General features: G+C 71.6%; 41 protein-coding genes. 26 read left to right on the forward strand and 15 right to left on the reverse strand.

Annotation, left to right across the window (positions count from 1 at the left end):
- Positions 1 to 182: 182 nt before the first annotated feature.
- Complete coding sequence (locus tag ACWD4A_RS22000; RefSeq protein WP_451196318.1) at positions 183 to 1,247, reverse strand: mechanosensitive ion channel family protein; 1,065 nt, start codon at positions 1,245 to 1,247, stop codon at positions 183 to 185.
- Positions 1,248 to 1,505: 258 nt separating this feature from the next.
- On the opposite strand from ACWD4A_RS22000, the gene ACWD4A_RS22005 reads away from it, so the two are divergent.
- Positions 1,506 to 2,042 (forward strand): HNH endonuclease, encoded by a 537-nt coding sequence (locus tag ACWD4A_RS22005; RefSeq protein WP_116211844.1) that lies wholly within the window; start codon positions 1,506 to 1,508, stop codon positions 2,040 to 2,042.
- Between the two features lie 82 nt (positions 2,043 to 2,124).
- Here ACWD4A_RS22005 and ACWD4A_RS22010 read toward each other — a convergent pair whose 3' ends face one another.
- Positions 2,125 to 5,211, reverse strand: coding sequence for a beta-N-acetylglucosaminidase domain-containing protein (locus tag ACWD4A_RS22010; RefSeq protein ID WP_451196321.1), 3,087 nt, complete (start codon positions 5,209 to 5,211; stop codon positions 2,125 to 2,127).
- Positions 5,212 to 5,386: 175 nt separating this feature from the next.
- Here ACWD4A_RS22010 and malQ point away from each other — a divergent pair, with 175 nt between their 5' ends.
- Together malQ and ACWD4A_RS22020 are read left to right on the forward strand one after the other, a co-directional pair.
- Positions 5,387 to 7,486: a 4-alpha-glucanotransferase gene (gene malQ, locus ACWD4A_RS22015; protein WP_451196324.1), complete on the forward strand. Its 2,100-nt coding sequence runs from the start codon at positions 5,387 to 5,389 to the stop codon at positions 7,484 to 7,486.
- A 48-nt stretch (positions 7,487 to 7,534) separates the two neighbouring features.
- A complete protein-coding gene (locus ACWD4A_RS22020) occupies positions 7,535 to 7,810 on the forward strand; it encodes a hypothetical protein (protein WP_451196326.1) in 276 nt (91 codons plus the stop codon).
- A gap of 83 nt (positions 7,811 to 7,893) precedes the next feature.
- Here the strand turns inward: ACWD4A_RS22020 and ACWD4A_RS22025 are convergent, their stop codons facing one another.
- Complete coding sequence (locus tag ACWD4A_RS22025; protein WP_451196329.1) at positions 7,894 to 8,355, reverse strand: ATP-binding protein; 462 nt, start codon at positions 8,353 to 8,355, stop codon at positions 7,894 to 7,896.
- 184 nt (positions 8,356 to 8,539) lie between these two features.
- On the opposite strand from ACWD4A_RS22025, the gene ACWD4A_RS22030 reads away from it, so the two are divergent.
- The 9 genes from ACWD4A_RS22030 (at position 8,540) to ACWD4A_RS22070 (ending at position 14,601) form a co-directional block, all read left to right on the forward strand.
- Entirely contained in the window at positions 8,540 to 9,394 is an 855-nt protein-coding gene (locus ACWD4A_RS22030) for a helix-turn-helix domain-containing protein (RefSeq protein WP_451196330.1), read from the forward strand.
- Between the two features lie 11 nt (positions 9,395 to 9,405).
- A complete protein-coding gene (locus ACWD4A_RS22035) occupies positions 9,406 to 9,597 on the forward strand; it encodes a DUF397 domain-containing protein (protein WP_451196331.1) in 192 nt (63 codons plus the stop codon).
- Positions 9,598 to 9,653: 56 nt separating this feature from the next.
- Entirely contained in the window at positions 9,654 to 9,854 is a 201-nt protein-coding gene (locus ACWD4A_RS22040) for a DUF397 domain-containing protein (protein WP_451196332.1), read from the forward strand.
- A 110-nt stretch (positions 9,855 to 9,964) separates the two neighbouring features.
- Complete coding sequence (locus ACWD4A_RS22045; RefSeq protein WP_451196334.1) at positions 9,965 to 10,717, forward strand: DUF6879 family protein; 753 nt, start codon at positions 9,965 to 9,967, stop codon at positions 10,715 to 10,717.
- Entirely contained in the window at positions 10,714 to 11,556 is an 843-nt protein-coding gene (locus ACWD4A_RS22050; protein ID WP_451196336.1) for a helix-turn-helix domain-containing protein, read from the forward strand. Before ACWD4A_RS22045 ends, ACWD4A_RS22050 begins: the two co-directional genes overlap by 4 nt.
- Positions 11,557 to 11,667: 111 nt before the next feature.
- Positions 11,668 to 12,144: a glycine-rich domain-containing protein gene (locus ACWD4A_RS22055; protein ID WP_451196338.1), complete on the forward strand. Its 477-nt coding sequence runs from the start codon at positions 11,668 to 11,670 to the stop codon at positions 12,142 to 12,144.
- A 77-nt stretch (positions 12,145 to 12,221) separates the two neighbouring features.
- Positions 12,222 to 12,896, forward strand: a complete 675-nt coding sequence (locus ACWD4A_RS22060; RefSeq protein ID WP_451196340.1) for a class I SAM-dependent methyltransferase — start codon at positions 12,222 to 12,224, stop codon at positions 12,894 to 12,896.
- Between the two features lie 197 nt (positions 12,897 to 13,093).
- Positions 13,094 to 13,366 (forward strand): hypothetical protein, encoded by a 273-nt coding sequence (locus ACWD4A_RS22065; protein ID WP_451196343.1) that lies wholly within the window; start codon positions 13,094 to 13,096, stop codon positions 13,364 to 13,366.
- A gap of 260 nt (positions 13,367 to 13,626) precedes the next feature.
- Positions 13,627 to 14,601 (forward strand): acyl-ACP desaturase, encoded by a 975-nt coding sequence (locus ACWD4A_RS22070; RefSeq protein ID WP_451196346.1) that lies wholly within the window; start codon positions 13,627 to 13,629, stop codon positions 14,599 to 14,601.
- Between the two features lie 3 nt (positions 14,602 to 14,604).
- On the opposite strand, the gene ACWD4A_RS22075 is transcribed toward ACWD4A_RS22070, so the two are convergent.
- Positions 14,605 to 16,059, reverse strand: a complete 1,455-nt coding sequence (locus ACWD4A_RS22075; RefSeq protein ID WP_451196348.1) for a helix-turn-helix domain-containing protein — start codon at positions 16,057 to 16,059, stop codon at positions 14,605 to 14,607.
- Positions 16,060 to 16,267: 208 nt separating this feature from the next.
- Between ACWD4A_RS22075 and ACWD4A_RS22080 the strand changes: the two genes are divergently transcribed.
- On the forward strand, positions 16,268 to 16,858 hold the full coding sequence (locus tag ACWD4A_RS22080; RefSeq protein WP_451196351.1) for a DUF4232 domain-containing protein: 591 nt from the start codon (positions 16,268 to 16,270) through the stop codon (positions 16,856 to 16,858).
- 69 nt (positions 16,859 to 16,927) lie between these two features.
- On the opposite strand, the gene pepN (ACWD4A_RS22085) is transcribed toward ACWD4A_RS22080, so the two are convergent.
- On the reverse strand, positions 16,928 to 19,501 hold the full coding sequence (pepN, locus tag ACWD4A_RS22085; RefSeq protein ID WP_451196353.1) for an aminopeptidase N: 2,574 nt from the start codon (positions 19,499 to 19,501) through the stop codon (positions 16,928 to 16,930).
- Between the two features lie 232 nt (positions 19,502 to 19,733).
- On the opposite strand from pepN (ACWD4A_RS22085), the gene ACWD4A_RS22090 reads away from it, so the two are divergent.
- Positions 19,734 to 20,324, forward strand: a complete 591-nt coding sequence (locus ACWD4A_RS22090; protein WP_451196355.1) for a Uma2 family endonuclease — start codon at positions 19,734 to 19,736, stop codon at positions 20,322 to 20,324.
- A gap of 69 nt (positions 20,325 to 20,393) precedes the next feature.
- Here the strand turns inward: ACWD4A_RS22090 and ACWD4A_RS22095 are convergent, their stop codons facing one another.
- From ACWD4A_RS22095 to ACWD4A_RS22105, 3 genes are all read right to left on the reverse strand, one after another.
- Entirely contained in the window at positions 20,394 to 21,422 is a 1,029-nt protein-coding gene (locus tag ACWD4A_RS22095; protein ID WP_451196358.1) for an aspartate-semialdehyde dehydrogenase, read from the reverse strand.
- Positions 21,423 to 21,570: 148 nt separating this feature from the next.
- A complete protein-coding gene (locus ACWD4A_RS22100; RefSeq protein WP_451196360.1) occupies positions 21,571 to 22,674 on the reverse strand; it encodes an SIS domain-containing protein in 1,104 nt (367 codons plus the stop codon).
- 57 nt (positions 22,675 to 22,731) lie between these two features.
- Positions 22,732 to 23,472, reverse strand: coding sequence for an SDR family NAD(P)-dependent oxidoreductase (locus ACWD4A_RS22105; RefSeq protein WP_451196362.1), 741 nt, complete (start codon positions 23,470 to 23,472; stop codon positions 22,732 to 22,734).
- Between the two features lie 480 nt (positions 23,473 to 23,952).
- Here ACWD4A_RS22105 and ACWD4A_RS22110 point away from each other — a divergent pair, with 480 nt between their 5' ends.
- Together ACWD4A_RS22110 and ACWD4A_RS22115 are read left to right on the forward strand one after the other, a co-directional pair.
- Positions 23,953 to 24,549 (forward strand): ATP-dependent Clp protease proteolytic subunit, encoded by a 597-nt coding sequence (locus ACWD4A_RS22110; RefSeq protein ID WP_451196404.1) that lies wholly within the window; start codon positions 23,953 to 23,955, stop codon positions 24,547 to 24,549.
- Between the two features lie 74 nt (positions 24,550 to 24,623).
- Positions 24,624 to 25,292 (forward strand): ATP-dependent Clp protease proteolytic subunit, encoded by a 669-nt coding sequence (locus tag ACWD4A_RS22115; RefSeq protein WP_451196364.1) that lies wholly within the window; start codon positions 24,624 to 24,626, stop codon positions 25,290 to 25,292.
- A 74-nt stretch (positions 25,293 to 25,366) separates the two neighbouring features.
- Here ACWD4A_RS22115 and ACWD4A_RS22120 read toward each other — a convergent pair whose 3' ends face one another.
- Positions 25,367 to 26,407 (reverse strand): helix-turn-helix transcriptional regulator, encoded by a 1,041-nt coding sequence (locus ACWD4A_RS22120; protein ID WP_451196406.1) that lies wholly within the window; start codon positions 26,405 to 26,407, stop codon positions 25,367 to 25,369.
- Positions 26,408 to 26,606: 199 nt separating this feature from the next.
- On the opposite strand from ACWD4A_RS22120, the gene ACWD4A_RS22125 reads away from it, so the two are divergent.
- The 6 genes from ACWD4A_RS22125 (at position 26,607) to ACWD4A_RS22150 (ending at position 39,075) form a co-directional block, all read left to right on the forward strand.
- Positions 26,607 to 33,776 (forward strand): amino acid adenylation domain-containing protein, encoded by a 7,170-nt coding sequence (locus ACWD4A_RS22125; protein ID WP_451196366.1) that lies wholly within the window; start codon positions 26,607 to 26,609, stop codon positions 33,774 to 33,776.
- A gap of 65 nt (positions 33,777 to 33,841) precedes the next feature.
- Positions 33,842 to 35,023, forward strand: coding sequence for an FAD-dependent monooxygenase (locus tag ACWD4A_RS22130; RefSeq protein ID WP_451196368.1), 1,182 nt, complete (start codon positions 33,842 to 33,844; stop codon positions 35,021 to 35,023).
- On the forward strand, positions 35,020 to 36,435 hold the full coding sequence (locus ACWD4A_RS22135; protein ID WP_451196370.1) for a phthiocerol/phthiodiolone dimycocerosyl transferase family protein: 1,416 nt from the start codon (positions 35,020 to 35,022) through the stop codon (positions 36,433 to 36,435). The genes ACWD4A_RS22130 and ACWD4A_RS22135 overlap by 4 nt, the downstream gene beginning before the upstream one ends.
- 14 nt (positions 36,436 to 36,449) lie before the next feature.
- Positions 36,450 to 37,385, forward strand: a complete 936-nt coding sequence (locus tag ACWD4A_RS22140) for an SDR family NAD(P)-dependent oxidoreductase (RefSeq protein WP_451196371.1) — start codon at positions 36,450 to 36,452, stop codon at positions 37,383 to 37,385.
- Positions 37,382 to 38,632: a cytochrome P450 family protein gene (locus tag ACWD4A_RS22145; RefSeq protein ID WP_451196373.1), complete on the forward strand. Its 1,251-nt coding sequence runs from the start codon at positions 37,382 to 37,384 to the stop codon at positions 38,630 to 38,632. The genes ACWD4A_RS22140 and ACWD4A_RS22145 overlap by 4 nt, the downstream gene beginning before the upstream one ends.
- A complete protein-coding gene (locus ACWD4A_RS22150; RefSeq protein WP_451196375.1) occupies positions 38,629 to 39,075 on the forward strand; it encodes a nuclear transport factor 2 family protein in 447 nt (148 codons plus the stop codon). The genes ACWD4A_RS22145 and ACWD4A_RS22150 overlap by 4 nt, the downstream gene beginning before the upstream one ends.
- A gap of 82 nt (positions 39,076 to 39,157) precedes the next feature.
- Here ACWD4A_RS22150 and ACWD4A_RS22155 read toward each other — a convergent pair whose 3' ends face one another.
- Positions 39,158 to 41,848 (reverse strand): S8 family serine peptidase, encoded by a 2,691-nt coding sequence (locus tag ACWD4A_RS22155; RefSeq protein WP_451196378.1) that lies wholly within the window; start codon positions 41,846 to 41,848, stop codon positions 39,158 to 39,160.
- 500 nt (positions 41,849 to 42,348) lie between these two features.
- On the opposite strand from ACWD4A_RS22155, the gene ACWD4A_RS22160 reads away from it, so the two are divergent.
- Positions 42,349 to 44,094, forward strand: coding sequence for a TIGR03767 family metallophosphoesterase (locus ACWD4A_RS22160; protein ID WP_451196381.1), 1,746 nt, complete (start codon positions 42,349 to 42,351; stop codon positions 44,092 to 44,094).
- An 11-nt stretch (positions 44,095 to 44,105) separates the two neighbouring features.
- On the opposite strand, the gene ACWD4A_RS22165 is transcribed toward ACWD4A_RS22160, so the two are convergent.
- Together ACWD4A_RS22165 and pepN (ACWD4A_RS22170) are read right to left on the reverse strand one after the other, a co-directional pair.
- A complete protein-coding gene (locus tag ACWD4A_RS22165) occupies positions 44,106 to 45,161 on the reverse strand; it encodes a hypothetical protein (RefSeq protein WP_451196383.1) in 1,056 nt (351 codons plus the stop codon).
- Between the two features lie 356 nt (positions 45,162 to 45,517).
- The gene (gene pepN / locus ACWD4A_RS22170; protein ID WP_451196385.1) at positions 45,518 to 48,142 is read right to left on the reverse strand and encodes an aminopeptidase N; all 2,625 of its coding nucleotides are present in this window, start codon (positions 48,140 to 48,142) and stop codon (positions 45,518 to 45,520) included.
- A 114-nt stretch (positions 48,143 to 48,256) separates the two neighbouring features.
- Between pepN (ACWD4A_RS22170) and ACWD4A_RS22175 the strand changes: the two genes are divergently transcribed.
- On the forward strand, positions 48,257 to 48,901 hold the full coding sequence (locus tag ACWD4A_RS22175; protein ID WP_451196388.1) for a DsbA family oxidoreductase: 645 nt from the start codon (positions 48,257 to 48,259) through the stop codon (positions 48,899 to 48,901).
- A gap of 162 nt (positions 48,902 to 49,063) precedes the next feature.
- On the forward strand, positions 49,064 to 49,690 hold the full coding sequence (locus ACWD4A_RS22180; RefSeq protein WP_451196390.1) for a hypothetical protein: 627 nt from the start codon (positions 49,064 to 49,066) through the stop codon (positions 49,688 to 49,690).
- Between the two features lie 294 nt (positions 49,691 to 49,984).
- Here ACWD4A_RS22180 and ACWD4A_RS22185 read toward each other — a convergent pair whose 3' ends face one another.
- The 3 genes from ACWD4A_RS22185 to ACWD4A_RS22195 all read right to left on the reverse strand — a co-directional run bounded on the left by ACWD4A_RS22185 (position 49,985) and on the right by ACWD4A_RS22195 (position 53,843).
- Entirely contained in the window at positions 49,985 to 50,626 is a 642-nt protein-coding gene (locus tag ACWD4A_RS22185; RefSeq protein ID WP_451196393.1) for a superoxide dismutase, read from the reverse strand.
- A gap of 166 nt (positions 50,627 to 50,792) precedes the next feature.
- Positions 50,793 to 52,226 carry an amino acid permease gene (locus ACWD4A_RS22190; protein ID WP_451196395.1) on the reverse strand — a complete coding sequence of 478 codons (1,434 nt, stop codon included), beginning with the start codon at positions 52,224 to 52,226 and terminating at the stop codon, positions 50,793 to 50,795.
- 222 nt (positions 52,227 to 52,448) lie between these two features.
- A complete protein-coding gene (locus ACWD4A_RS22195) occupies positions 52,449 to 53,843 on the reverse strand; it encodes an amino acid permease (RefSeq protein ID WP_451196398.1) in 1,395 nt (464 codons plus the stop codon).
- Between the two features lie 310 nt (positions 53,844 to 54,153).
- On the opposite strand from ACWD4A_RS22195, the gene ACWD4A_RS22200 reads away from it, so the two are divergent.
- Positions 54,154 to 54,753 (forward strand): biotin transporter BioY, encoded by a 600-nt coding sequence (locus ACWD4A_RS22200; RefSeq protein WP_451196401.1) that lies wholly within the window; start codon positions 54,154 to 54,156, stop codon positions 54,751 to 54,753.
- The last annotated feature ends 132 nt before the right edge of the window (positions 54,754 to 54,885 follow it).

Raw genomic sequence — 54,885 nt, forward strand, 5'->3', positions numbered from 1 at the left:
TGGGGGTCCCCCCGGACGAAGTCTGGGGGAGCGTCCTCAAACGCCGGACGGGCTGAATTGTGCGGACCGTAGCCAGCACATTCAGCCTGTCCGGCGTTTGAGGACACCGCGCGGAGCGCGGTTCGGGAAGGGGCGGGGTGGGGAAAGGACCGCCGCAGGCGCGAACCGGCCTGCGGCCGAGGTCACTTCCCCAATGAGGGACCCGGCGGTATCGGGACAGTCGCCTGGGACTGCGGGGACGTGGGGTTGGCCAGGGCCGACGGGGCGGCCATCGCGGCCGAGGGATCGGGAGCGGTCGTCTCCAGCTCCGCGTCGAGCGGCCGGCCGACGATGCGGATGCCCTCCGCGTCCAGCGCCCGCTTGATCCGCCAGCGCAGCTCCCGCTCCACACCCAGCGCCACCCCCGGCATCGTCTTCGCCGAGACCCGTATGACGACGGAGTCGAGATAGACCGCGTCCAGGCCGAGCACCTCGACCGGCTCCCACAGCCGCTCGTTCCAGGGCTCTTCCTTCTGCATCTCCTCGCCGGTCCGGGTGATGACCTCCCGGACCCGGTCCAGGTCCTCGTCCGAGCGGACCTGGATGTCGACGCCCGCGGTGGCCCAGCCCTGGCTGAGGTTGCCGATCCGCTTGACCTCGCCGTTGCGCACGTACCAGATCGCGCCGTTGGAGCCGCGCAGCTTGGTGACGCGCAGGCCGACCTCGACGACCGTGCCGGTGGCGACGCCCGCGTCCACCTCGTCACCGACGCCGTACTGGTCCTCGAGGATCATGAAGACGCCGGACAGGAAGTCCGTGACCAGGTTGCGGGCACCGAAACCGATGGCCACGCCCGCCACACCGGCGCTCGCGAGCAGCGGGGCGAGGTTGATCTTCAGTACGGACAGCACGGTCAGCGCCGCCGTGCCCATGATGAGGAACGAGGTGACGCTCCGCAGCACCGAGCCGATGGCCTCGGAGCGCTGCCTGCGCCGCTCGGCGTTGACCAGCAGCCCGCCGAGCGCCGTGCCGTCGAGGTGTTCGGTGGTGCGGTTCATCCGCGCTATGAGTTTGGTGATGGCCCGGCGGATCAGGGACCGCATGACGATCGCGATCACCAGGATCAGGATGATGCGCAGACCGTTGCTGAGCCAGATGGACCAGTTCTCCTCCACCCAGCCCGCGGCGTCGTTCGCCGTCCGTTGCGCCTCGTCCAGGGATACGGGACGCGGTGTCGAGTCGGCAGCCAGGGCAGCGGACCAGAGCACAGTAAGGAACCCTCCGTTAAGACACGCCCGCGGCGGGCAGCGGCGCGGGCAGACCCACCACACTAACGGGGCAGCCCGGTTCCTCCGTTGCTCTGTTCGAGATGGTGCAGGTCTTGAGCGGGGGATGAACACAGTGTGTTCCAAAACACCCGTGGCCCGTTACCCGACGATGGTGGCGCTTCGGCCGGGGGCCGGGGGACACTTGCAGGAGATCGTCCCGGCGCGAGCCACGCGCCGCCGGCGTACAAGGAGGCACCCGTGCCGCATGTCCTGGTCCTCAACGCGTCGTACGAGCCGCTCGGCGTCGTACCGCTCCGCCGCGCGCTCATACTCGTCCTCAATGAAAAGGCCGTCAGCCTGGAGGACTCCGGCGCCTATATGCACAGCGCGACCTGCACCATCCCCGCACCCAGCGTCGTCCGGCTGAAGCGCTTCGTGCGGGTGCCCTTTCGGGGGCCCGTTCCGCTCACCCGCCGCGCCCTCTTCGCCCGTGACGGCGGCCGATGCGCGTACTGCGGTGGCGTCGCAACCAGCGTCGATCACGTCGTCCCGCGCAGCCGTGGTGGCCAGCACGCCTGGGAAAACGTGGTGGCCGCGTGCCGCCGCTGCAACCACGTCAAGGCCGACCGGCACGTCGCCGAGCTGGGCTGGAGGCTGCGGCATCAGCCGGCGCCGCCGTCCGGGCTGGCGTGGCGCATCATCGGCACGGGGCATAGGGACCCGCGCTGGCTGCCTTATCTGGAGGCATTCGGCGCGGAGGACGCGATGGCCCGGATCGACGGCATTTCCGCCTGAGTCGACCGGGCCATTTTTGTGGGCCGGGCCAGGTCCGCGGCGGCGCACGCACCCACGCGCCCGCCGCGGTCCGGGCCCGGCCTCACACCTTCTCGGTGCCCTGGTCGGTGCCTTGGTCCGCCACCGCGTAGGCCTCCACCCGCTCCAGCGGACCGCCGGGCCCGGCCGCCCCCGGCTCGCCCTGGACCCGGACGAACCGGGCCTCCGGCGCGTCCAGCCGCACCGTCTCCACACCGCCACCGCCACCGTCCCCGGCGATGAGCGCCGCGTCCCGCCAGGTCCGGCCGTCGGGCGAGACCTGGACGCGGCAGCGGTACGGATGCGCGTCCCGCCAGTGCAGCACCAGGCCGCCCAGCCGCACCGGCCGGGCCAGCTCCAGCTGCCACCAGACTCCGTCGTCGGGCCGTGAGGACCGGCGCGCCGCCCGGTCGTCGACGGCCGCCGCATGGACGCCCGCCGCGGGATCCCCTGAAAAGCTCGCCTTCGCGGCGCCGTGCGCCAGATCCGGGCCGCCGGTCGGCGGGAACGCCCGTACGGTCAGCGTCCGCTCCACGTCGCCCAGCCGCACCGGCACGGTGAACGTCCGGGCCGCGGACCCGGCGGGCACGGACAGCTCGATGCGGGCCGTGGTCACACCGCCGCGCACCACCGTGAGCTCGTCGGGCGCCTTGACGGTGACGCCCTGCGGGGCCCTGACCGTGAGCTTCTCGCGCACCGTGTCCGGCCGCCGGTTGATCATCCGGGCCTCGGCCACGGCGGGCCGCCCGCCGTTCTCCGCGTCCACCTGCCCGCGCACCAGCTCGAAGTCCGCGGACGGGCCGTCCCCGAACCACGGGGCGACCTCGTGCACGGCGGGCGGGGCGCTGCCCTCCGCCCAGACCAGGCGGACCGCGTCGGCCTGGACGCCCCTGCCCTCGGACTGGGTCCAGCCGCTGTCCGACAGGGCGCCGAGCGGCTGCCAGCCCTTGGCCGGGTCATGGGCCTCGACCGTGCCGCGCGCCCCCCGGGCCGGTGCCGTCAGCACCGTGACGGCGGTCAGCGGGTGCCGGCCCGGCAGCCGTACGGTCAGTGGCACGCCCGCCTTCGGGGTGGTCGCGGTCGTGGGGTCGCCGTCGGTCGCTGCGCCCGCGGTGCGCACCGGGCGGTCCACGCCCGTCCAGCCGTTGGCGCGGGTCAGCGCCTGGTCCAGGAAGGGCGCCAGCACGCCCTTGCCGACCGTCGCCGGGCCGGCGACGGTCTGCTCCCGCAGCGCCTGCACGTCGAGCTGCGCCCGCCAGGCCGCCGCGCCGTCGCCGCGCGCCTGCGCGGTGAGCATGTCCACGGCGCTCGCGCCCGCCCGGCCGTACCGCGCCAGCTGGTCCAGCCACGGCCGTACCTCGGTGCCGAAGCCGTCGAGGGCCCGGGTGAGGCGGTCCGGGGCGTCCCGCATCGTGCCGAACGCCGCGCGCAGCCGGTCCGCGGCCTGGGCCAGCCTGCCCTGGTCCGTGCCGGACAGCGCGTCCCAGAAGGCGTCCAGCAGCGGGCGCAGGTACGCCGACTCCTCGCCGCCCAGCACGGACGACGCGTCGTTGCCCGCCAGCGCGCGCAGCGCCTCGCGGGTGTCCGCGTCGGGGCCCGCGAGGTCGTCGACGGCCGCCTGCCAGGACTCGTCGGGGCGGTAGCCGCGCGGGTTCCAGGCGTAGTCGGCGGCGGTGAACAGCGGGATGCGCGAAGCGGTCGGCTGCGCGGCGGCGTTGGCCAGCAGCGCGGCGGAACCGACCGCCACGGCCGGCTCCCGGCCGGTGTACGGTCCGAGGAAGACGCGGTCCTGCGCGAAGTCGTTCACCGGGTAGTTGTCCATGGTGACCAGCGGGTGCTGCCCGAAGGTCGCGCGGGCGTCGGCCAGTTCACCGCCCGTGATGGTCCGGGGCACCACCCCGACGCCCGTCCACGCCACCTCCACCCGGGGGTCGAGCGCGGCGGCCAGCGCCTGCCGGAACGCGGTCCGGCCGTCCTGGTAGTACTCCGTCGGCAGCAGCGACAGCGGGGCGGCCTCGGAACCCTTGGCCGCCAGGTGCGCGGCGATCGCGCCCGCGACCTTCGCCTGGGCCTTCGCCGCCGCCTTCGGCCCGGAGCCGAACGCGTCCGCGTCCGCGTCGCAGTGCCACTCGCTGTAGCTCACGTCCTGGAACTGCAGTTGGAAGGCGCGGACGCCCAGCGCCCACATCCCGTCGATCTTCCGCTTGAGGTCCCGCAGGTCCGCGGCGGACGAGAAACACAGGGCCTGCCCCGGTGCGACCGCCCAGCCGAGCGTCACATGGTTGCGGCGCGCCCGCTCCGCCAGCGCCCGGAAGTCGGCCCGCTGCGCGGCGGGGTAGGGGGCGCGCCAGCGGGCCTGGCGGTACGGGTCGTCGCCGGGCGCGTAGAGGTAGCGGTTCTGCTTGGTGCGCCCCATGAAGTCCAGCTGCGCGAGCCGCTGTTCGCGCGTCCACGGCTGCCCGTAGAAGCCCTCGGAGAGCCCGCGCACCGCCGTGCCCGGCCAGTCGCGGACCACGGCACCGGGGAAGCCGTGCCCGCCGTCGCGCGCCACCGCCAGCTGACGCAGCGTCTGCGCCGCGTGGAACAGCCCGTCCTGGCCCACGCCGGACAGCGCCACCGTCGGCCGGCCGTCCACCTGACCGGTCGCCAGCCGGTAGCCGCCCTGCGGCAGATCCCCGACGGCGGGCGCGCCCAGCGCCTTCAGCGCGTCCTCGGCGGCCTGCCCGCCCGCGTAGACGATCAGCCCGCTCGGCGGCGGGGTGCCACCGGGCTGGGCGTCCACGACCGTACGGGCGCCGAGGGCGCGCAGCAGGTCGCGGAGCGCGTCGAGCGTGTACGGGTCGGTGCCGCTGTCGGCCAGCACGGTGACCTCGCCGCCGACCGGGGCGTACGCCCCCTGCGCGTGCGAGGTCTGCGGGCGCGGCCACACGGAGGGCAGCCCGGTTCCGCTCTCCCGGTCGGGGACGGTGGCCGCGGTGCCGTCCGGTCGGGGCTCGGCGAACGCGTCGCAGGACCCGCCGAGCAGCCCGCCGAGCAACGCGGCGGCCAGAACGGTGGCCCCGGCGCGGCGAGGGTGCCCGAACGAGGAGTCACTGCCCCGGAACTGCACGGCCGTTCTCCTCTTCCCCGGGTCGATGAGGGTCGATGCCATCACCAGGCGAGGAACGTGTCAACGGACGTGACCGAAGTGGGCGTATTGCCCGGCGAGTCGAAGAAAATCAGCCCGTGGGGGTCCCCCGGAGGGCGCTGGGGGTCCGGGGGTCTCCCCCGGTTTCGGGAAGGGGCGGGGCTGGGGAGAAAAAACCCCGGGAACCCCGGAGGTGTGCATGGGCCGAGCGCGTCTAGCGGAACTGTACGGCGTCGCCACCTCCTACACCCCCGCCCCCGGCCGGAACATCCCCGTGCCCGAGGACACCGTCGTCGCCGTCCTCGCCGCCCTGGGCGTCGACGCGTCCACCCCCCAGGCCGTACGCGACGCCCTGGCGGCCCGCGAGCACGCCGACGCCCAACGGCTGCTGCCCGCCACGGTGGTGGTGCGCGGCCCCCGGCCGGGGCTGCCCGCCCTGCCCGAGGGCACGACGCTGCGCGTCGAGGCGGAGGACGGGCGGAGCCTCGCATGGGACAGGGACAGGGACAGGGACAGGGACGGGGACGGGGACGGGGACGGGGAGGGGGACGGGGACGGGGACGCGCTGCCGTACGGCAGCCATCTGCTGTGCGCCCGCGCCCCCGACGGCCGGTCCGCCGCCGCGACCCTGATCGTCGCCCCCGAGCGGCTGCCCGCGCCGCCGGAGCGCGCCCACGGCTTCCTCGTCCAGCTGTACTCCCTGCTGTCCGCCCGCTCCTGGGGCATGGGCGACCTCGGTGACCTCGCCGAGCTCGCGGCCTGGTCGGGGCGTGCGCACGGCGCGGACTTCGTCCAGGTCAACCCGCTGCACGCGGCCGTGCCCGGCACGGACCCCTCGCCGTACCGGCCGTCCTCCCGCCGCTTCGCCGACCCCGTCCATCTGCGGGTCGCCGACATCGCCGAGTACGCCCGGCTCGTCGGTGCCGACCGGGAGCGCGCCGAGCAACTGCTCGCCGGGGCCGCGGCCCTGCGGGACGGCGTGCTCCGCGGCGGGGAGCTCATCGACCGCGACGCGGTCTGGGAGCTCAAGCGCCGCGCGCTGGAGCTCGTCCGGGCCGTGCCGCCGAGCCCGGAGCGCCGGGCCGCCTACGACGCCTTCCGCGCCGAGCAGGGCCGGGCGCTGGAGGACCACTCCACCTGGTGCGCGCTCGCCGAGACGCACGGCACCGACTGGCGGCGCTGGCCCGACGGCCTCCGGGACCCCCGCTCGGCCCGTACGGAGCGGGCCCGCGGCGAGCTCGCCGACCGCGTCGACTTCCACCGCTGGCTCGCCTGGCTGACCGACGGGCAACTGGCCGCCGCGCAGCGGGCCGCGCGCGGGGCCGGGATGCGCGTCGGGCTCGTCCACGACCTGGCCGTCGGCGTCCACCCCTCGGGCGCGGACGCCTGGGCGCAGCAGGACGCCTTCGCCTCCGGCATGTCCATCGGCGCGCCGCCCGACGCCTTCAACGCCCGCGGCCAGGACTGGGGGCTGCCGCCCTGGCACCCCGACGCGCTGGAGGCCCTGCGCTACGGCCCGTACCGGGACCTGCTGCGCGGCCTGCTGCGGCACGCGGGCGCGCTGCGGATCGACCATGTGATGGGCCTGTTCCGGCTGTGGTGGGTGCCGGAGGGCCGCGAGCCGGCGTGCGGCACGTACGTCCGCTACGACCCGGAGGCGATGCTCGGCGTGCTCGCCCTGGAGGCGCACCGGGCGGGCGCCGCCGTGGTGGGGGAGGACCTCGGCACGGTGGAGCCGGGTGTCCGGGACGCGCTCGCCGAGCGGGGCGTGCTGGGCACGTCGGTCCTGTGGTTCGAGCGGGACTGGGCCGGTTCCGGCGAGCCGCTGGAGCCCGCCCGGTGGCGTACGGACTGCCTGGCCACCGCCACCACCCACGACCTGCCCAGCACCGCCTCCCGGCTCACCGGCGACCACGTCGCGCTGCGCCACCGGCTGGGGCTGCTGGACCGGCCGCTCGCCGAGGCGCGGCGCGAGGACGCGCGCGAGGTCGCCGAGTGGCTGGCGCTCTTCGCGCGGCTGGGGCTGCTGCCGGAGGGGCGGCCGGACGACGAGGAGGCGGCGGTCCGGGCCGTGCACCGCTATCTGCTGCTGACCCCTGCGCGCATGATCGGGATCTGGCTGCCGGACGCGGTCGGCGACCGGCGGCCGCAGAACCTGCCGGGCACGTGGGACCAGTACCCGAACTGGCGGCTGCCCGTCGCCGACGCGGCGGGCCGGCCCGTGTCCCTGGAGGAGCTGATGGCGTCGCCGCGGCTGCGCGCGCTGATGCAGCAGGTCAGAGCGGCGAGGTCGGCATAGACCACCCCCGGACGAGCGGGCCGGGCGGGTGTCCGATACGTTGAGGGCGTGAGCAATAAGGCCAACAAGAACGCTGTGCGTGCCGGCGCCATCGCCACCGGCACCATGCTGATGCTGCTGATGTCGTCCCCCGCGTTCGCGCTCACCCGCGACGACGGTGACGACCCGGGTCCGGGCCTGAGCGTGCTGAACACGCTCGGCCTCTTCGTCGCCGCGCCGATCGTCCTCTTCCTGGTGATCACGGGCCTCGTGATGGTCATGTCCCGCCACAGCGACAACCCCCACACGCGCGACACTCACCACCCGCGCCCCGCGAAGAGCTGACGCTCCCCCTTTCCTGAAGCGCCGCCCGGCGCCCCGGCCTGTCATGGGCCCGGGGCGCCGGGCGTTTTTTGTTCTGGCGTGCCTCACTCCGCCGCCGGGGCGTCTTCCCGCAGTACGAACCGCACCTCTTTGCCGATGGGCCGGAGCTCGTCCCACAGCAGTGTGACCCCGGACGCGTGCGCGAGGCGGCGTACGAGTGTGAGCCCCCGGCCGTTCTCCGCGTCGGCGCGGGCGCTGCGCGGCCAGGGCAGCCGTCCGGGGTCGTTGTCGCGTACGGCCACCACGACGCTGCCGTTGTCGTGGACGATGACCTCCACGGTGAGCGCGGCCACGCGCGCGTGCGTCACGACGTTGGCGACGGCGTCGGAGACGCAGACGCAGGCGTCGCCGATCAGCGGCTCGTGCGCGTTGGCCGCGAGCACGGCGGTGATGAAGCTCCGGGCCACGTGGGCGGTTGTCGCGGTCGCGGGGGCGGTCAGCTGGTAGGTCTGGGCGGTCTTGTGGGCGGTGGTGGTGAGGGGAGTGGCGAGTGTTGCTGTACTCATGTTTGTCTCCCAACGAGCGTGCAGATAGCGGCACTTCGGGTTGTCCCGAGGCGGTATCGCGGTGCTGGCAAGACCGTAGGGGCAACTATGCTCCGTAGCAAGCTTGTCGCTTGAGAGTGGCCCGTACGAGTGGACCCATGGCACGGTTGCGCGGGACACTGTGCCGCGAGCAGGGGAAGGTGACATGCCGCCGAGGGACAACCCGAGCGCCCGACAGGTGCGCTTGGGCGCAGAGTTGCGGAAGCTGCGCGAATGTGCGGGAAGGACGGCCCGGGAGGCCGCCGGTTTGCTCTCCACCGATCAGGCCAAGATCAGCCACATCGAGGCGGGACGCATCGGCGTCAGCGAGGAGCGCATCCGGCGACTGGCGGTGTTCTATTCCTGCCGGGACGAGGCGCTGATCGAGGCTCTTTGCGCGATCGCGCGGGAGCATCGGGGCCGGGGCTGGTGGGAGGCATACCGAGGGATTCTTGCCCCGGGTTTCCTGGATATCGCCGAGTTGGAACACCACGCGACATATCTCCGAGTCCTGCAACCGGTGACCTTCCCCGGCGTCCTCCAGACCGAGGGCTATGCGCGAGCCCTGTTCGGCAGCGTCATCCCCAAGCTGCCTTCAGAGGACATTGAAGCCCGGGTGGAGCACCGCCTGAAACGCCGCGCCATTTTTGAGCGGGAGACTCCTCCTCGGTTTGAAGTGATCATCCATGAGGCTGCCCTGCGTATGCGTGTTGGTGGCCGGAGAGTGGCGCGTGAGCAGCTCGATCACCTTCTGCTGATGTCTGAGCGACCGACTACGACCCTGCGTGTGATCCCGTTCGCCAGCGATGAGTTCGTCGACGTCTCGCAAACGGTGTTGTATGCGGGCGGTGTCGTCCCTCAGCTGGACACGGTTCAGATCGATACGCCGCTCGGGGGCCGATACCTGGACGCTGCGGCTGATCTCGACAGGTACCGGATGCTCTTCGACTTCGCAGAGGGCTCATCCCTGGACCCGGTGGAGTCGCGGAGCTTTATTCACCACATCGCCAAAGAACTGTGAGAGCCCCAACGATGAGTACCGATATCAGGTGGCAGAAGTCTTCGTTCTCCACGGGGGGCGGGGAGCAGTGTGTCGAGATAGCGGCGCAAGCCGACACGGTCTGGATACGTGAGAGCGACGTTCCGGGTGTGGTCGCGAGAGCGAACCGAGGCGGCTTCGCCGCTCTCCTGGCCAGGGTGAAGGCGGGGCGCTTCGACCGCTAGACGCAACAAGCGTCTCCCGCCTACGACGTATCGCCGAGGGAATGCGAGTCAACGCCATGACCGATGCAATGAACTGGCAGAAGTCCTCGCACTCCGGGGCGGACAACAATCAAGACTGTGTCGAGATAGTCGCGCACCCCACCGGGGTCCTCATACGCGAGAGCGACGAACCGGGCGTGACCGCGAGAGCGAACCGCGCCCCCTTCGCCGCCTTCCTGGCCGGGGTGAAGACGGGGCGCTTCGACAGCCACCGGTAGCGAGGGGGCTTAGCGCTCGGCCCCACGCGAATAATCGAGAATCGCGCCGGACAGAACCCCCTGGGCGGTCCCATCCTGGTCGGGATCCGTCCGACGAGAGGGGAACGGCGATGGCTCGGCGACTTCGCTTCATCGGTACCAACTCCGGCAACGACGGCTGTCCTACGCTGTATGAAGACCTGGACACTGGAGAGGTCCTGGTCCAAGGGGACGCGGTGACCGACCCCGACGACGTGGCTCAGCTCCGTAATGTCAAGGACGGGGAGGGGGCCGTCGTGGTGCCGCGCGTCCTGCTGGCGGACTTCGCTCCGAGGGAGGTCGACAGGGTGCCCGTGATGATCGACTTCGACGAGTTCGGAGGGATGTTCCGGACGTTCGAGCACACCGCCTGGCGGCTGGAGACCCGTCGCCGCTATCAGTCGGACGAGGAGACGGAGACATACCGCCGGTTCGCTCGTGGCGAGGACGCCGGATGGGATCTGGATGACCCGTGGTGTGTCTCCCGGCGCGAACAGTCGGCCCTGGGCAAGCGGTTCGAGCGCGTTCGTGTGGTGGACAACCCGTCGACTCCGGGTCAGCGGTACCTACTCGACAATGCCCGCCGGAACAGTGCCGTGGGTGAGGACATCCGGAACCTGTGGAGGGGCGACGCGGAGCGGCTGAAGCTCCCGGAGGAAGACTTCTGGCTCTTCGATTCGCGCGTCATCGCGCGGCTTCACTTCGACGATGCCGACCGGATGACCGGCGTCGAACTCGTCACGGACCCTGTGGAAGTCGCGGGTGCCTGCCACGTCCGCGATGCGGCATGGCACCACGCCATTCCCTACGACAAGTTCAGGGATCAGGTGCCTTCCACCGAGTGACCACAGACTTTCAGCAGGCCAGGGCTGCCCTCGGTGCGCGACTTCGTGAGCTACGCACCGAGCGGAGGCTTACGGGCAGGGAGCTGGCGGACAAGCTGGGGTGGACTCAGTCCAAGGTCAGCAAGCTGGAGACCGGTCGCCAGACCGCGACGGCTGATGACCTTCTGGCATGGGCACGGGGTACCGGGCGGCCTGAGGTGACCGAGGAGCTGACCACCCGGCTCCGGAGCCTGGAATCCCGGTCCCGTTCCTGGCGGCGACAACTCGCCGCCGGACACAAGCCCGTTCAGGACGCGCTCACGGCCGAGTACGAGCGTTCCACGCTTTTCCGGGCTTGGCAGAGCGCCATGGTCGCCGGCATGTTCCAGACGGCGGAGTACGCCCGCCACGTGATCTCGCGGTACAGGGATCTGCACCAGTCGGTCCGGGACACGGAAGAAGCCGTCCGGGCACGCGTGAAGCGTCAGGAAATGCTGTATCAGCCGGGCAGGACATTCCATATCGTGATGTGGGAGGCCGCGTTGCACTCCCTGGTCTGCCCGCCCTCGGTGCTGGCCGCGCAACTCGACCGCCTGAGTGGCGTACTCGGACTCGACACCGTGTCCCTGGGTATCGTCCCGTTTGGCGCCCCGCTCAAGCTACCGCCGGCCAACGGGTTCTGGGTCTATGACGAACGCCTGGTCATCGCGGAGGACTGGCACGCGGAACTGTGGCTCGACGACGCGGAGAGCGTCGGTCTGTATCTCAAAGTGTGGCAGGCGTTCGCCGACTCGGCTGTCTACGGTGCCGATGCTCATCGCGTGATCACCCGGGCCCGGCGGGCACTGGACACCGCTTGAGAATCATGCAGAAGTCCCTCCTGAGCTGGTCGAATATTCGCGAATAAGAGATTCCGGGCAAGCTCCTCGTCTCTAGCGTGTCCGCATGGCAAGCCTCAGAGGAGGTAAGACGTGACCAACGTCGAGGAACGGCCCGCGATCGACGCGGGGACCCTGGTCGGTGCGGAGCTGCGGGAGATCATCGCGGCTGACGTGCGGGCCAAGTACGACCACATTCCGGCAGACATGCTTCACCGGGGCGTGGGTCAGATGCTGGCGTTCGTGGCTGCCAGCGCGGCGAGTGAGAAGCCGCTGAGTCCGTCCCCGCTGGTGGACGACTTCTGGCACGCGTTCGTTCTGCGGACCAAGGCTTATGCCGACTTCTGTGGAGAGACCTTCGGGAAGTTCGTCCACCACCAGCCCGGGTTCCTGGACCGTGAGGAGCACGGTGGGGGCAAGGGCCTGCGCGCCCGGACCGTGGACGCCATCCAGGCTGCCGGGTACGCGGTGGATCTGGAGTTCTGGCCGGAGCTGGACATCGCCGACTGCTCGCAGTGTCACGCGAACTGCCACAACAGCCCGAAGCGCAACGCTGCCAAGACCGGTTGATCAGCGCAGAAGGCAGTCAGGCCGGCCGTACCCGTGTGGTGCGGCCGGCCGCCCCATGAATCACGACGGAGGAGCACGTGACCGACACGATGGCGTGGGACACCTATGCCCGCAGGAAGCCCGGCGGTCGGCGGGAGAAGAACGCCAAGGGTGAGACCACCTGGTTCAACTGGACGCAGTACCCCGATCACGGCCCCGGCGCCGAAGTGCTGGGCGACAGGGCCGCCTCCTGCGTCCTGGAGCTTGGGTGCGGTACTGGTGGCAACCTTGCTCATGTCTCCACCCTCGGACACCGCGCTGTCGGCGTCGACGTCTCCCCCGTCCAGCTCGACGCCGCCCGCGAACGCTGGGGCGACCTGCCGGGCCTGGAACTGCACCAGCGGGGCGCGCTCGACTTCATGAGCGAGACCGCCGAGCGCTTCGATGCCGTGTACTCCGTCTTCGGCGCCATCTGGTTCACCGATCCGGGACAGATGCTCCCTGCGATCCGCCGGGTCATGAAACCGGGCGGAGTCCTGGCGTTCTCCCAGCGTCCCCCGGTCGAAGGCTGCTATGGCTGCCAGGCCTCCTACATCAACCAGGCCGACGACCCGAACCCGCTGGTCGTCAAGCGCTGGGACTACACCCCTGACATGTGGACCGCTCTTCTCGAGGAGCACGGATTCCGCCATCCCCTGGTACACGAGGTGGCCCCGGCCGAAGGCTGGAAGACGGGCACGCTCCTTGCCCGCGCGCTGGCGTCCGGCGACTGAGCTTCGCCCCTGGGCGGGCGCCGACCCGCACATGGGTGGGCCGCCCGCTCAGCGGCGAGTCGTGGCCGTGACCGGGGTCAAGGCGGGCCGCTTCGACCGCTGAGGTCGCAGCGGCCTGGTTCGGTGAACGCATATTCGGGGGCGCTTCGCGCCCCATTCGCTCGCGGCATGCGGCCCGCGCACGGCACAGTCGAGGTATGGCCGAGATGTTCACGACCACAATCGGCGGGCGGATTGTCGAGCTGCCCGGAACGATCCACACCATCCGCGAAGCGCTGCCCACGGATCAGCGCGAGGAGTTCGAGGGTGAGGCGGAGCAGGCTGGCGCGGACGGGATTTCCGGTGTGCTGGCCCGTTGGGCCCTGCGGACCCCGCAGGCGTACGACCCGGAGGAAGAGGCGCTGATCGCGCGTCTCAAGGCCGGGGACTTCTCCGGTGTCCGGTTCGATGACGGGACGGGCGAGCCGTGACCGTGGTCAAGCTGGCGCCCCTGCCGTAGAGCCCATATGGGGAAGCGGTTCCCCGGCCCCAGGGGCCGCCCGTAGGGGAGGTTCCGGCAGGGGTGAGGCCCAGCGCGCCCTAGCGTGGCTACGCAACGCAAGCGCACCGTCACCCAAGAAAGTGGGAGATCAAATTCCGGTTGGCCTTGCCGTTTACCGCCCCCTTAACCTACGGTGTCGTAACCTACGGGTCCGTAAGTAAGATCATTCCCTCCCGGCTGGAGCTGTCCGTGACCATCGCCCCCCTCCGTCATCACGCTCGGGCCGCATGGAGCGACAGCCGACTGCTGTACGCGCTCGAAGAGGTCGTCGAGGCCGAGCTCAACCGGCATCTGAAGGTGGCCAAGGAGTGGATGCCGCACGAGTACGTGCCGTGGAGCGACGGGCGGAACTTCGACGGGGTGATGGGCGGCGAGGCCTGGGCGCCCGAGCAGTCCAAGGTCAGTGACATCGGGCGGACCGCCCTCGTCGTCAACCTGCTGACCGAGGACAACCTCCCCAGTTACCACCACGAGATCGCCTCGCTCTTCGGCCGCGACGGTGCCTGGGGCACCTGGGTGCACCGCTGGACGGCGGAGGAGGGGCGGCACGGCATCGTCATGCGGGACTACCTGCTGACCTCGCGCGCCGTCGACCCGGTCGCGCTGGAGCGGTTCCGCATGCAGCACATGTCGGAGGGCTTCGAGTCCGACAACCGGCACAGCATGCTGCACTCGGTCGCGTACGTGGCCTTCCAGGAGCTCGCCACCCGCATCTCGCACCGGAACACCGGCCACCACTCCGGCGACCCCGTCTGCGACCGCATGCTCTCCCGCATCGCCACGGACGAGAACCTGCACATGGTCTTCTACCGCAACCTGCTCGGCAAGGCCTTCGAGCTGGCCCCCGACCAGACCATGACCGCGGTCCGCGACGTCGTGGTCGGCTTCCGGATGCCCGGCCACGGCATCCCCGGCTTCGAGCGGGCCGCCGCGCAGATGGCCATCGGCGGGATCTACAACCTGCGCATCCACCACGACGACGTGCTCCAGCCGGTGCTGCGCTTCCTCAAGGTGCTGGAGATCGACGGCCTCGGCCCCGACGGCCTGCGCGCGCAGGAGGAGCTGGGCCTGTTCATGGGCGGGCTGGACGCCGAGGCCACCAAGTTCGACGAGCGGCGCGAAGCCCTCCTCGCCCGCCGCCGGGCCCGCGCCGAAAAGGCCTGAGGGTCAGGAACCCGCCGGTACCCAGGCGTTGGGGCCGGCGGCGTTGTACCAGTAGCGACGGTCGTTGCCGAGCGCCGTGGTCCGGAACGGACGGCCGTGGTCGTCGATGACCGTGGTCTCCTGGCGGCCGCCGCTGGTCCAGGTCAGCTCCAGATACCAGCTGACGTCATGGCCGAGCGTGGAGGCGTCGATGTCCAGCACCTGGGGGTCGGTGGCGGACACCTTGTAGGGGAAGTCGGTGGTCGTCGTCGGCCGCTCGCCCTCCTTGCCGGGGACCGGCCGGGGGCGTGGCGTGGCGTCGTCGAGGTCGATCGCGAACGAGGCGGGCTCCAGCTCGCCGCCGCAGCCCGCGCCCATGGTGTAGCCGTTCCACGAGGGCGCCTTGCCGCTGCCGACCACGTGCACGTTCAGACCGTGCAGGACCACGGGGGTGTCGCCGGTGCCCTGCACGGTCACCTCCATCCGCAGGTGACCGGCGGGTACGGCGCGCAGCGCGCTCGCCCAGCCGTCGGTGGCGCCCCGGGCCGGGGGCGGCGGGACCTTGCCCGGCTCCTGCTCCAGGGCGAACCACTGGTCGCAGGGGCTGCCCCAGTTGTTGGCCAGGACGCTGACGGTGAAGGGAACGGCGGCGGAGCGGGGCGCCGGGGCGCCGGAGGAGGGGGCGCGGTCACCGTCCTGCCCGGCGGCCGAGGAGGCGGGTGTGGCACCGGGGGACGCGGAGGTGCGGGGAACGCGGACGCCCGAGGGTGACGGCGAGCGAGGGGCGACGATGCCGGCGGCCGCGCCCGCGTCCACGTCCGCCGAGAGGGGCTGCTCCGCCGGCGCCGACGCCGTTGCCGACACCGTTCCGTGCCGCGCGCCGGACGATCCGGTGGTGTGCGCGCCACCGCCGAGCGTCGTCACGGCCACGGCCGTGCCCGCCGCCATGGCCACGGCGACGCCCGCCGCGACCGCGACCAGCCGACGGCGTCGGCCACCGGACCGGGTGGATACGCGGGCGGGCTCCGCCTCCGGCGTCGAAGGGACGACGTCCGGGTCCGTCACGTCCGTCGTGTCTGTTGCGTCCGGCAGGGCCACCGGGGGCTCCGGCGCCCCCGCCTCGCCCGCCCCCGCCCCCGCCTCATCCGCGACCGCCTCGCCCGCGCCCTCGCGCGGGACCGCCGTACGCGCCGGTCTCCCGGCCGCCGCACCGCCGCCGCCCGCCGACTCCCGGCGGCGTTCGGCCAGGGCCACGATCCACTGCCGGTGCAGGGCCACCAACTCGTCGGTGGACGCTCCGCAGACCTTGGCGAACCGCTCCACGGGCGCGTAGTCCGTGGGCACGGTCTGGCCGCTGCAGTAGCGGTGCAGGGACGAGTCGCTGGCGTGCAGCCGTTTGGCGAGGGCGCCGTAACTCCGCCCGGAACGCTCCTTCAGTTCACGCATCAGCTCCGCGAACCGCTCGGTCTCCGTACCCATCCCACCCTCACCCTCATCCCGGAACGCCGTCCCAGGCCCGGCAGTTTCCCCAGGTGAGAGGGGTAAGAAGCGTCCCATGGTTCCCACTTGCCGGCCGGAAGGACAACTGGGACGGAAAAGGCCGCACAGTTGGCCTGGCCAGCCGGTCAGCCCCCGGGCCGACCGGATTCCCGGCCCTGTGTGCACCGCTCTCAACGGAGGAAGAACCATGTCCAAGACCCGCACCCGCACCCTGTTCCCGGGCCTCGCCCTGGCCCTCGGCACCGCCGCCCTCATCGGCGGCGCCGGCACGGCCTCGGCCGCCACCGCCGGCACCCACGCCGACAGCGACAGCTACGCCTACAGCCACGCATGCTCCAAGGACCAGCTGTCGGTGCAGGTGCACCGCTTCTCGGAGGACTCCAGCCAGCGGCTGATCGAGGTGCGCAACCTCGGCGGGAACTCCTGCGGCCTCTCCTACTACCCGCTGGTCAGCATCGGCGACCCGAACGCCGCCGATCACAGCAACGACATCAAGCCCCTGATCCCCGGCGGCCTCGGCGGTCCGCCCGCCTACGCGCTCCACGCCGGGCAGGCCGCCTATGCGGCCATCGACCTCGACCCCACCGGCAAGGCCGGGGCCACGGTCCCCCGGGGCGCCGAGCTGAACGTCCTGGCCCACAGCGACATGCCCGACGCCGACACGCTCAACTTCCCGCTCGGCTCCAACGCGCGGGTGCTGACCCCGAAGCTGGGCCTGTACGAGGACAACCTCAAGGACGCGATCTCCTCGATGAACCAGGCGACCGTGCAGTCCTGACCCTGGAACGGGCTGAGGGGCGCCCCGGAACATCCGGGGCGCCCCTCAGCCTCTTGTCGGCTCGATCCCTTACTGGGCCGCCGCGGCGTCCGCCGCCTGGGCCTTCAGGGCCCGCTCGACGCCCGCCCGCGACTCCGTGACCAGGCGCCGCAGCGCGGCGTTCGGCTCGGCGGAGGCCAGCCACGCGTCCGTGGCGTCCAGCGTCTCCCGCGAGACCAGCAGGGCCGGGTAGAGACCCACCGCGATCTGCTGGGCGATCTCGTGGCTGCGGCTCGCCCAGATGTCCTTGACCACCGCGAAGTACTTCTCGCTGTACGACGCGAGCAGCTCCCGCTGGTCGGCCTGGACGAAGCCGCCGATGACCGCGTCCTGCACCGCGTTGGGCAGCTTGTCGGACTCCACGACCGCCGCCCACGCCTCGGCCTTGGCCTCCGCCGTGGGCCGCGCGGCACGCGCCGCCGCGGCGCGCTGCTCACCCGCCGAGGTCTTGTCGCGCTCCAGCTCCGCCGCGATCGCCTTCTCGTCGGCACGGCCGGTCGCGGCCAGCCGCTCCAGCAGCGACCAGCGCAGGTCGGTGTCGACGGCCAGGCCCTCGACCGTCTCCGTGCCGTCCAGCAGGCCCTGCAGCAGGTCGAGCTGGTCCGCCGTACGGGCGGTGGCCGCGAACGTCCGCGCCCACGCCAGCTGGTGGTCGCTGCCCGGCTCGGCGGCCCGCAGCTGCTCCAGCGCCGTCTCCGTCCACGTGGTCAGACCCGTCCCGCGCCACTCCGGCGCCGCGTACAGGTCCAGGGCCAGCTTCGTCTGGCGCTGCAGCGACTGGACGACGCCGATGTCCGACTCCTTGGTGACGCCCGACAGCACCAGCGACAGGTAGTCGCGCGTGGCCAGCTCGCCGTCGCGCGTCATGTCCCAGGCGGACGCCCAGCACAGCGCGCGCGGCAGGGACTCCACGAAGTCGCCCAGGTGCGCGGTGACGACCCGCAGGGACTCCTCGTCCAGCCGCACCTTCGCGTACGACAGGTCGTCGTCGTTGAGCAGCACGACGGCCGGGCGCTTGCGGCCCACCAGCGTCTCCACCGGCGTCAGCTCACCGTCGACGTCCAGCTCCAGCCGGTCCGTGCGGACCAGCTTGCCGCCCTCCAGCTCGTACAGGCCGACCGCGATGCGGTGCGGGCGGAGAGTCGGCTCGCCCTTGGCGCCGGCGGGCAGCGCGGGGGCCTCCTGCTTGATGGCGAAGGAGGTGATCGTGCCGTCCCCGTCGACCGCGATCTCCGGACGCAGGACGTTGATCCCGGCCGTCTCCAGCCACGCCTTCGACCAGGTCTTCAGATCCCGGCCGGAGGTCTTCTCCAGCGCGCCCAGCAGGTCCGACAGGCGGGTGTTGCCGAACGCGTGCGCCTTGAAGTACGCCTGCACGCCCGTGAAGAACTCCTCCTGGCCCACGTACGCCACGAGCTGCTTGAGCACGGACGCGCCCTTGGCGTAGGTGATGCCGTCGAAGTTGACGAGCACGTCGTCCAGGTCGCGGATCTCCGCCATGATCGGGTGCGTCGAGGGCAGCTGGTCCTGCCGGTACGCCCAGGTCTTCATGGAGTTGGCGAACGTCGTCCACGCGTGCGGCCACTTCGAGCCCGGCGCGTCCGCCTGGCAGGCGACGGAGGTGTACGTGGCGAACGACTCGTTCAGCCACAGGTCGTTCCACCACTCCATGGTGACCAGGTCGCCGAACCACATGTGGGCCAGCTCGTGGAGGATCGTCTCCGCCCGGCCCTCGTACGCCGCGTCCGTGGTCTTCGAACGGAACACGTACTGGTCGCGGATGGTGACCGCGCCCGCGTTCTCCATCGCGCCCGCGTTGAACTCCGGCACGAACAGCTGGTCGTACTTGGCGAAGGGGTATTCGTAGTCGAACTTCTCCTGGAACCAGTCGAAGCCCTGCCGCGTCACCTCGAAGATCGCGTCCGCGTCCAGGAACTCCGCGAGCGACGGACGGCAGTAGATGCCCAGCGGGATGCTGCGCCCGTCCTTCTCGTACGAGCTGTGCACGCTGTGGTACGGGCCCGCGATGAGCGCCGTGATGTACGTGGAGATCCGCGGCGTCGGCTCGAAGCGCCAGACGTTGTCGGCCGGACGCTCCGGCGTCGGCGAGTTGGAGATCACGGTCCAGCCCGCGGGGGCCTTCACGGTGAACCGGAACGTCGCCTTCAGGTCGGGCTGTTCGAACGAGGCGAAGACCCGGCGGGCATCCGGCACCTCGAACTGCGTGTACAGATAGGCCTGTTCGTCGACCGGGTCGACGAACCGGTGCAGGCCCTCACCGGTGTTGGTGTACGCGCAGTCCGCGACGACCTTCAGCTCGTTGCGCCCCGCCAGCAGGCCCGGCAGCGCGATCCGGCTGTCCTCGAACACCTCGGCGGCGTCCAGCGCCGTCCCGTTCAGCACGACCTCGCGCACGGACGGCGCCACCAGGTCGATGAACGTCTCCGCCCCTGCCTCCGCCGTGTCGAACCGCACCAACGTCTCGGAGCGGTACGTGCCTCCCTCTTGCGCACCCGAGAGGTCGAGCTCGATCTCGTACGAGTCGACAGTGAGCAGCTGAGCCCGCCGCTGCGCCTCTTCGCGGGTCAGGTTCGTTCCAGGCACCTGGGCATCTCCTTGACATCGTGACCTTTCCGGCCATCCTTCCATGCTCTTCTGCCTCTGCGAATGGCTACGCTGACAGCGGAGACGGGCGGGGGATCGAGGTGCGGCGGCCTCGTATAACCCGCGGTCTCGGCGGTGAAACGGTTCGCTCTGAGCCCGGCCACCCGATCGTGGCTATCGTGGGTGCGATGCCGGTCGCCGTCCGTAAGCCTTGGGGCCGAAAGGAGGCGCCGTGACGACCCTGGTGGATCACGACATTGCCGAGGACCTCATGCGAGGCAAACCCGATCACGCACTGCTGCGCTTTCTGGACACGCTCCCCGAGCTCGATCCGCTCAAGATCGAGCTCATCGACGGAAAGATTGTCATGCAGGCATCGGCGGCACCGCTCCACAACATCATCGTGGCCTGGCTTGCCAGGCAGTTCCTGGAAGGTGGCTGGGCGGCACTTCCGGAACAGGGGCTCATCTCGGAGGTCGGGGACTTCGAGCCCAAGCCCGATCTCACCGTCACTCCGGTCGAGGAGCTGGCGGACAACCGCAATCCGTACCCCGCCGACCGCGTCGACCTGGTCGTCGAAGTCGTCTCCACGGACAAGAACAGCGACTACGTCAAGAAGTGCAGCTGGTACGCCATGAGCAAGATCTCGCAGTACCTCCTCATCGATCCCTTCGACGGCGTCTGCGAGCTGCATTCCCGGCCGCAGGGTGCTGCATACCGCACGGTCGACACATACGAGTTCGGTGAGCCGGTCAAGCTGCTCGAACCGTTTTCTTTCGCCGTTGACACGTCCAGGTTCAAGTTGTATCCGCACGGGCGGTAGCCAAGGCCGATGCCGGTAGGGCCGGGCACCCACTGGGTGCCCGGCCCTACCGGTGTGTACGCGCTCGCGTCAGCCGCGCAGCTCCGCCGCGACCAGTTCCGCGATCTGGACGGCGTTGAGGGCCGCGCCCTTGCGGAGGTTGTCGTTGGAGAGAAAGAGGGCGAGGCCGTGCTCGACGGTCTCGTCGGTGCGGATGCGGCCCACGTACGAGGCGTCCTTGCCCGCGGCCTGGAGCGGGGTGGGGATCTCGGAGAGCTCGACGCCGGGGGCCTCCGCGAGCAGCTCGTAGGCGCGCTCGACGCCGATGGGACGCTCGAAGCGGGCGTTGATCTGGAGGGAGTGGCCGGAGAAGACCGGGACCCGGACGCAGGTGCCGGAGACCTTGAGCTCCGGGATGCCCAGGATCTTGCGGGACTCGTTGCGGAGCTTCTGCTCCTCGTCCGTCTCGAAGCTGCCGTCGTCGACGATGCTGCCGGCCATGGGCAGCACGTTGAAGGCGATGGGGCGCTTGTAGACGCCCGGCTCCGGGAACTCGACGGCGTCCCCGTCGTGCGTCAGCCCGGTCGCCCGGTCGGCGACCTTGCGGATCTGGCCGTCCAGCTCCGCCACGCCGGCGAGGCCCGAGCCGGAGACGGCCTGGTAGGTGGTGGCGACCAGCGCGGTCAGCCCGGCCTCGGCGTGCAGCGGGCGCAGCACCGGCATGGCGGCCATGGTCGTGCAGTTCGGGTTGGCGATGATGCCCTTGGGGCGGTTCCGGGCGGCCTCCGGGTTGACCTCGGAGACGACGAGCGGGACCTCGGGGTCCATCCGCCAGGCGGAGGAGTTGTCGATCACGACGGGGCCCTGCCCGGCGACCTTCTCCGCGAGCGCGCGGGAGGTGGCGCCACCGGCGGAGAAGAGCACGATGTCCAGGCCGGAGTAGTCGGCGGTGGCGGCGTCCTCGACCGTGATCTCGGTGCCCTGCCAGGTGAGCGTGGACCCGGCGGACCGCGCGGAGGCGAACAGGCGCAGCTCGGCGACGGGGAAGGCCCGCTCCGCGAGGATCTTGCGCATGACTCCGCCGACCTGGCCGGTGGCTCCGACGATTCCGATCCTCACGGGGGCTCCCTACTCACGTGCCGTACATATGTTCTATGACGGCCGACCTGGCTCGACGGTTCCATCATGCGGGAGGACCCGCCCCAAAAGTCCAATCCATATGTCCGAGGAACGGACACCACGGACGTCCCGCCGCCGCCCGCCCGTGTCAGCGGCCTTCGAGCTCCGCCCGGATGGTGTCGCCGTGGTACCAGGGGTTGCCGGCGGCCTCGGAGATCAGGTTGCGCGAGGCGGTGTCGCGGTGGCGGCCGAGGTCCAGGGTCAGGTACTGGATCAGCTCCAGGGCGGTGAAGTACTTCCGCATGAAGGTCGGCTCGGTCAGCGGGATCTCGGTGACCTCGATGTTCCTGTTCTGCGGAAGATCACTGGTCAGCAGGGAGACCAGGTTCCGCATCTTCCGCTTGGTGTACTCGTCGTCCTCGTCGTCGGTCAGGATCAGCAGGCTGTGCTTGCGGGTGGGGTCGGAGAGGGTGGCGACCTCGCTGTGGCAGAACTCGTGGAAGTAGTTCCGGGCGGCGGGGACCATCGCGATCTCGTTGAGGTGCATCTTGGCCAGCTTCAGCAGGCTCTCGTGCCACTTGGGGGACGCCACCATGATGACGTTGGCGTCCTGGCTGCGGCGGGCGCCGGTGCGGGCCAGCTCGCGGTGGGCGGCGGTGAAGTCGGTGGCCAGGTGGTCGGGGAGCGCGGCCACCTCGGCGTCGAAGTCCTGGGAGATCAGCCCCAGCCGGAAGAACATGTTCAGCAGGATCGCGAAGTACTGGCCCACGTGGAACAGCGGGTACTCGCGGTCCGGCTCGCTCAGCTGCCAGCGCGCGATGGACACTCCGTGCGCCTTGCCCAGCTCGCCCAGCTTGCCGCCCGAGGTCAGCAGCAGCACCCGGTCGTGGGCGTGCGCGAGACGGTGGAAGACGTGCACCGGCTCGGTGGAGCGGCCGCTGTAGGAGCTGAGGACGACCAGCGTCCGCTCGTCCTCGACGAGGGACTCGGGGACCAGGTAGCGGAAGTCGTAGTCGTTGAAGACGTGGAACTCCAGCTCCGTGTCGATGGAGGTGAAGAACGCGCGCACGACGTCGGAGACGATCGCGGAGCAGCCCATGCCGGTGAAGACGACGCGCTTGAAGTATCCGTTCTTCATCCGGTCCCGCAGGGCCGGGGTGATCTCGGATATCGAGTACTCCTCGGGCTTGCGGAAGCCGCCCCGGTACTGGGTGGTCAGAAACTCCTCGTATCGGTCGATACGCGACTGCATGGGGGATTCCCTTTCGGTTGGGCGGGGGTACGCGGGGGGGCTGTCGGTCCGGCGCGGTCACCACATGAACTGGCCGCCGTCGATGATGAACTTCTGGCCGGTGATGTACGTGGCCTTCTCGCTCACCAGGAACTCCAGGGCGTCGGCCATCTCCTCCGGGCTGCCGATGCGGCCCTGCGGGATCTCGGCGAGCAGCGCGTCGCGGAACTCCGGTTCGGCCGTGCGGTAGCGCGTGTTCATCTCCTCGGTGTCGATCATCCCGGGGATGAGCGAGTTCACCCGGATCGTGGGCGCCAGTTCCAGCGCCAGGCACTTGGTGAGATGCAGCAGACCGGCCTTGCTGGCGCAGTAGTTGGCGCCGTTCGGCCGGGGGCGGATGCCGGTGGTGGCGGCGACGTTGACGATCGAACCGCCGCCCGCCGCGAGCATGGCCGGGGCCAGCGCCCGGGTGAGGTAGAAGGGGCCGGACAGGTTCGCCTCGATGACCTGGCTCCAGTCCGAGGGCGTCAGCTCCAGGAAGGGGCGGTCGATGTTGCGCCCCGCGTTGTTGACGAGCACCTGCGGGGTGCCGTGCCCGGAGAGCAGCAGCTCCGTCGTGCGGGCGACGTCGGCGGGGTCCGACACGTCGGAGCGCAGCGCGGTAAAGCCGTCGCCGAGTTCCTTCGTCGCGGCGGCCGCCGACTCCTGGTCGCCGCGGTACAGGGCGACGACGGAGAAGCCCGTCGCCACCAGCCGCCGGCTGAGGCTCAGCCCGATCCCCTTGGTTCCCCCGGTGACCACGGCAAGGCGTTCCTGCATTGCATCTCCCTCGTGCTGCCGGCACTTCGCGCACCACACTTCACGGCGCCCGGCCGGGTATCCAGAACGTCGGCATGCTGGTATTCCGAGTGCCATGTCCTGGGCGAAGGCGCCCACCGTGCCGCGCACTTCGGGGGTGGCCGGATCTCGGCCCCGAATCATTCCGTATGCACCATTGTTCGCCCGAGGAAGCGGACGAGACTCCTCCGGCTCCCCTTCACGGAGCGTCAAATAAACGCGGTTTCAGGACAGTTGACGCCCGCCGAGGGGCTTCCTCTGCTCTCAGCGAACGGGTCGCGGACCGATCCTCCCCCTGGTGAAGGGCGTGTTAGCTTCGCCGTATGTGAGGGTGGGGTGGCCGACGTCCGCTCCGCCGACCGAACGCCACGCAAGCCCTGGGTCGGGGCACCCCGGGCCTCGCAAGGATGAGGAGTCTTGAGAATGGGCACTCAGCAGTTCCCGCACCAATCCCAGCCGTTGATGCCTTACATGTCGGACGGCGGCGCGCCTTTCGGGGACGCGGTCTACAACCGTCTTCTCAATGACCGCATCATTTTCCTCGGCAAGGAAGTCGACGACGAGATCGCGAACCGGATCACGGCCCAGATGCTGATGCTGGCCGCCGACCCGACCCGGGACATTTACCTGTACATCCACTCGCCGGGCGGCTCCGTGCACGCCGGTATGGCGGTGTACGACACGATGCAGTACATCAAGAACGACGTCGTGACCATCGCGATGGGATTCTGTGCCTCCATGGGGCAGTTCCTGCTCACCGCCGGCACCAAGGGCAAGCGCTTCGCCCTGCCGCACACCAAGATCCTCATGCACCAGCCCTCGGCCGGACTCGCCGGTTCCGCCTCGGACATCAAGATCTACGCCGAGCAGCTGATCCGCACCAAGCGGGAGATGGCCGAACTCATCGCGCACCACTCCGGCCAGACCACCGAGGTGATCACCCGGGACTCCGACCGCGACCGCTGGTTCACCGCCCAGGAGGCCAAGGAGTACGGCCTGATCGACGAGGTCATGGGATCGACGGTGGACATGCCCGGCGAGGGCGTCGCCCCCAGCTAGTCCCGTCGGCCCCGGCCCCGCCGGCCCCGTCGTCGGCGGCAGTGCCACCCACCCCACTCGGAGGACCGCGCGCAGTGAGCCCGTCCATACCCTTCACCGCAACCGCCTCGTCCGGACACCGCGCCCTGCGCCCGGAGAGCCGCTATGTCGTTCCGCGCTTCGTGGAACGCACGTCCCAGGGCACCCGGGAGTACGACCCGTACGCCAAGCTCTTCGAGGAGCGCGTCATCTTCCTCGGGCACGAGGTCGACGACGTGGTGGCCAACGACATCATGGCCCAGCTGCTGTGCCTGGAGTCCCTGGACCCGGACCGGGACATCTCCATCTACGTCAACTCGCCCGGCGGCTCGTTCACGGCGCTCACCGCCGTCTACGACACCATGCAGTTCGTCAGGCCCGACATCCAGACCGTCTGTCTGGGCCAGGCCGGTTCGGTGGCCTCGGTGATCCTCGCCGCCGGCACCCCCGGCAAGCGGATGGCCCTGCCCAACGCCCGCATCCTCATCCAGCAGCCCTACAGCCAGGGCCGCCAGGGGCAGGTCTCCGACCTGGAGATCCAGGCCCAGGAGGTCCAGCGCCAGCGGGACCAGCTGGAGGACATGCTCGCCAAGCACACCGGCCGGGACCGCGACCGGATCCGTGAGGACATCGAGCGGGACAACATCCTCACCGCCGAACAGGCCCTGGAATTCGGCCTGGTCGACCATGTGGTCAGCCCGCGCGTGCTCGCGCACAGCGGCTGACGCACCACCTGTACGGGTGTGGGGCCGGGGGAGATCCCCCGGCCCCACACCCGTACGCCCACGCAGGCGGCATCTCAGCTCCGTCCGGACCGTTCCGGCAGGTGGTAGACGACCTCCATCGAGGGGTGCGCCCCGTCGGCGAGCGTGACCAGCCGCATGGGGACCGTGCCCCGCCGCGCGTGCCGCAGCCTGCGGTACTGCGGGTCGCTGTTGACCACGCGGTACTCGTTCCACCAGGTGCGGAACTGGCAGCTGGCCTGCTGGAGTTCGTCGACCATCTCGCTGACGCAGCTGTGGCCGGGGAAGCTGGCCGAGACCGCGCGCAGCCTGCCGACCTGGTCCCGCGCGTCGCGCCGCCAGTCGGCGAAGCGCTCCTGCGCCTCGGGCGAGGTGAACAGCCACCACAGCAGATTTCTGCGGTCCTGCGGAATGAGCCCGAAGTCGGTGTACCACTCGGCGGCGGCCTCGTTCCACCCCAGGATGTCGCCCACCTTGTTGACCACGTAGGCGGGATTCGGGCTCAGCGAGTCCGCCACCTGCTGCAGTGCCACCTCGGTCGGCGGGTGCCGCCGCTCGACGCGCTGCGGAAAGGTGCGGCTGTGCACCAGCCTGCGAATGTAATCCCGTTCATGGTCCGCCAGGTTGAGCGCGCCGGCCAGGCTGTCGAGCACCTTGAAGGACGGGGAGACATCTCTGCCCTGTTCCAGGAGCGTGTACCAGGTGGGGCTCAGCCCGGCGAGAATGGCCACCTCTTCCCGGCGCAGTCCCGGAGTCCGCCGCCGGGGCCCTTTCGGGAGGCCGACATCACCCGGGGTGAGCTTTTCCCGCCGTGCGCGCAGGAATTGGGCGAGCTCCTGCCTGCTGACTTGGTTGTCGGGTAAAACCACGCTCTGCGTCAATATCTTCTCCCGATACAGACTTCCGGCGCATCGACCGCCCAGCGGTGTCGTCCGAGGCCACACGTTGCTGAACCTCGGGCAGCTTAATGCAACGCATGGCCGATGAAATGAGATCGAGATCAAGGTTTGCGGCAACTCGGCCACGGGCAGCGGCCGTTGCCCCGGGCATTTTCGGCCGGAGCGAGCGCCGCGCGAGCGCCCGCCGTCCGGCGGCACGGTGGGCGCCGCCGCCCCCGCGCCCGCCCCCGCGCCCGTCCCCGCGCCCGTCCCCGCGCCCGTCCCCGCGCCCGTCCCGTGCTCAGCCCAGTACTGCGAGTACAAGGATTCCCGCGTTCTGGATGAGCGGGGCCCCCGAGGCGAAGATCGGCCCGGATCAAGCAGACCTGTGCGAGGGGACCATCATCCTGTGAATGCCATGGCGCGTACTCCACTGACGGCGTATCAGCGGGACGTCTGGGCGGCCCACGCGAACTTCCCCCACAACCCGCAGTTCAACTGCCAGATCCACGACCGCTTCGAGGGCGCCGCCGACCTGGAGCTGCTGGCGGACTGCCTGCGCCGCGCCGCCGCCGCGAGCGACGCCTTCCGGCTGCGCTTCGGCGAACACGAGGGCACCCCCCACCAGTGGCTCGGCGAGGCCCCCGAGGTGCGCACCGTCGACCTGCGGGCCGAGGCCGACCCGGCGGCCGCCTGCCGCCGCTGGATCCACGACTCCTTCGACCGGCCCATCGACCTGCGCGGCCACCGCACCTCCGGCCTGACGCTGCTCCGCGAGTCCGACACGGTGGTGTACGCGCACGTCAAGGCCCACCACATCGTCGCCGACGCCTGGGGCCTGAACCTCTTCATGAGCCGCGTCCGCGCCGACTACGCGCACACCCTGCGCACCGGCACACCCCTGGTCGAACAGGCCCCGCAGTACCTCGACTTCGTCACCGACGAACAGGCCTACCGGACCTCGCCCGCGCACCGGGAGGACCGTGAGTCCTTCCGCGCGGCCATGGCCGGCGCCACCCCCGAGTTCTTCCCCCGCAAGGAGGCCAGCGGCACCCGCCGCAGCGCCCGCCACAGCTTCTCGATCGAGCGCGCCCTGATCGACCGCGTCCGCGAGCGCGGCGAGTCGGTCTTCGCCTTCGTGTCGGCCGCCTTCGCCGTCCACCTCTCGCGCGTCCTGCGCACCGAGGAGGTCGTCCTCGGCGTACCGCTGCTCAACCGGCCCACCGACGCGCAGAAGGCCACGGTCGGCCACTTCGCCAACACCCTGCCGCTGCGCGCCCGCCCGGACGCGGACGGCTCCATGACCGAGCTGGTGGCGCGCATCCGTACGGCCACCCGCGCCCTCAAGCCCCGCGAGCGCCTCGCCCTGGGCGACCTGCTGCGCGAACTCCCCCTGCACAGCAGCGACGGCCCGCGCCGCCTGTTCGACGTGACCATCGCCCACCTGCGCTGGCCGGCCCCGCTGGAGATACCCGGCCTGACGTACCGGACCGTGGTGCAGGCACGCGCCCACGACACCGACGCGCTGGCCGTCGTCGTCAACGAGCTCGACGACGTCAGCGACGTCCTGGTCGACATGGACTACGGCTGCGACATCTTCGACGAGGACTTCCCCGTCGAGGCGGTGGGCCGTCATGTGAAGGCCCTGATCGAGCGCACCCTCGACGCCCCCGACCGGCCGCTCGCCGAGATCTCCATGCTCGGCACCGCCGAGCGCGACCACCTGGTGCACGAGGTCAACGACACCGCCCGCGCCTACCGGGACGAGGCGACGGTCCACGGCCTGTTCGAGGAGCAGGCCGCCCGCACCCCGGACCGCGTCGCCGTCGTCGCCGACGCGAGCGGCGAGTCCCTCACCTTCGCCGAACTGGACGGACGGGCCAACCGGATCGCACGGGTGCTGCGGGAGCGCGGCGTACGGCCCGGCGAGCGGGTCGCGGTGCTGATGGAGCGCGGGCCGTGGCTGCCGGCCGCGATCCTGGGCGTACTGAAGTCGGGCGGCGCCTACACCCCCGTCGACCCCGGCTACCCGGCCGACCGCATCGCCTTCCTCGTCGAGGACAGCGGCGCCAGGGCCGTCCTGGCGGACCGGGAGACCACCGGACTCCCGCACGGCGTACCCGTCCTGGACGTCCACCACCTGCCCGAGGCGTCCGGAGCGCCGCTGGAGCCCGCCGCGACCTCCCACGACCCGGCCTACGTCATCTACACCTCGGGCTCCACCGGCAGGCCCAAGGGCGCCGTCGTCGAGCACCACTCGGTGGTCAACCGCCTGGCGTGGATGCAGCACAGCTACCCCATCGGCGAGGGCGACGTCCTGCTGCAGAAGACGCCGATCTCCTTCGACGTCTCGGTGTGGGAGCTGTTCTGGTGGGCCTTCGAGGGCGGACAGCTCGCCCTGCTGCCGCCGGGCGGCGAGAAGGACCCGAGGGAGATGCTGCGGACCGTCGCCCGCCGCCGGGTCAGCGTCCTGCACTTCGTGCCCTCGATGTTCGCCGGCTTCCTCGACCTGCTGGAGGACGCCCCCGAACTGCGCGCCGACGCCGCCTCGCTGCGCCTCGTCTTCTGCAGCGGGGAGGCGCTCCCGCCCGCCCTGGTGGACCGCTTCAACCGGCTCTTCGCCCCGGACGCCGCCGGCGCCGAACCGCCCCGCCTCGTCAACCTCTACGGCCCCACCGAGGCCACCGTCGACGTCTCCTTCCTCGACTGCCCCGCCGACCCGGACCGCCCGGTGGGCCGGGTGCCGATCGGCCGCCCGATCGACAACACCCGCCTGTACGTGCTCGACCGCGACGGCGCCCCGCAGCCCGTGGGCGCCCCGGGCGAGCTGTGCATCGCGGGCGCCGGCGTCGCGCGCGGCTACCTCGGCCGGCCCGAGCTCACCGCGGAGAAGTTCACCGAGGACCCCTTCGCCCCCGGCGGCGGCCGCATGTACCGCACCGGCGACCTGGTGCGCCGACTGGCCGACGGCACGCTCGAATACCTCGGCCGCATCGACGGCCAGGTCAAGATCCGCGGCAACCGCGTCGAACCGGGCGAGGTGCGGGACCGGCTGGCCACCGCTCCCGGCGTCCGCGCCGCCGCCGTCACCGACCACCACGGCGCCGACCGGGGCACCTTCCTCGTCGGCTACTACACCGCCGACGCGGACCTGGACGTGCCCGCGCTGCGCGCCCACCTGGCCGCCACCCTGCCCGAGTACATGATCCCCGCCTACTTCCAGCGTCTGGAGAGCATCCCGCTCACCCCCAACGGGAAGACCGACCGGCGCGCCCTCCCGGCCCCCGAACTGTCGGCCGCCGCCTACGAGGAGCCGCGCGACGCCGTCGAGACGGCGCTCGCCGAGATCTGGTCGGAGGTCCTCGGCGCGGAGCGCGTCGGCATCCGGCAGAACTACTACGCCCTCGGCGGCGACTCCATCCTGATGCTGCGCATCCGGGCCCTGGCCGAACGCCGGGGCATCCACTTCGACCTCGCCGACCTGGTCCGCAACCCCACCGTCGCCGGGCTGGCCGAACACACGGGCACCGCCCGCCCCGAGGAGGACGGGACCGCGCTCGCGCCCTTCGCGCTCGTCCCGGCCGTCGACCGGCCCCGGCTGACCGGCCTGGCCGACGCCTACCCCGCGACCCGGCTCCAGCTCGGGCTGCTCTACCACAGCCGCGAGCACGAGGGGACGGCCGTCTACCACGACGTCTTCCGCTACTCCCTGGAACTCCCGTGGGACGAGACGGCCCTGCGCACCGCCTTCGCCCGCCTCGCCGAACGCCACCCCGTGCTCCGCTCCGGCTTCGCCCTGGCCGGCTTCTCCGAGCCGCTGCAGACCGTCCACCCCACGGTGGCGGGCGGCCTGGAGACCGCCGACCTGCGCGGCCTCGACCCCGCAGCCGCCGAGGAGCGGATCGAGCGGCACATCCAGGAACGGCGCCACCACCGCTACGACTTCGACAACCCGCCGCTCTACCTCTTCCGGGCGCACGCCCTGCCGGACTCGGTGGAGCTCGTCCTCAGCTTCCACCACGCCATCCTCGACGGCTGGAGCGTGGCCACCCTCGTCCGCGAACTGCTCCAGGACTACCTCCACGAGACGGGCCGGCCCGTCGAGCCCGTACCCGGCGGGCCGGTGCCCTCCGCCGCGCACTACGTCCTCGACGAGCGGCGCGCCCTGCGCTCGGAGGCCGCCAAGGGCTTCTGGCAGCACAAGCTCGCCGGGGCCGAACCCGTCCAGCTCGACGGCTTCCGCCCGTACGGGCCCCCGGCCGCCGAGGGCGTCTTCGCCCACCACGTGGAGCTGCCGGACGGGCTGGGCGACGCGCTGCGCCGCCTGACCCGCGAGCGCGAAGTCCCCGTCAAGTCCGTACTGTTCGCCGCCCACGTCCTGCTGCTGCGGCTCTTCGGCGGCACCGACGACGTGGTCACCGGCCTGGTCATGCACGGCCGCCCGGAGCGGGCCGGCTCCGAACGCGTCACCGGCCTCTTCCTGGGCACCACCCCCCTCCGCGTCGGACCCGGCCCGCGCACCTGGCTGGACGTCGTGCGCGAGGCACACCTCCAGGAGCAGCAGGCCCACCCGCACCGGCACTACCCGCTCAGCGCCATCCAGGAGGACCGGGGCGGCGACACCGTCGTCGACACCGCCTTCAACTACGTCCACCTGCGGGTCCTGACCGAGCTGCTGAAGTCCACCGGCGTCGGGCTGCGGGACTTCCGCACCTACGAGGAGACCAACTTCCGGCTCCTGGTCAACGCCGTCGTCGACCCCGCCGACGAGCGGATCTGGCTGCGCATGGACCACGACGGCCGCGTCTTCACCCGCGCCCAGGCCGACTTCCTCGGCCGCACCTACCTCGCGCTGCTGAGCCGCATCGTCGAACGGCCCGACGAGGCCGTGGACTTCGGCTTCCTCGCCCAGGCCCCCGCCCCCGCCGTACGCACCGGCCCGCTGCCCGACGACGTCGTACGTCGCTTCGACGTCCACGCCGAGCGCACCCCCGACGCCGTCGCCGTCGCCTTCGGGGACCGCCGCTGGACCTACCGCGAGCTGCGCGGGAACGCCGACAGGATCGCGCGCCGGCTGCTGCGCCTGGGCGCCGGGCCCGGGGCGCGCGTCGGCCTGGCGATGGACCGCTCGCCCGAGACGATCGCCGCCGTGCTGGGCGTCGCCAAGGCGGGCGCGGCCTGCGTACCGATGGACGTGACCTACCCCGAGGACCGGCTCGCGCTGATGACCGCCCGCGCCGAGCCCTTCCGCGTGATCGCCCACGAGCGGCACGCGCGCCTGTTCCCCGGCGCCGAGGTGCTCCTGCTCGACGACGCGCTGGCCCCCGACGAGAGCCCTGAACCTGTCGCGCTGCCCGCGATCACCGGCGAGACGGTCGCGTACATCCTGTTCACCTCCGGCTCCACCGGCGAGCCCAAGGGCGTCGTCCTGCCGCACCGGACCCTGGCCAACTACATGGAGTGGCAGATCCCGGCGGCCAGCGGCGCGGCGGGCGGCAAGACCCTGCAGTTCGCCCCGCTGAGCTTCGACGTCTCCTTCCAGGAGATCTTCTCCACGCTGTGCGGCGGCGGCACCCTGCAACTGGTCGGCGAGGGCGAGCGGCGCGACATGCCCGCCCTGCTGCGGCTGCTGGACCGCGAGGAGGTCGAACGGGTCTTCCTGCCGTACGTCGCCCTGCAACAGCTCGCCGAGGCGTCCGAGGCCCTGGGCATCCGCCCGTCCCGGCTGCGCGTGATCGTCTCCTCCGGCGAACAGCTGAGGGTCACCGACGAGATCCGCCGCTTCTGCGCCGCCCTGCCCGGCACCGTCCTGGAGAACCAGTACGGGCCCACCGAGACCCACCTGCTCACCCGCCACACCATGACCGGCGACCCGGCGCTCTTCCCCGCCCTGCCGCCCATCGGCACCCCCTTCGAGGGCATCGAACTCCACCTGCTCGACGCCGGCCTGCGGCCCGTGCCGCGCGGCGCCAAGGGCGTGGTCCACATCAGCGGCGTCTGCCTGGCCCACGGCTACCTCGGGCGCCCCGACCTGACCGAGGAACGCTTCGTCCCCAGCCCCTTCGGCGCACCGGGGAGCCGCCTCTACCGCACCGGGGACCTCGCCCGCGAACTGCCCGGCGGCGAGCTGGTCTGGCTGGGCCGGGAGGACTCGCAGGTCAAGGTGCGCGGCTACCGGGTGGAGCTCGCCGAGGTCGAACTGGCCCTGACCAAGCTGGCCGAGGAGTACCCGGGCATCCGCGAGGTCGCGGTCGTGGCCCGGCGCCGGCCCGGCGCCGACGCCTTCCTCGCGGCCTTCCTGGCCGGCGAGCCGGACTCGGCACCCCTGGACGACCTGGCCGCCGGGCTGCGGGGCATCCTGCCCGACTACATGGTGCCCTCGCACTACGAGTGGCTGCCCGCGATGCCCCTGACCCCCAGCGGCAAACGGGACGACGGCCTGCTGCGCCGCTCGGCCCTCAGCTCCCGGGCCGCCGCCGGCCGCGTACCCCCGCGCGACGCCTACGAACGCGCCCTGGCCGGGCTGCTGTGCGAGCTGCTGCAGCTTCCCGAGGTCGGCGCGCACGACGACTTCTTCGCGCTCGGCGGCACCTCGCTGACCGCGATGCGGCTCGTCGTGACGATCGAGAAGCTCTACGGCGTCAACATCCCGCTGTCGGCCCTCGTCGGCACCCCCACCGTGGCGGGCCTCGCCGGACGGCTGCGCGAGCGCGGGGCGGACGCGGCCTTCGACCCCGTCGTACCGATCCGCACCCGGGGCTCCCGGCCGCCGCTCTTCCTGGTCCACCCGCTGGGCGGCAACGTGCTGTGCTACCTGCGGCTGGCCGAACACCTCCCCGAGGACCAGCCGGTGTACGCCCTCCAGGCCGCGGGCACCCACCCGGGCACCGAGCCGTCCGACTCCATCCCCGAGATCGCCGCCCGCTACCTCGACGCGATGCGCCGGGTACGGCCCGAGGGCCCGTACGCCATCGGCGGCTGGTCCTTCGGCGGCTTCATCGCCTTCGAGATGGCCCGGCAGCTGCGGCAGGGCAGCCCCGAGGACGTCGAGCGCCTCGTGCTGATCGACCCCATCGCCGTGGCCGAGGGCGAGCGGCCCAGCGTCACCGACGACTCGCTGCTGGAATGGTTCTTCTGGGAGCTGCTGTGGATGGAGCGCGGCGGCACCGCCCCCGTGGAGTCCATCCCCGAAGACCTGCCCGCGGAGGGCAAGTTCGACTTCGTGGTGGAGCGGGCCGTGGCGGCCGGGATCCTGCCGTCGGACAGCACACGGTCGTCCGTCCGCCGCCTCTTCGCGATGTTCAAGGCGCACTGGCACGCGCTGCTGACCTACCGGCCGGAGCGGGACGGCCGCCCCGAACAGGACCTGGTGCTGCTCCGGGCCACCTCCCCGCTGCCCGAGGTCCTGCAGCCCATGCACGGCGCGGCCAGCAGCCTGCACGAGGACCCCTCCAACGGCTGGGAGGCACTCACCCGCGGCCGCGTCGAGGTCGTCGACGTCCCCGGCGACCACCTCGTGCTCCTGGAGGAGCCCCACGTGGCCGGTGTCGCGCAGCAGGTCCTGCGGGCGCTCGGACAGCGGCCGTGAACAGGCCCGCGGCGCACCGGGCCGCGGCGGACAAGCTTCTTCGGACGACGGAAACGGATGGCACAGTGACCAGCAACCGGCCGTACAAGGCCATCGTCATCGGCGCGGGCATCGGCGGACTGACCGCCGCCGCCACCCTGCGCCGGGTCGGCATGGACGTCGAGGTCCACGAGCGGGCGCGCGAACTGCGCCCGGCGGGCACCGCGCTGTCCGTCATGTGCAACGCCATCACGGCGCTGCGCACCATCGGCATCGACCTCGGCCCCGAACTCGACAAGCGCGGGCGGGCGTTCCGCACCCTGAACTTCCTCACCCGGGACGGACAGCACATCCGGGACATGCCCTTCGGGGGGATCGCCGACCGCTTCGACGCCGTCAACTACGCCGTGCACCGCGCCGATCTCCAGCAGGCGCTGCTGGAGGTGGCCGGCGCGGACTGCCCCGTGCACCTGGACTCGACCGTCACCGGCTTCGAGGTCGAAGGGCGCGGGGTGACGGTGGAGTTCGCGGACGGGCGCACCGCGCACGGCGACGTGCTCATCGGCGCCGACGGCTTCCACTCCGCCGTGCGCCGCCAGCTCGCCGGCCCCGAGCGGCCCCGCGAACCGGGGTACGTGTGCTGGCTGTCGACGGTGCCGTTCGAGCACCCGCGCTTCACCGAGGCCTTCGCGGCCCACTACTGGGCCCCCGGACAGCGCTTCGGGCTCGCCGACATCGGCCACGGCCGCGCCTACTGGTGGGGCACGAAGAACATGCCGCCCGAGGCCGCCCGCGACTGGCGCGGCGGCAAGGAGGAGATCGCCGCCGCCTTCGCGGGCTGGGCCGACGAGGTCCGGGCCGTGATCCGGGCCACCCCCGAGGACACCATCGTCACCGTCCCGGCCCAGGACCGGCCGTTCCTGGAGCGCTGGGGCTACGGCCCGGTGACGCTGCTCGGCGACGCGGCGCACCCCATGCTGACCGCACTCGGGCAGGGCGCCGCCATGGCCATCGAGGACGCCGTGGCCCTGGCCGAGAGCCTGGCCGGGGCCCAGGACCTGCCCCGGGCCCTGCGGGACTACGAGACCCGCCGCCGCCCCCGCACCCGCCAGATGGTCCAGGCCTCGTACAGCCTCAGCCGCATCGAGCAGTTGCAGAACCCGGTGGCCGCCCGCCTGCGCGAGCTGTACTTCCGCCTGGCACCCGCCGCGGTCTTCGACAAGCAGAACTCGTCGGTGCTCACCTACCGGCCGGTCGCGGTCTCATGACGGCGCACCGGGCACCGCGGGCGCCGCTGCCGGCCGCTGCGCCCACGGGGGTGGTGCGGCGGCCGCTCGGCCCCCTGGAACGCTGGTACTGGATCGCCGACCAGATCTCGCCGCTCAACGTCACCGCCCGCGCCCGGGTCACGGGCCGCGCGCCGGAGGGGACATGGCGGCGGGCACTGGACGCCCTGCAGGCCCGGCACCCGCTGCTGCGGGTCGCCATCACGTGCGACGAGGACGGCCGCGACCCCGCCTTCGTGCCCGTCGAGGGCAGGCCCGTCCCGCTGCGGAGGGTGCCGGACGCCGGGAGCGACCCGGCCGCCGGCACCCGCTGGGAGCACGAGCTCAACGACCGTGAGCTGGTGGAGTCCGTCGACTGGCGCACCGGCCCGCTCGCGCGTGCCGTCGTCGTGAGCGGCGGCGACGGGCACGGCCCCGACGGCGCCTGGCACGACCTCGTCCTGACCCTGCCGCACTGCGTCGCCGACGGCACCACCGTGCTCTCGCTGATCAGGGAGTGGATCGAACTGGCCGCCGGCACCGGACCCGCCACGGAAGGCACCCGGCCCGTGCTGCCCCCGGTCGACGCGCTCCTCCCGCCCCGGCACCGGGGCGCGGCCGGCGAGCCGCTGATGCGCGAGCAGGAGGCCGCGGACCAGGCCCTGATGAGCCGCCTGCGCCCAGGACGGGTGGAGCCGACGGAATTCGTCCCCTTCGGGAAGCGGCGCACCCGCCTGGTGCACCGGTCGCTCGACCCCGGACAGCTCGACGCCCTCGTACGGGCCTGCCGCCGCGAGGACACCACGGTGCACGGCGCGCTGGCCGCCGCGCTGGTGGCCGCCGTGGCCCGCGACGCGGCCACCGAGGGCCCGCGGCCCTTCGCGATCGGCTCGCCCGTCGACTTCCGCGCCGGGCTCCGCCCGCCGCTCTCGCCCCGCGACATCGGCTCGTACGTGGCCACGGTGCCCACGGTGGTGGAACACCGGCCCGGCGAGGGGCTGTGGCCCATGGCGCGCGCGGTCATCGCGGACCTGACCCGGCGCCGGGGACGCGAGGAGCACTTCCGCGCCGTCAACCTCTTCGGCCGGTACTGCCCCGCGAACGTCGCCGAGAGCGCCGCGATGCTGCGGTTCATGGACGAGGAGGGCCCGATCAACCTCTGCCTGTCCAACGTCGGCAGGACCGGCTTCCCCGACGCCGTCGGACCCTGGCGCGTCTCGGACGCCCAGTTCGTCGCGGGCCTGTCGGTCAGCGCCCAGCTCGTCGCGACGGTCAACACCAACCACGGCCGGCTGTTCTGGAACTTCACCCACGTCGAGGACGCCCTGCCGCGCGAGCGCGCCGACCGCCTCGTCGACGACTGCGTGTCCACCCTGCTGGCCGCCGTCCGCCCGGCCGCCCCACGCACCCTCTGAGATCGGAGCAGCCTGTGTCCGGAAAACCGTCCGGAACGCCACGTCCCACCCCGCCCACGGACCGCGCCGTCGTCGTCACCGGCGCCTCTACCGGCCTGGGCCGGGCCTGCGCCCTGCACCTCGAACGCCAGGGCTTCCGGGTCTACGCCGGTGTGCGCAAGGCGGGCGACGGCGAGCGGCTGGCCGCCGAGAGCGGCCACGGACGCCTCCACCCCCTCGTCCTGGACCTGGCCCACGAGGAATCGGTGCGCGAGGCGGCCGGGAAGGTCGCCGAGGCCGAGGGCGACAGCGGCCTGTGGGGCCTGGTGAACAACGCCGGGATCTGCGTCTCCGCCCCGCTGGAGTGCGTACCCCCCGAGCGGCTGAAGGAACAGCTCGACATCAACGTCGTCGGCAGCGTCACCGTCACCCAGTCCTTCCTGCCGCTGCTGCGGCGCGCCCGGGGCCGCGTCGTCAACGTCACCTCCGGCCTGGGCAGCGTCGCCATCCCCTACCTCGGCGCCTACGCCGCCGCCCAGTTCGCCAAGGAGGCCGTCAGCGACGCGCTGCGCCGGGAGCTGCGGCCGGCGGGCGTCGCGGTCTCGGTGGTCCAGCCGGGCGCGATCATGACGCCGATCTGGGAGAAGGTCTCCGACAGCGGCCGGTACGTCCTCGACGGTGTGCCCGACGCCGTCGCCGGCCGCTACCGCGAGACGTTCCTGCGCTTCCTGGAGACCAACGAACGCAAGGCCAGGGAGTCCAGGACCCGGCCGGAGGACTTCGCCGGGGCGGTGCACCACGCGCTGACCGCCGCCCGGCCCAGGACGCGCTACCGGGTCGGTCCGGACGCGCGGTCCGCGGGCGTCCTCGCCCGCGTCCTCCCGGACACCGCCCTCGACCGGCTCCTCACCGGGATCACCCGGCCCGCCGCCTCTCCCGCGCCCGTACGACCGCTGCGGAGTACCTCGTGAACGACACCGGCACAGCGCCGAAACTCCTGCTGGGCGAGGAACTGGTCTCCCCGCTGCACCCCGTCTACGACGGCCTGAGCGCCGACGCCCCGGTCCGCGAGGCGCTCGTGCCCGACGGCTACCGGGTCTGGCTGGTCACCCGCTACGACGAGGCCCGCGCGGTGCTGGCGGACCCCCGGGTCGCCAAGGACATGTACCGGGCCGGCGAGCTCTACAAGCGGCTCACCGGCGAGGAGCGGCCCATCATCGGCGGCGCGCTCACCCGGCACATGCTCAACTTCGACCCGCCGGACCACACCCGGCTGCGCACCCTGGTCAACAAGGCCTTCACCGCGCGCATGGTCGAACGGCTGCGCCCCAAGATCGAGGAGCTGACCGAGGAACTGCTGGACAGCCTGACCGGACGCGACGAGATCGACCTGGTCTGGGACTACGCCTTCCCGCTGCCCATCTCGGTCATCTGCGAACTGCTCGGCGTGCCCCGCGCAGACCGGCCGCTGTTCCGCACCTGGGCGGAGAAGCAGGCCGAACTCCTCGACCCGCGGGCCGCCGAGGCCGTCACCGACGACATGACCGCCTACCTGCGGGGCCTGATCCACGACAAGCGGGAGCGCCCCGCCGACGACCTGCTGACCGCCCTCATCCAGGCCCGCGACAACGAGGACCGGCTCGACGAGACCGAACTGGTGGGCATGGCCTACCTGTTGCTGAAGGCGGGCTTCGAGACCACGGTCAACCTCATCGGCAGCGGTGTGCTCCGCCTCCTGTGCAACCCGGACCAGCTGGCCGCCCTGCGCGCGGACCCCGGACTGCTGCCCGGGGCGGTCGACGAGCTCCTGCGCTACGAGGGGCCCGCCGTGATGTCCATGCTGCGCTTCACCACCGAGCCCATCACCGTGGGCGACATACCCATACCGGCGGGCGAGTTCATCCTCGTCTCGATGCGGGCCGCCAACCGCGACCCCGCCCGCTACCCCGACCCGGAGCGCTTCGACATCAAGCGCGACGCCGGTGGCCACCTCGGGTTCGGGCACGGCATCCACTACTGCGTCGGAGCCCCGGTGGGCAGGCTGGAGGCCGAGATCGCGGTCGGCCGGCTGCTGGAGCGCTTCCCGGACCTGGCCCTGGCCGCCGCCCCGGAAACGCTGACCTGGATGGACGCCACGCTGCTGCGCGGCCTGCTCGGACTGCCGGTGTCCCTCGGGCGCCCGGTACAGACACCCACGAAAGGCGGGAACACGCGATGACCGACACCGAGACCGTGCGCGAGCAGACCCAGGAGCTGTTCCTCCGCAACCTCCGGCTCCTGTCGGAGGGCAGGCTGGCGGAGTGGCTCGACCTCTACCACCCCGACAGCGTGCTGGAGTTCCCCTTCCTCCCGGAGGGCTGGCCCGCGGCGCTGACCGGCCGGGCGGCGATCGCCGAGCACATGAAGCACTTCCCGGAGCAGCTCCAGGTGTCCTTCTCCGACGTGACGTTCGTCGAGACGGCCGACCCCACGATGGTGGTCGCCGACTTCACCAGCGAGGGCACCGCCCTGGTGACCGGCCGCACCTTCCGGCAGTCCTACCTCTCGGTGGTGTGGACCCGGGACGGACTCATCACGCGCTACCGCGACTTCTGGAACCCGCTGGTGATCGTCGAGGCCCTCGGCGGCACCGAGGCGGCGGCCGGGGCCGTCACCGACTGACCGGCCGACGGACGGACGACGGAATGACGCGGCCGCCGCGCGAGACGCCTCTCGCGCGGCGGCCGTACGAGCGGGGCGCGGGTCAGCCGGCCGTGCCGACCGTCAGGTCGTACGGGTTGTCGAGGAGCGGTGAGGTCCTGCGGGACTCCACCTCGATCTCCCAGACGCCCGGCACGGGGTTCGCGTAGGACCGCGCGTCGGGGCGGCAGGTGTTCGCCGGGTTCGAGTAGTTCGGGTAGCAGTTGACCGTGGAGGTCGGGTCGGCCGGGACACCGTAGGCGTCGATGGCGATGAACCGGGTCTGGCTGCCCGCCGCCAGCCCGCCGAGGGCGACGTCCAGGGACTTCGCCCCCTTGGGCACGGTGACGAAGTACGAGGTGGTGGCGTTGCGCACCGCCTTGCCGGACTTCTTCAGCGGCTGTGCGGCCAGTGGCTCGGCGGCGATCACCGTGGTCATGATCTGCTGGTCGATGCCCTCGGTGCGGTCGTCGTCCACGGTGAGGATCGCGCTGTGCATCCCGAGGCTCTTCGGCCTGGCCTTGACCTTCACGGTCACCGGCTTGTTCAGCGGCAGCTTGACCTCGTCGGACCCGGCGAGCGCGAAGGTGCCGTCGTTGTTCCGCCACTTCAGCTCGTGCCGGACGGCCTTGTCGGGGCCCGAGGTACGGGTGACCGTGATGTCGTACGTCCGGGTGTCGCCCGGCTTGAGGCCGCCCTCACGGTCGTAGAGGCCCGTGCCGAAGCCCGGGGTCTTCAGCCGGCCGGACAGCGCGGTGGAGACCGGCGCCTTGACGGTGTAGGTGTGCGCGGTCGCGTGGTGGCGCAGCGCGTCCCAGGCGTCCTCGACGTTGATCAGGCCGGAGCCCTGCTCGTACGCCTGCACGCCCTTGATCTGCTTGGCGGTGCTGGTCAGCGCCGTCCGCAGGTCGGCGGGGGTGAGCGTCATCCGCCGCTGCTTGGCGGCGGAGATCAGCAGCGCGGAGGCGCCGGCGGCCTGCGGGGCGGCCATCGAGGTGCCCTGGAGCATGCCGTAGCCGGGCGGCAGGGCGTAGCCCGCCTCCTTGACGGGGGCGCCGGGCTCCCAGGTGGGGATGGTGTTGACCGACGCGCCGGGCGCGGTGATCGTCGGGGTGAAGCCGCCGTCCTCGCGCGGGCCGCGGGAGGAGAACGGCATCATCGCGTACCTGGTGGCGACCTCGGAGCCGTAGTTCGCCGCCCAGGTCTCCTTCGACACGGACGCGCCGACGCTGACGACCTTGTCGGCCAGCGCGGGGTCGCCGATGGTGTTGACGCCGGGGCCGCTGTTGCCCGCGGAGATCACCAGCTGCACACCGTAGGTGTCGATGAGGCGGGTGTAGAGCTCGGCGCGGGCGTTGTTGCCGTCATTGAGCGCGGGGAGCCCGCCGATCGACATGTTGACGATGTCGACGCCGTGGTTGACGACGAGGTCGATCATGCCTTCGGTGAGCGCCACGTTGGTGCAGCCGCCGCTCCAGGTGCAGGCGCGCGAGGAGACGAGCTTGGCGCCGGGCGCCGCGCCGTTCATCTTCCCGCCGAACAGCCCGTTCGCCGCGGTGATGCCCGCGACGTGGGTGCCGTGCTCGGACTCGATGACGCCGATGTTGACGAAGTCGGCCTTCTTGCCGACCCAGTCGCCGCCCTTCGGGTCCATCGGCACGTCCTTGCGGATCTGCACCGTGAAGGGAATGCGCTCGGAGAGGGGCGTCTTCGGGTCGTCCTTGCCGAACCAGCCGATCTGGAAGCCGTCCTTGTACGGCTTCATCTCCTCGTCGTCCGTGAAGTCGCCGTTGCCGTTCAGGTCGACGCGGACGGTGCCCTTCGCCTTGTCGTACAGCACGGCCCAGGAGTCGGTGGTGGTGCCGTTGCGGTTGAGGTCGCCCTTCATGTCGCCGCCCGCGGTGGCGCTCTCGCGGAAGAGCGCGACCTGGTACGTGCCGTTGCCCGGCGCCGTGTACGTGCGGCCGTCGAAGGCGAACGAGGGGCCGGTGACCTCGGTGGTCATGGGCAGCCAGGTGCCGTCGCCGTCGGTCAGCGGGTCGGTGGCGGTCACCCAGTCGACGATCTTGCGCTCGCCGGTGGTGGTCCTCTGCAGCGCCGGGTGCGCGACGTCCACGCCGGAGTCGAGGATGCCGATGGTCACCCCGCGGCCGTCGGCCTTCGGGTGGTCCTCGACGAAGCCGACGGCGCCCGTCTCGAAGGCCGGCTGGTAGGGGTTGCGCGCCGGGGTGTCCTTGCCCGGACCGGGGTAGCTCCCGGCCTTCGGCCGCCCCTTGGCGCCCGGCACGGAGTCGGCCGCGGGCGAGGGGTCGGGGAGCTTGATCTCCTGCTTGAGGTCGATGCCGTGCACCGACGGCAGCCGCTGCGCCTCGGCGATCACGGCGTCGGCCTTCGCGGTCGGCACGGTGGCCCGGACGTAGCCGAGCTTGTCGTAGGCCCGGCCGACGGAGGCGCCGTGGACGGCGTCGAGCTTCCCGGCCACCTGGGCGGTCTGCCCGGGGGCGGTCGCGATCATCATGGTGACGGTCCTGGCGCCGTCCGCCTTGGCGTCGGCGAGCAGGGCCGCGTTGTGCGAACCGAGCTTGGAGGGCGCCGAGTTGGGGCCCGGAACCGCGGGGTCCGCGGCGAGCGCGGGAACGGCGCCGGCCGCGGTGAGCGCGGCCACCAGGGCGCTCGCCGCGGCTATTCGGGTCAGGCGGTACGGGCTGCCGCGGCGCGCGCCACCGGGCGGCGCGGTCCGGTCTGTGGGGGTCATGAACGTCCCTGGCTGGGTTGACGGCGGGCATGGGCTGTACAGCGGGCGTCCGAAAATCGGAGCCGGATGATCGCTCACTTTTATGGAAGTGACGGAGGTTTGGGGAGAGTTGCCAGTGAGGGAATGTATGGATGGCGTAAACCCGCCAGAGGTCACCCAGGGAGGAACCGTGCCGAAGGGGATGTCCCGGTCATCCGCGTTCCCACGGCTCAGCAGGTATGGGCCGAACGGACCACACCACGGGCACCGGCATCAGCCGGTTGTTCCCCCGAGGGTGAACGCTGAGTGAGCGTCAGCCCGCCAGGGGACGAGTGCTGTATGTCGATTCGCAATCGCCAAGATCGATGTGAGGTGATCGGCGGCGGCCGTTGCGGTCGTGTTCACGCCGACGCCACCCCCACTGCCAACGATCCTCAGTGACAGGAGCCAGGACCGAACGGACCGTACCGCAGGACAGCCGTCAGCCCAGCACTTCGCGTTCGCACTCGGGGAGACCGCATATGCACCGCAGATCTGACAGATCCGCAGCCGCCAGCCTCGACCGCCGTACGTTCCTCGCCGCGGCGGGTGCCGTGACCACGACCACCGGCATCGGCCTGGCCCTGGGGGCGGACGGCAGCGCCTCCGCCACCGGCCCCGAGGAGGCCGCCAAGGCCGCCGCCCGCGCCTCCGCCACCCAGGCGGCGGCCGCCGCCGCGGGCGCCCCGACGGGCGCCGGCACCACCCTGGTCTCCGTCGCGGCCCCGCGCGGCAGCGGCGGCTACCGGCGGCTCGGCGACGGCCCCGGCTGGCCCCGGCGGGTGCGGTCCGAACTGGCCGCGGCCAAGGGCGGCCGGGAGGACCGGCGCACCACGCTGGCCTCCTTCGTGCAGTTCACCGACCTCCACCTCACCGACGTCCAGCACCCGTTGCGCTACGAGTTCTTCCGCGCGGGGGAGCCCGGCGCCTGGCGGCCGCACGAGGCGCTCACCCTGCCCGGCGTGGTCTCCCTGGTCGAACGCGTCAACAAGCTGCGCCGCGGCCCCGTCACCGGCTCCCCGTTCGGTTTCGTCATCACCACCGGCGACAACGGCGACGAGAACGCCAGGATCGAGGTCGAGTGGTTCCTCACCGCCCTCAGCGGCGGCCGGATGAACCCCAACACCGGTGACCCGCGCCACTACGAGGGCGTCCAGAACAGCGGCCTCAAGCTCTTCTGGCACCCCGAGAGCTCCCTGCGCGACCAGGACAAGCAGCTCGGCTACCCGCGCATCGACGGCTACCTCGCCGCCGCCACCCGCGCCGTCAACAGCCCCGGCCTCAACATCCCCTGGTACTCCACCTTCGGCAACCACGACCTGCTGTCCGGCGGCTGCTACCCGGCCGCGGGCACCTTCATCCAGGACGCCGCCGTCGGCAACAAGAAGCTCCAGACCATCTCCGCCGCCGAGGCGAAGTGGCTGATGGACGGCGAGTCCAAGGGCGCCGACCCCAAGGGCGAGCGCATCCGCGACCTGCTGCGCGCCCACAAGAAGGAGATGCGCACGGTCACCCCGGACCCGCGCCGCGTCCCGCTGACCGCGCACCAGTACGTCGCCGCGCACCTCGACCGCCGGTTCACCGGCCACGGCCCCGTCGGCCACGGCTACACCCGCGACAACCTCGACTCCGGCGAGCTCTACTACTCCTTCCGCGTCTCCGACCGCGTCATCGGCATCAGCCTCGACTCCACCGACCCCGGCGGCCACTACCAGGGGTCGATCGGCACAGCCCAACTCGCCTGGCTGGACCGGACGCTGAAGCGCTACGCCGACAAGTACGCGCTCGTCTTCAGCCACCACCCGAGCTGGAGCATGGACAACCTCAACCCCGACCCCGCCAACCCCGACGACGACCGGCACGACGGCGACGAGCTGATCACCCTCCTCCAGAGCCACAACAACGTGCTCGCCTGGATCAACGGTCACAGCCACCGCAACCGCATCAGGCCCCGCGGCTCCTTCTGGGAGATCGCCACCGCCTCCCATGTGGACTACCCCCAGCTGGCGCGGATCATCGAGGTCACGGACAACCACGACGGCACGGTCTCCCTCTTCACCACGCTCATCGAGTCCGCGGCCCCCTACCGCACCGACTTCGGCGACCTCTCCCAGACCGGCCTCGCGTCCCTCTACCGCGAGCTGGCCTTCAACGCCCCCGGTGCGGACACCTCCCTCGGCGGCGCGGCCGACGACCGCAACACCGAGCTGCTGCTGCGCAGGCGCTGACCTCGGCGCGGTCAGCGCGGCAGGACGATCAGATAGGCGGCCGGGTCGCGGTCGGCCGACGCCATCAGGGCGGTACGGACCACCGCGGCCTGCTGCTCGGGGGTGTCCCGCAGCTTCTTCGGCGTCACGTGCACCACGGTGATCCCCAGCCGTTCCAGGTGCTCGCGCTTGCGGTACTGCTCCGACCACAGCGCCTCGTCGTCCTGGCGCGGCGTACGGGAGTCGATCTCCAGCGCGACGCTGTGCTCGGGCCAGAACGCGTCCACCCGCCCCAGGCACGGGCCCCCGGGCAGCCGGAGGTCGACGTTCCACAGCGGTTCGGGCAGCTCGTGGTCGCGCACCAGGTCGTACAGCCTGCCCTCGGCGACGGCCCGGCTCTCGGCGAGCAGCGTGTCGACGGCGTCCACCACGTGCGCCCGCCCCAGCAGCCGGGCGTGCGACAACTCCCGTACGACGGCCTGGGCTTCGCAGTGCCCCTCGCGGACGGCCTCGGTCAGCACCCGGCGCACCGCGGCGGCGTCGGTCAGCTGGGCGACGGCATCGGCCACCGCGCGGGCGGCGGGCGCGACCGGGATGCCGGTCAGCGTCCGTGGGTGCGGCAGCACGTGCGCCCGTACGAGCCGGACGAACCCGGTCGTCCGCAGCCGGCGGGTACGGGGCACGAGCACGTCGATGCGGTCGAGGGAGAGCAGCGGGGGGACGGACGTGAACCGGTGCAGGGCGAGCGCCGCCGCCCCGGTGATCATGGCGTTGCCGTAGTGGCCCGCCGCGGCCTCCCGGGCGGCGGCGGTGGCCGTGGCCGGACCGGGCTGCGAGGGCGGGCCCTGGGTGCGCGGCACGGTGTACATCAGCGCGGCGTGCAGCCGCTCCTCACTGGTCGCCGGGCCGGTACGGAGCAGGAACACGCCGGGAAGCAACTGCTGCCACGGCCCGCCGGGGCGGCAGCGCTCGGTCACGATGGCACCCGGTACGCCGTGTTCCCGGAGCTGACGTGACGTCATCACACGGTGCCGCACGTCGGAGAGGTGGTGCAGGGGGCGGGGCGAGAGCGGTGTTTCGTGATTCATGTCCGGGGACTTCCCGCGCTCTACCCTTGAGCTAACCGCGTGTTACGAACCTGTCGGCAAACCAGGACAACTCCGCGCTAAAGTACGGGCGTTCGACGGCCGATGGTATTTGTTCCCCAGCCCCGCCCCTTCCCGAAACCGGGGGAGACCCCCGGACCCCCAACCGCGCTGACGCGCGGTGTCCTCAAACGCCGGACGGGCTGGATTTTGCGGACTGTGGCTCTTTGGCCTGCGGCCCGCAGGCTGGCGGCCCGCAGGCTGCGGGCTACGCCGGCAAAATCAGCCCGTCCGGCGTTTGAGGACGCGGCCGCAGGCCGCCCCCGCCGCAGGCGGCAACGGACCCGCACCCCGGAACGTCAGCCAGCGGCGACGTCACACGCCTGCGCCCGCAGCGCGCGGGCGAGGTCGTCGCGGGCCTCGAGCACCAGTCGCCGCAGCGCCGGCGCAGCCGCCCCGTGCGAGGAGAGCCACGCGTCCGTCGCGTCCAGCGTCCGCCGGTCCCCCTGGAGGAGGGGGAAGAGCCCGCGGACGACGGCCATGCCGATCTCGATCGACCGCTCCTGCCAGACCCGCTCGATCGAAGCGAAGTACCGCTCCGCGTAAGGGGTCAGCAGCGACCGCTGCGACGGCTGGTTCCAGCCCGCGATGGTCGCCTCGGCGAGCGCGTTGGAGAGGGCGTCGGAGTCCACGACCGCGGCCCACGCCTCCGCCTTGACCTCGGCGGACGGCCGGGCCGCCAGGCAGCGCACCTGGTGCCGCTTGCCGGACGCGGTGTTGTCGCGGGCGAGCTCGGCGGCGATCGCCGCCTCGTCGGCCGCGCCCCGGGCGGCGAGCGTGCCCAGGAAGTCCCAGCGCAGCTCCTGGTCGACCTCCAGCCCGTCGATCCTCGCGGCCCCGTCCAGCAGCCCGCGCAGCAGCTGGAGGTCGGCCCCGTCACCGGCGAGCTGTGCGAAGAAGCGCGCCCACGCGAGCTGGTGGCCGCTGCCCGGCTCGGCGAGCCGCAGCTCGCGCAGCGCGCTCCCGGCGAGCGACCGGCCGCCCCGCTCGCGCCAGTCGGGGGCCGCGTAGTGCACCAGGGCGCTCTGCGCCCAGCTCTGCAGCATCTGCAGCACGCCGACCTCGGTCTCCGCCCCGGCGAAGCGCTCCACGAGGTCCACGAAGTCACGGGCGGGCATCAGCCCGTCCCGCGTGAGGTTCCACAGCGCCGACCAGCACAGGGCGCGCGCGAGCGGATCGGTGAGCTCGCCCAGGTGCTTGCGGAGGGTCGCCAGCGAGCCCTCGTCGAAGCGGATCTTGCAGTAGGTGAGGTCGTCGTCGTTGACCAGGACGAGCTCCGGCCGCTCGGCGCCCGCCAGTTCGGACACGACCGTGCGCGGACCGGAGACGTCCACCTCGGCGCGGGCGTAGCGGACGAGCGCGCCGTCGGCCTCCCGGCGGTGGTAGAGGCCGACCGCCACCCGGTGCGGGCGCAGCTCGGGGTGCGGCTCCGCGGCCTCCTGGAGGACCGCGAGCTCCGTGATCCGGTCGGCCGCGTCACAGGTGACCTGCGGCGTAAGGGAGTTGACGCCCGCCGTCTGCAGCCAGGAGCGGGACCAGCCGGCCATGTCCCGGCCCGAGGTCTCCTCCAGCACGGACAGCAGGTCCTCCAGCCGGGTGTTGCCGTAGGCGTTGCGCTTGAAGTAGCGGCGGGCGCCCTCCAGGAACGCGTCGCGCCCCACGTAGGCGACGAGCTGCTTGAGGACCGAGGCGCCCTTGGCGTAGGTGATGCCGTCGAAGTTGAGCTTGGCGTCCTCCAGGTCACGGATGTCGGCCGTGACCGGGTGGGTGGACGGCAGCTGGTCGGCGCGGTACGCCCAGGACTTGCGCTGGTTGGCGAAGGTGATCCAGGCGTTCTCGTAACGCGTCGCCTCGACCTGCGAGAACGAGCCCATGAAGTCGGCGAACGACTCCTTGAGCCACAGGTCGTCCCACCACTCCATGGTCACCAGGTCGCCGAACCACATGTGCGCCATCTCGTGCAGGATGACGTTGGCCCGCCGCTCGTACGACGAGTCGGTCACCTTGCCGCGGAAGACGAACTCCTCCCGGAAGGTCACACAGCCCGGGTTCTCCATCGCGCCGATGTTGTACTCGGGCACGAACGCCTGGTCGTACTTCCCGAAGGGGTACGGGTAGTCGAAGTTGTCGTGGAAGAAGTCCAGGCCCTGCTTGGTGACCGTGAAGATCTCGTCGGCGTCGAAGTACCGGGCGAGCCCCTTGCGGCACAGCGCGGCCAGCGGGATCTCCAGGACCTGGCCTCCCCCAGAGCCTTCGGCCTGGGAGGTACCCCCATCGAACGTCCGGCTGTAGTGGTCGCGGACCACGTGGTACGGGCCGGCGACCACGGCCGTGATGTAGGTGGAGATCGGCTTCGTGGGCACGAAGCGCCAGGTGGCGGCGGAGTCCCCGGCGGGCTCGGGCTCGCCGTCCGCCGCCCCGTTGCCGAGCACGGTCCAGTCGGCGGGCGCGGTCACCGAGAAGGTGAACGGCGCCTTGAGGTCGGGCTGTTCGAAGTTGGCGAAGACCCGGCGGGCGTCGGCGGGTTCGTACTGCGTGTAGAGGTAGACCTCGCCGTCCTCGGGGTCGACGAAGCGGTGCAGGCCCTCGCCGGTCCGGCTGTACGCGCACTGGGCGTCCACGACCAGGACGTTCTCCGCGGCGAGCGACGGCAGCGCGATCCGCGTGCCGTCGAAGACCGCCGACGGGTCCAGCTTCTCGCCGTTGAGGGTCACGGAGGTGACCGACGGCGCCACGAGGTCGGCGAAGCTGCCCGCCCCCGGCTCGGCGCAGCGGAAGCGGATCGTGGTCACGGAACGGAAGGTGCGGTGCTCCGGGCCCTCGCCCACCGCGGACCGCAGATCGAGCGCCACGTCGTAGGCGTCCACCGCCAGCAGCCGGGCCCTGTCGCGGGCCTCCTCACGGGTCAGATTCTCACCGGGCACGGTGGCTCCCTCGGCTTCGTCTCGTATCTCGGACAACATCAGGAATCATGGCACGGGCGGTGTTGTTGAAACCCCCACTGATCAGCTCGAAAGAGCTCACTAGAGGAGATTCAGGTGACCGCTCCCGAGAAGACCGTCGCGGACTTCTGGTTCGACCCCATCTGCCCCTGGGCCTGGATGACCTCCCGCTGGATGCTTGAGGTCGAGAAGGTCCGCCCGGTCGAGGTGCGCTGGCATGTCATGAGCCTGGCCGTCCTCAACGAGAACAAACTCGACGAGCTTCCGGCGGAGTACGCGGAGGCGATGCGCCCCGGCAGTGCCTCCTGGCACCCGGTGCGGGTCTGCATAGCCGCCGCGAAGAAGCACGGCCCGGAGGTGCTGGGCGCGCTCTACACGGCGCTCGGCACCCGTCTGCACAACCAGGGCCTGCCGCGCGACCGCGCGACGATCGAGGCCGCGCTGGCGGAGGCCGGTCTTCCGGTGGAGCTGGCGTACGCGGCGTACACCGACGCGTACGACGAGGAACTGCGCGCCTCGCACAAGGAGGGCATCGACAAGGTCGGCGAGGACGTCGGCACCCCGGTCATCGCGGTACCGGGCGCGGACGGCGAGGAGGTCGCCTTCTTCGGCCCGGTCGTCACCCCCGCCCCCAAGGGCGAGGCCGCGGCCAGACTGTGGGACGGCACCCTGCTGGTCGCCTCGACGCCGGGCTTCTACGAGATCAAGAGGACGCGGACGCAGGGGCCGATTTTCGACTGACGGCAGCGCCGGGCCCGGCCGGGGGTCCGGGGGTTGTCCCCCGGGGGGCGCAGTAAGAGGACGCGGACGCAGGGGCCGATTTTCGACTGACGGTCCTCGACCGACGGGTCGATGCGCGCGGTTCGACGGGCGGTGGCCGATCCGGTCCCTTAATGTCCGGGTATGGGCAAGACGGACCTCTCCCGGCCGCTGGGCCGCGCGGGCGGCCGGGCGGACACCGAGCCGCCGGGCGGCCACGCCCGCTTCGCGGAGCTCCCCGTACGTCCGTACGACCTGCTGATGCGGGCCGTCTGCCGGGCCCTGCCCCCGATCTGGGGCGCACTGGGGCTGCGGCAGACGGCCGGTACGCTCCGGCACTATCTGCGGGGCAACGGTGCTCCCTACCGGGTGGACGCCGCGCAGCTGCTCGCCCTCCCGGGGGTACGGTCCGCGGCGGAGGGGCAGCTGGACCGCTGGCGTGCGGAGGCACTCGTCCGGTGGCGGAACGGCCCCCGTACGCCCTCCGCCTACCCGGCGGACAGCGGCTGGCGGGGTGTGCCGATCGCCCGCCGGGGGAGCGTGGACTGGTGGCTCGCGCTGCGCGGGGTCGACTACCGGCTGACGGGCACGGTGCGGGTGGACGCGGGCGGGGAAACGGCCGTCGACTACCGCTTCGCCGTCCACCGGAGCTGGACCTTCGACCGCGGCGAGTCGGCGTACGGCCTGCCCTTCACGGCTTTCGCCCGCCTCCACGAGGCGGGCCTGGCCCGCGAGTTCACGGTGACGGGGGAGGCGTTCGGTCACGCGTGACCGGGGCGCCCTCCTGCCCGGGGCTGCGCCCCGGACCCCGCAACATGGCTTCGCCGCGTTGTCCTCAATCGCCGGACCGGTTGATCTGCGGCCCGCAAGTTTTGCGGACCGCGGTCCGCAAATCCAGTCCGTCCGGCGTTTGAGGACGCGGCCGCAGGCCGCCCCCGCCGCAGGCGGCAACGGGCCGGTCACCCGGAAAGGGAAACGCCCCCGTGCGAACCACTCGCACGGGGGCGCGTCACTGCCACGTGAAGGGTGAGAAGACGATCACGAGCAGGACGTATCAGGGCAGGGTTACGGCGCCAGCAGAAGAACGTCGTCGCGGCCCTTCGCGGCCGCGTACCGCTTGGCGACGTCCTGCCAGTTGACGACCTGCCACATGGCCTCGATGAAGTCGACCTTCTGGTTCTTGTACTGGAGATAGAAGGCGTGCTCCCAGGCGTCGAAGACCAGGATCGGGACCGAGCCCTGGCCGACGTTGCCCTGGTGGTCGTAGACCTGCTCGACGATGAGGCGGCCGCTGAGCGGCTCGTAGGCGAGGACGCCCCAGCCGGAGCCCTGCGTGGTCGCCGACGCCTTGGTCAGCTGCGCCTTGAACTTCCCGAAGGAGCCGAAGGACTCGGCGATGGCGTCCGCCAGCTCGCCCACGCCGTCCTTGTCCAGGGGCTCGCCGCCGCCGTCGCCGGACATGTTCTGCCAGTAGATGCTGTGCAGGATGTGGCCGGAGAGGTGGAAGGCCAGGTTCTTCTCCAGGCCGTTGACCGCGCCCCACTGGTCCTTGTCACGGGCCTCGGCGAGCTGTTCCAGCGTGTCGTTCGCGCCCTTGACGTACGCGGCGTGGTGCTTGTCGTGGTGCAGCTCGATGATCTTCGCATCGATGACCGGCTGCAGCGCCGCGTAATCGTAGGGGAGTTCAGGAAGTGTGTAGATGGCCATGCCGAGCCCTCCGACTGCTTATTGCAATTAACTTGCAGGTAGACGCTATCAGCAAGTGCCTGAAGAAAGCGGTGATGGGGGTGGGCTTCGGTCCAAAGACGGAGGCGGGGTAGGTCCTGAAGATCAGGACCTACCCCGCCTCGTGCGCAAGGGTGCTGGCGGAGCGTCAGCTTCCGGCCGGGCGGCGGCGCGCCAGCGCCCGCTGCCGGGCGTAGCCGAAGGCCGCGAGGGCCACGGTGAGACCCGCGGTGGCGTACAGCTGGACCCGGGTGTCCTGCTCGCGCAGCATCAGGGCCAGGGTGGCGAGGATCCCGGCGAGGGCCACGAACGTGATGTACGGGAACCACCACATGCGCACCACGAGCTTCTCCGGTGCCTCCTGCTCCAGCCGGCGGCGCATCAGCAGCTGGGTTACGGCGATGAAGGCCCACACCACCAGCACGGCGGCGCCGGTCATGTAGAGCAGCCACTTGAAGACGGTGTCGGGCCACCAGTAGCTCAGCAGCACCGCGAAGAAGCCGAAGGCGGAGGAGGCCAGCACGGTCATCCGCGGCACCCCGCCGCTGACCTTGCCGAGGAAGCGGGGACCCTCGCCGCGCTGGACGAGCGAGTACGACATCCGGGAGGCGCCGTAGATGTTGGCGTTCATCGCGGAGAGCAGCGCGATCAGCACGATCACGTTCATGATCTGTCCGGCCGCGGGGATGTCGAGGTGGTCGAGGACGGCGACGTACGGGCCGGTCTCGGTGATCGACTTGTCGGTCCACGGGATCAGCGTGACGACCACCAGCATCGAGCCCACGTAGAACAGGGCGATGCGCCACATCGCCGTGCGGACGGCCTTCGCGACGCCCTTGACCGGCTGCTCGGACTCGGCGGCCGCGATCGTCACCGTCTCCAGCCCGCCGTAGGCGAAGACCGAGGCCAGCAGGCCCGCGGCGAGGCCGTCGAGGCCGCTGGGCAGGAAGCCGCCGTGGCCGGTGAGGTTGTCGGCGCCCGGCGCCGAGGTGCCCGGCAGCAACCCGAAGATCGCCAGCAGGCCGAGCACCAGGAAGAGGCCGATCGCGCCCACCTTCAGCGCGGCGAACCAGAACTCGAACTCGCCGAAGTTGCTGACCGCCGCCAGGTTGGTGCCGCAGAAGACGGCCATGAAGATCAGGACCCACATCCAGGAGGGTGTGGAGGGGAACCACGACTGCATGATGTGGGCCGCGCCGATCGCCTCGACGGCGATGCCCACGCACAGTTCCACCCAGAACATCCAGCCCACGGTGAACCCGGCCCAGGGGCCGATCGCCCGCTCGGCGTGCACCGAGAAGGTGCCCGAGGCGGGGTTGGCCGCGGCCATCTCGCCCAGCATCCGCATCACGAGCATCACCAGCAGCCCGGAGGCCGCGTAGGCGAGCACGATGCCCGGACCGGCCGCCGCGATGCCCGCGCCCGAGCCCACGAAGAGGCCCGCGCCGATCACACCGCCGAGGGCGATCATCGACAGATGACGCTGCTTGAGGCCGTGCGACAGATCCTTGTCGCCCGGCGCCTGAGCGGTGACCCCGTCATCGCGCGGTGGCGCGGAGGAGGTCTCAGGTATCCGAGTCATGTCGTGTGATTCCCGTGGGGTGAGAGCGGAAAGTTGCCTCAGTGTGGAGGCCATGTTCGCTCAGGACAACAGTTGTGACATTGCTGTCCGATATCTAGACGGCAATGTCACTGACTGTGCATGACAGGTCTCTGCTGAAGCAACCTATATAGCGGCTGGAACGGACGAAACGCCTCCGTTCGCGGCCCTCCCCGGTCACCCGACGGTCACTCACCGCATCAGTCAGGCGCGTCGCCTCAGGCGGAGCTCGCGGACGCCCGCGACCAGCAGCACCAGGCCCGTCGCCCCGGCGGACCACAGCAGTTGGGGCCGCGCGCCGTCGTCCGTGAGCATCAGGACGAGCACGGCGCCCATCCCCGCCAGCGCGACCCACGTCAGATACGGGAACGCCCACATCCGCAGCGTCAGCCGCTCCGGTGCCTCCCGCTCGATCCGCCGCCGCAGCCGCAGCTGCGAGGCCGCGATCAGACCCCACACGAACAGCAGCACCGCGCCGACCGCGTTCAGCAGGTACCGGAAGATCGAGTCCGGCCACTCCAGGTTCAATATGACCGAGGCGAAACCGAAGACCACCGAGGCGAGGACCGCCCGGCGCGGCACCCCGCCGCCCGACACCTTCAGCAGGGAGCGCGGCGCCTCCCCCCGCTCGGCGAGCGAGAAGACCATCCGGGACGACCCGTAGAGGTTGGCGTTCAGCGCGGACAGCAGCGCCACGAAGACCACGATGTTCATGATCTGCCCGGCCCCGGGCACCCCGATATGGTCCAGGACCGCCACGTACGGGCTCTTCCCGGGCACGATCGACGACCACGGCAGCACGGTGACGATGACGAGCATCGAGCCCACGTAGAAGAAGAGGATGCGCCACACCGCGCTGCGCACCGCCCGGCCCACCGCGCGCGCCGGGTCGTCCGACTCGGCGGCGGCGATGGTGACGACCTCCAGGCCGCCGAAGGCGAACACGACGGCGAGCACGCCGGAGACGACACCGCTCCAGCCGTTCGGCAGGAAGCCGCCCTGGCCGGTGAGGTTGGTGAAGCCCACCGCGTGGGTGTCCGGCAGCAGCCCGAAGACCGCCAGCAGGCCGAGCGCCAGGAAGAGGACGATCGCGCCGACCTTCAGCGTCGCGAACCAGAACTCGAACTCACCGAAGTTCTTCACCGCGGCGAGGTTGGCGGCCGTGAAGACCACCATGAACAGCAGCACCCAGGACCACGTCGGCACCGACGGCAGCCAGCCGTTGGCGATCTGCGCGGCGCCCGTCGCCTCCACGGCGAGCACGACCACCAGCAGGAACCAGTAGAGCCAGCCGACCGTGAACCCGGCCCACCGCCCCAGCGCCCGCTCCGCGTGCACCGAGAAGGCGCCCGACGCGGGCATCGCCGACGACATCTCGCCGAGCATCCGCATCACCAGCATCGCGAGCGCGCCCGCGATCAGATACGAGACGATGATCCCGGGACCCGCGACGGCGATCCCGCCGCCGGAGCCGACGAACAGCCCCGCCCCGATCACCCCGCCCAGCCCCAGCATCGTCAGATGCCGCTGCTTCAGCCCGGCGGAAAGGGGCTCCTTCTCGCCGCTCAGCGGCTCGGCGACAGGCGGTGCGTCATGCATGGCGCTCGTACTCTCGGATCTGTGCGATGGGCGCAAAAAGGATGCGAAGGTCTTCCACACTCTCCCGAGGGAGCGGCAGACGCCAAGCTTCGCCGGTCCGTCGTGACGAGCATCACTCGCGCGACGGGAACGGTCCGCGCGGGCGTGCGCCCTTAGCAGCGCCGACCCGGGACGACGCCGCTCGGAACTCTCCAAAGCGGGGCGGTCCGCCTTTGTCGCCGTCGGCCGGTGCCCGCGCGGAAGCCCTCGATTACCGTCGACGCGTCCCCTGATCTTCCCTTGATCTTCCCTTTCGCCCCGCGGAGTACCGATGGCCACCGCTGCCCCAGTAACCCGGACCGGTACGGTCCTCGCCGATCTGCTCCCCGCCTCCACCGCGGGGCGCGCCCGCGTCCGCGACGCCGCCCTGATCCTCGGCGGCGCGGCGCTGACCGGCGTCGCCGCCCAGATCGCCGTGCCGGTCCCGGGCTCGCCGGTCCCGGTCAGCGGCCAGACCTTCGCGGTCCTGCTCACCGGCACCGCGCTCGGCGCTCGCCGCGGCTTCCTCTCCCTCGCCCTCTACGCCCTCGCCGGCCTGGCCGGAGTGCCGTGGTTCGCCGAGGGCCGGTCCGGCGCGGGCTTCGCCTCCTTCGGCTACGTCCTCGGCATGATGCTGGCCGCCACCGTCGTCGGCGCCCTGGCCCGCCGCGGCGCGGACCGCTCGGTGCCGCGCACCGCGGGCGCCATGGTCCTGGGCTCCGCGATCGTCTACGCGGTCGGCGTCCCCTACCTGGCGCTGTACGCCCACCTCCCGGCGGCCGACGCGATCGCCGCGGGCCTGACGCCGTTCCTGATCGGCGACGCGCTCAAGGCGGCCCTGGCCATGGGCGTCCTCCCCACGGCGTGGAAGCTGCTGGGCCGCCGCGGCTGAGCCCTCTATATACGTACGGGTATATACGTACGGGTATACGTACGGGCCGGGCCCGCGCCCCTGAGACATGTCAGGGCCCGCGAACGCACGGAGCGCTCACGGCCTCCGCCCAGAGCCTCACCCTTACGCCAC

The sequence above is a fragment of the Streptomyces sp. NPDC002537 genome, assembly GCF_053594975.1.

Coding starts and splice junctions, on each gene's coding strand:
- ACWD4A_RS22040 (WP_451196332.1), top strand. CDS start 9,654: ATGACCGATGCAATGAACTGGCAGAAGTCCTCGCACTCCGGGGCGGAC.
- ACWD4A_RS22100 (WP_451196360.1), bottom strand. CDS start 22,674: ATGCAGTCGCGTATCGACCGATACGAGGAGTTTCTGACCACCCAGTAC.
- ACWD4A_RS22150 (WP_451196375.1), top strand. CDS start 38,629: ATGACCGACACCGAGACCGTGCGCGAGCAGACCCAGGAGCTGTTCCTC.
- ACWD4A_RS22010 (WP_451196321.1), bottom strand. CDS start 5,211: ATGGCATCGACCCTCATCGACCCGGGGAAGAGGAGAACGGCCGTGCAG.
- ACWD4A_RS22200 (WP_451196401.1), top strand. CDS start 54,154: ATGGCCACCGCTGCCCCAGTAACCCGGACCGGTACGGTCCTCGCCGAT.
- ACWD4A_RS22065 (WP_451196343.1), top strand. CDS start 13,094: ATGGCCGAGATGTTCACGACCACAATCGGCGGGCGGATTGTCGAGCTG.
- ACWD4A_RS22075 (WP_451196348.1), bottom strand. CDS start 16,059: ATGGGTACGGAGACCGAGCGGTTCGCGGAGCTGATGCGTGAACTGAAG.
- ACWD4A_RS22025 (WP_451196329.1), bottom strand. CDS start 8,355: ATGAGTACAGCAACACTCGCCACTCCCCTCACCACCACCGCCCACAAG.
- malQ (WP_451196324.1), top strand. CDS start 5,387: ATGGGCCGAGCGCGTCTAGCGGAACTGTACGGCGTCGCCACCTCCTAC.
- ACWD4A_RS22180 (WP_451196390.1), top strand. CDS start 49,064: ATGGGCAAGACGGACCTCTCCCGGCCGCTGGGCCGCGCGGGCGGCCGG.
- ACWD4A_RS22030 (WP_451196330.1), top strand. CDS start 8,540: ATGCCGCCGAGGGACAACCCGAGCGCCCGACAGGTGCGCTTGGGCGCA.
- ACWD4A_RS22195 (WP_451196398.1), bottom strand. CDS start 53,843: ATGCATGACGCACCGCCTGTCGCCGAGCCGCTGAGCGGCGAGAAGGAG.
- ACWD4A_RS22125 (WP_451196366.1), top strand. CDS start 26,607: ATGGCGCGTACTCCACTGACGGCGTATCAGCGGGACGTCTGGGCGGCC.
- ACWD4A_RS22165 (WP_451196383.1), bottom strand. CDS start 45,161: ATGAATCACGAAACACCGCTCTCGCCCCGCCCCCTGCACCACCTCTCC.
- ACWD4A_RS22135 (WP_451196370.1), top strand. CDS start 35,020: ATGACGGCGCACCGGGCACCGCGGGCGCCGCTGCCGGCCGCTGCGCCC.
- ACWD4A_RS22105 (WP_451196362.1), bottom strand. CDS start 23,472: ATGCAGGAACGCCTTGCCGTGGTCACCGGGGGAACCAAGGGGATCGGG.
- ACWD4A_RS22035 (WP_451196331.1), top strand. CDS start 9,406: ATGAGTACCGATATCAGGTGGCAGAAGTCTTCGTTCTCCACGGGGGGC.
- ACWD4A_RS22155 (WP_451196378.1), bottom strand. CDS start 41,848: ATGACCCCCACAGACCGGACCGCGCCGCCCGGTGGCGCGCGCCGCGGC.
- ACWD4A_RS22190 (WP_451196395.1), bottom strand. CDS start 52,226: ATGACTCGGATACCTGAGACCTCCTCCGCGCCACCGCGCGATGACGGG.
- ACWD4A_RS22110 (WP_451196404.1), top strand. CDS start 23,953: ATGCCTTACATGTCGGACGGCGGCGCGCCTTTCGGGGACGCGGTCTAC.
- ACWD4A_RS22160 (WP_451196381.1), top strand. CDS start 42,349: ATGCACCGCAGATCTGACAGATCCGCAGCCGCCAGCCTCGACCGCCGT.
- ACWD4A_RS22045 (WP_451196334.1), top strand. CDS start 9,965: ATGGCTCGGCGACTTCGCTTCATCGGTACCAACTCCGGCAACGACGGC.
- ACWD4A_RS22185 (WP_451196393.1), bottom strand. CDS start 50,626: ATGGCCATCTACACACTTCCTGAACTCCCCTACGATTACGCGGCGCTG.
- ACWD4A_RS22080 (WP_451196351.1), top strand. CDS start 16,268: ATGTCCAAGACCCGCACCCGCACCCTGTTCCCGGGCCTCGCCCTGGCC.